The sequence below is a fragment of the Enterobacter cloacae complex sp. EB5 genome (assembly GCF_031432835.1).
GTDB classification, from domain to species: domain Bacteria; phylum Pseudomonadota; class Gammaproteobacteria; order Enterobacterales; family Enterobacteriaceae; genus Enterobacter; species Enterobacter hormaechei_C.
In genome coordinates, this window is sequence record NZ_CP133860.1 from 3,033,421 (window position 1) to 3,089,659 (window position 56,239).

At 58.3% G+C, this 56,239-nt stretch carries 56 protein-coding genes and 1 pseudogene (1 of these 57 cut by a window edge); 34 read left to right on the forward strand and 23 right to left on the reverse strand.

The genetic code is table 11. The features are described 5' to 3' along the window. Position 1 precedes the first annotated feature (1 nt). Positions 2–826, reverse strand: a complete 825-nt coding sequence (locus RHN82_RS14495) for a MurR/RpiR family transcriptional regulator (RefSeq protein WP_015571725.1) — start codon at positions 824–826, stop codon at positions 2–4. Between the two features lie 166 nt (positions 827–992). Between RHN82_RS14495 and RHN82_RS14500 the strand changes: the two genes are divergently transcribed. From RHN82_RS14500 to queE, 3 genes are read left to right on the forward strand one after another with little or no spacing between them, the layout of a single operon-like run. After that, complete coding sequence (locus RHN82_RS14500; RefSeq protein WP_047050223.1) at positions 993–2,552, forward strand: PTS transporter subunit EIIC; 1,560 nt, start codon at positions 993–995, stop codon at positions 2,550–2,552. Continuing rightward, entirely contained in the window at positions 2,552–3,259 is a 708-nt protein-coding gene (locus tag RHN82_RS14505; RefSeq protein WP_047050191.1) for an N-acetylmannosamine-6-phosphate 2-epimerase, read from the forward strand. The genes RHN82_RS14500 and RHN82_RS14505 overlap by 1 nt, the downstream gene beginning before the upstream one ends. Positions 3,260–3,313: 54 nt before the next feature. Then, on the forward strand, positions 3,314–3,985 hold the full coding sequence (gene queE / locus RHN82_RS14510; RefSeq protein ID WP_006811780.1) for a 7-carboxy-7-deazaguanine synthase QueE: 672 nt from the start codon (positions 3,314–3,316) through the stop codon (positions 3,983–3,985). 17 nt (positions 3,986–4,002) lie between these two features. Here queE and RHN82_RS14515 read toward each other — a convergent pair whose 3' ends face one another. Next, positions 4,003–5,400 carry an MFS transporter gene (locus tag RHN82_RS14515; protein ID WP_310398345.1) on the reverse strand — a complete coding sequence of 466 codons (1,398 nt, stop codon included), beginning with the start codon at positions 5,398–5,400 and terminating at the stop codon, positions 4,003–4,005. Between the two features lie 27 nt (positions 5,401–5,427). Then, positions 5,428–6,597 (reverse strand): M20 aminoacylase family protein, encoded by a 1,170-nt coding sequence (locus RHN82_RS14520; protein ID WP_047050188.1) that lies wholly within the window; start codon positions 6,595–6,597, stop codon positions 5,428–5,430. 171 nt (positions 6,598–6,768) lie between these two features. On the opposite strand from RHN82_RS14520, the gene RHN82_RS14525 reads away from it, so the two are divergent. Next, complete coding sequence (locus RHN82_RS14525; protein ID WP_047050187.1) at positions 6,769–9,123, forward strand: helix-turn-helix domain-containing protein; 2,355 nt, start codon at positions 6,769–6,771, stop codon at positions 9,121–9,123. Here the strand turns inward: RHN82_RS14525 and queD are convergent. Next, entirely contained in the window at positions 9,108–9,473 is a 366-nt protein-coding gene (queD, locus tag RHN82_RS14530; protein WP_006811776.1) for a 6-carboxytetrahydropterin synthase QueD, read from the reverse strand. The two genes, RHN82_RS14525 and queD, sit on opposite strands and share 16 nt — an antisense overlap. Positions 9,474–9,776: 303 nt before the next feature. Here queD and cysJ point away from each other — a divergent pair, with 303 nt between their 5' ends. From cysJ to cysH, 3 genes and pseudogenes are all read left to right on the forward strand, one after another. Next, positions 9,777–11,582, forward strand: a complete 1,806-nt coding sequence (gene cysJ / locus RHN82_RS14535; protein ID WP_047050185.1) for an NADPH-dependent assimilatory sulfite reductase flavoprotein subunit — start codon at positions 9,777–9,779, stop codon at positions 11,580–11,582. Then, a pseudogene (cysI, locus tag RHN82_RS14540) lies at positions 11,582–13,293 on the forward strand (assimilatory sulfite reductase (NADPH) hemoprotein subunit). The gene cysJ and the pseudogene cysI overlap by 1 nt, the downstream one beginning before the upstream one ends. A 99-nt stretch (positions 13,294–13,392) precedes the next feature. Further along, entirely contained in the window at positions 13,393–14,127 is a 735-nt protein-coding gene (gene cysH, locus RHN82_RS14545; protein ID WP_047050183.1) for a phosphoadenosine phosphosulfate reductase, read from the forward strand. A gap of 95 nt (positions 14,128–14,222) precedes the next feature. Here cysH and RHN82_RS14550 read toward each other — a convergent pair whose 3' ends face one another. Then, positions 14,223–15,266, reverse strand: coding sequence for an aminopeptidase (locus RHN82_RS14550; RefSeq protein ID WP_047050181.1), 1,044 nt, complete (start codon positions 15,264–15,266; stop codon positions 14,223–14,225). A gap of 237 nt (positions 15,267–15,503) precedes the next feature. Between RHN82_RS14550 and cysG the strand changes: the two genes are divergently transcribed. From cysG to RHN82_RS14605, 11 genes are all read left to right on the forward strand, one after another. Beyond that, on the forward strand, positions 15,504–16,862 hold the full coding sequence (cysG, locus tag RHN82_RS14555) for a siroheme synthase CysG (RefSeq protein WP_023304331.1): 1,359 nt from the start codon (positions 15,504–15,506) through the stop codon (positions 16,860–16,862). A 9-nt stretch (positions 16,863–16,871) separates the two neighbouring features. Continuing rightward, entirely contained in the window at positions 16,872–17,780 is a 909-nt protein-coding gene (gene cysD, locus RHN82_RS14560) for a sulfate adenylyltransferase subunit CysD (protein WP_006811770.1), read from the forward strand. Between the two features lie 9 nt (positions 17,781–17,789). Next, positions 17,790–19,214 carry a sulfate adenylyltransferase subunit CysN gene (gene cysN / locus RHN82_RS14565; RefSeq protein WP_045911277.1) on the forward strand — a complete coding sequence of 475 codons (1,425 nt, stop codon included), beginning with the start codon at positions 17,790–17,792 and terminating at the stop codon, positions 19,212–19,214. Next, positions 19,214–19,819, forward strand: a complete 606-nt coding sequence (gene cysC / locus RHN82_RS14570; protein ID WP_015571713.1) for an adenylyl-sulfate kinase — start codon at positions 19,214–19,216, stop codon at positions 19,817–19,819. Before cysN ends, cysC begins: the two co-directional genes overlap by 1 nt. 58 nt (positions 19,820–19,877) lie before the next feature. Then, positions 19,878–20,204 (forward strand): DUF3561 family protein, encoded by a 327-nt coding sequence (locus tag RHN82_RS14575; RefSeq protein WP_006811767.1) that lies wholly within the window; start codon positions 19,878–19,880, stop codon positions 20,202–20,204. 79 nt (positions 20,205–20,283) lie between these two features. Continuing rightward, positions 20,284–20,595 (forward strand): cell division protein FtsB, encoded by a 312-nt coding sequence (gene ftsB / locus RHN82_RS14580; RefSeq protein ID WP_003862095.1) that lies wholly within the window; start codon positions 20,284–20,286, stop codon positions 20,593–20,595. A 19-nt stretch (positions 20,596–20,614) separates the two neighbouring features. After that, positions 20,615–21,325, forward strand: coding sequence for a 2-C-methyl-D-erythritol 4-phosphate cytidylyltransferase (ispD, locus tag RHN82_RS14585; protein ID WP_017692759.1), 711 nt, complete (start codon positions 20,615–20,617; stop codon positions 21,323–21,325). Further along, positions 21,325–21,804, forward strand: a complete 480-nt coding sequence (gene ispF, locus RHN82_RS14590) for a 2-C-methyl-D-erythritol 2,4-cyclodiphosphate synthase (RefSeq protein WP_003862097.1) — start codon at positions 21,325–21,327, stop codon at positions 21,802–21,804. Before ispD ends, ispF begins: the two co-directional genes overlap by 1 nt. Beyond that, positions 21,801–22,850 (forward strand): tRNA pseudouridine(13) synthase TruD, encoded by a 1,050-nt coding sequence (truD, locus tag RHN82_RS14595; protein ID WP_047050175.1) that lies wholly within the window; start codon positions 21,801–21,803, stop codon positions 22,848–22,850. The genes ispF and truD overlap by 4 nt, the downstream gene beginning before the upstream one ends. Further along, positions 22,831–23,592: a 5'/3'-nucleotidase SurE gene (gene surE / locus RHN82_RS14600; protein WP_017382816.1), complete on the forward strand. Its 762-nt coding sequence runs from the start codon at positions 22,831–22,833 to the stop codon at positions 23,590–23,592. Before truD ends, surE begins: the two co-directional genes overlap by 20 nt. Next, complete coding sequence (locus tag RHN82_RS14605; protein ID WP_015571709.1) at positions 23,586–24,212, forward strand: protein-L-isoaspartate(D-aspartate) O-methyltransferase; 627 nt, start codon at positions 23,586–23,588, stop codon at positions 24,210–24,212. Before surE ends, RHN82_RS14605 begins: the two co-directional genes overlap by 7 nt. Before the next feature lie 94 nt (positions 24,213–24,306). On the opposite strand, the gene RHN82_RS14610 is transcribed toward RHN82_RS14605, so the two are convergent. Beyond that, a complete protein-coding gene (locus RHN82_RS14610) occupies positions 24,307–24,447 on the reverse strand; it encodes a peptidase (protein ID WP_223230135.1) in 141 nt (46 codons plus the stop codon). Here RHN82_RS14610 and nlpD point away from each other — a divergent pair. Then, the gene (gene nlpD, locus RHN82_RS14615) at positions 24,380–25,453 is read left to right on the forward strand and encodes a murein hydrolase activator NlpD (RefSeq protein WP_223259309.1); all 1,074 of its coding nucleotides are present in this window, start codon (positions 24,380–24,382) and stop codon (positions 25,451–25,453) included. The genes RHN82_RS14610 and nlpD overlap by 68 nt on opposite strands. Positions 25,454–25,512: 59 nt before the next feature. Then, positions 25,513–26,505 carry an RNA polymerase sigma factor RpoS gene (gene rpoS / locus RHN82_RS14620; RefSeq protein ID WP_310398346.1) on the forward strand — a complete coding sequence of 331 codons (993 nt, stop codon included), beginning with the start codon at positions 25,513–25,515 and terminating at the stop codon, positions 26,503–26,505. Positions 26,506–26,555: 50 nt separating this feature from the next. On the opposite strand, the gene RHN82_RS14625 is transcribed toward rpoS, so the two are convergent. Both RHN82_RS14625 and RHN82_RS14630 read right to left on the reverse strand, forming a co-directional pair. Continuing rightward, positions 26,556–26,933, reverse strand: a complete 378-nt coding sequence (locus RHN82_RS14625) for a DUF4440 domain-containing protein (protein WP_047050172.1) — start codon at positions 26,931–26,933, stop codon at positions 26,556–26,558. Further along, the gene (locus tag RHN82_RS14630; protein WP_047050171.1) at positions 26,930–28,132 is read right to left on the reverse strand and encodes an MFS transporter; all 1,203 of its coding nucleotides are present in this window, start codon (positions 28,130–28,132) and stop codon (positions 26,930–26,932) included. The genes RHN82_RS14625 and RHN82_RS14630 overlap by 4 nt, the downstream gene beginning before the upstream one ends. Before the next feature lie 109 nt (positions 28,133–28,241). Between RHN82_RS14630 and RHN82_RS14635 the strand changes: the two genes are divergently transcribed. Beyond that, positions 28,242–29,129 (forward strand): LysR family transcriptional regulator, encoded by an 888-nt coding sequence (locus RHN82_RS14635; protein ID WP_047050170.1) that lies wholly within the window; start codon positions 28,242–28,244, stop codon positions 29,127–29,129. Here the strand turns inward: RHN82_RS14635 and RHN82_RS14640 are convergent. Continuing rightward, positions 29,126–29,533: a MarR family winged helix-turn-helix transcriptional regulator gene (locus RHN82_RS14640; protein ID WP_022651767.1), complete on the reverse strand. Its 408-nt coding sequence runs from the start codon at positions 29,531–29,533 to the stop codon at positions 29,126–29,128. The genes RHN82_RS14635 and RHN82_RS14640 overlap by 4 nt on opposite strands. 173 nt (positions 29,534–29,706) lie before the next feature. On the opposite strand from RHN82_RS14640, the gene RHN82_RS14645 reads away from it, so the two are divergent. The 3 genes from RHN82_RS14645 to RHN82_RS14655 are packed head-to-tail and all read left to right on the forward strand — an operon-like array spanning position 29,707 to position 31,958. Beyond that, a complete protein-coding gene (locus RHN82_RS14645; protein ID WP_003862111.1) occupies positions 29,707–30,309 on the forward strand; it encodes a non-oxidative hydroxyarylic acid decarboxylases subunit B in 603 nt (200 codons plus the stop codon). Further along, positions 30,299–31,726 carry a non-oxidative hydroxyarylic acid decarboxylases subunit C gene (locus tag RHN82_RS14650; protein ID WP_047050169.1) on the forward strand — a complete coding sequence of 476 codons (1,428 nt, stop codon included), beginning with the start codon at positions 30,299–30,301 and terminating at the stop codon, positions 31,724–31,726. The genes RHN82_RS14645 and RHN82_RS14650 overlap by 11 nt, the downstream gene beginning before the upstream one ends. Positions 31,727–31,736: 10 nt before the next feature. Further along, entirely contained in the window at positions 31,737–31,958 is a 222-nt protein-coding gene (locus RHN82_RS14655; protein ID WP_047050167.1) for a non-oxidative hydroxyarylic acid decarboxylases subunit D, read from the forward strand. 140 nt (positions 31,959–32,098) lie between these two features. Here RHN82_RS14655 and mutS read toward each other — a convergent pair whose 3' ends face one another. Then, positions 32,099–34,660 carry a DNA mismatch repair protein MutS gene (gene mutS / locus RHN82_RS14660; protein ID WP_048982056.1) on the reverse strand — a complete coding sequence of 854 codons (2,562 nt, stop codon included), beginning with the start codon at positions 34,658–34,660 and terminating at the stop codon, positions 32,099–32,101. A gap of 113 nt (positions 34,661–34,773) precedes the next feature. Beyond that, positions 34,774–35,004 (reverse strand): SymE family type I addiction module toxin, encoded by a 231-nt coding sequence (locus RHN82_RS14665; protein ID WP_003862120.1) that lies wholly within the window; start codon positions 35,002–35,004, stop codon positions 34,774–34,776. 175 nt (positions 35,005–35,179) lie between these two features. Between RHN82_RS14665 and RHN82_RS14670 the strand changes: the two genes are divergently transcribed. Beyond that, a complete protein-coding gene (locus RHN82_RS14670) occupies positions 35,180–35,524 on the forward strand; it encodes a nitrous oxide-stimulated promoter family protein (RefSeq protein ID WP_072203535.1) in 345 nt (114 codons plus the stop codon). 5 nt (positions 35,525–35,529) lie between these two features. Here RHN82_RS14670 and RHN82_RS14675 read toward each other — a convergent pair whose 3' ends face one another. The 10 genes from RHN82_RS14675 to hypA form a co-directional block, all read right to left on the reverse strand. Continuing rightward, positions 35,530–36,750, reverse strand: a complete 1,221-nt coding sequence (locus RHN82_RS14675; RefSeq protein ID WP_047050137.1) for an MFS transporter — start codon at positions 36,748–36,750, stop codon at positions 35,530–35,532. Between the two features lie 15 nt (positions 36,751–36,765). Beyond that, entirely contained in the window at positions 36,766–37,527 is a 762-nt protein-coding gene (locus RHN82_RS14680) for an ABC transporter ATP-binding protein (RefSeq protein WP_047050135.1), read from the reverse strand. Next, on the reverse strand, positions 37,527–38,564 hold the full coding sequence (locus tag RHN82_RS14685) for an iron ABC transporter permease (RefSeq protein WP_047050134.1): 1,038 nt from the start codon (positions 38,562–38,564) through the stop codon (positions 37,527–37,529). The genes RHN82_RS14680 and RHN82_RS14685 overlap by 1 nt, the downstream gene beginning before the upstream one ends. Beyond that, a complete protein-coding gene (locus RHN82_RS14690; RefSeq protein WP_047050131.1) occupies positions 38,564–39,562 on the reverse strand; it encodes an ABC transporter substrate-binding protein in 999 nt (332 codons plus the stop codon). Before RHN82_RS14690 ends, RHN82_RS14685 begins: the two co-directional genes overlap by 1 nt. A 150-nt stretch (positions 39,563–39,712) precedes the next feature. Continuing rightward, entirely contained in the window at positions 39,713–41,785 is a 2,073-nt protein-coding gene (gene flhA, locus RHN82_RS14695; protein WP_047050129.1) for a formate hydrogenlyase transcriptional activator FlhA, read from the reverse strand. A gap of 62 nt (positions 41,786–41,847) precedes the next feature. Then, positions 41,848–42,858 carry a hydrogenase expression/formation protein HypE gene (gene hypE, locus RHN82_RS14700; protein WP_047050128.1) on the reverse strand — a complete coding sequence of 337 codons (1,011 nt, stop codon included), beginning with the start codon at positions 42,856–42,858 and terminating at the stop codon, positions 41,848–41,850. Beyond that, a complete protein-coding gene (hypD, locus tag RHN82_RS14705; protein ID WP_047050127.1) occupies positions 42,855–43,976 on the reverse strand; it encodes a hydrogenase formation protein HypD in 1,122 nt (373 codons plus the stop codon). The genes hypE and hypD overlap by 4 nt, the downstream gene beginning before the upstream one ends. Before the next feature lie 3 nt (positions 43,977–43,979). Then, positions 43,980–44,252: a HypC/HybG/HupF family hydrogenase formation chaperone gene (locus RHN82_RS14710; RefSeq protein WP_045141992.1), complete on the reverse strand. Its 273-nt coding sequence runs from the start codon at positions 44,250–44,252 to the stop codon at positions 43,980–43,982. Beyond that, positions 44,243–45,106, reverse strand: coding sequence for a hydrogenase nickel incorporation protein HypB (gene hypB / locus RHN82_RS14715; protein ID WP_047050124.1), 864 nt, complete (start codon positions 45,104–45,106; stop codon positions 44,243–44,245). Before hypB ends, RHN82_RS14710 begins: the two co-directional genes overlap by 10 nt. 3 nt (positions 45,107–45,109) lie before the next feature. Beyond that, positions 45,110–45,460, reverse strand: a complete 351-nt coding sequence (gene hypA, locus RHN82_RS14720; protein WP_022651745.1) for a hydrogenase maturation nickel metallochaperone HypA — start codon at positions 45,458–45,460, stop codon at positions 45,110–45,112. A gap of 210 nt (positions 45,461–45,670) precedes the next feature. Between hypA and hycA the strand changes: the two genes are divergently transcribed. The 9 genes from hycA to hycI all read left to right on the forward strand — a co-directional run bounded on the left by hycA (position 45,671) and on the right by hycI (position 53,451). Continuing rightward, entirely contained in the window at positions 45,671–46,135 is a 465-nt protein-coding gene (hycA, locus tag RHN82_RS14725; protein ID WP_047050123.1) for a formate hydrogenlyase regulator HycA, read from the forward strand. 72 nt (positions 46,136–46,207) lie between these two features. Then, positions 46,208–46,816: a 4Fe-4S dicluster domain-containing protein gene (locus RHN82_RS14730; RefSeq protein WP_017692772.1), complete on the forward strand. Its 609-nt coding sequence runs from the start codon at positions 46,208–46,210 to the stop codon at positions 46,814–46,816. After that, complete coding sequence (gene hycC / locus RHN82_RS14735) at positions 46,813–48,627, forward strand: formate hydrogenlyase subunit 3 (protein ID WP_047050122.1); 1,815 nt, start codon at positions 46,813–46,815, stop codon at positions 48,625–48,627. Before RHN82_RS14730 ends, hycC begins: the two co-directional genes overlap by 4 nt. A 1-nt stretch (position 48,628) precedes the next feature. Continuing rightward, on the forward strand, positions 48,629–49,552 hold the full coding sequence (locus RHN82_RS14740; protein ID WP_047050121.1) for a respiratory chain complex I subunit 1 family protein: 924 nt from the start codon (positions 48,629–48,631) through the stop codon (positions 49,550–49,552). 15 nt (positions 49,553–49,567) lie between these two features. After that, on the forward strand, positions 49,568–51,277 hold the full coding sequence (gene hycE, locus RHN82_RS14745) for a formate hydrogenlyase subunit HycE (RefSeq protein WP_047050120.1): 1,710 nt from the start codon (positions 49,568–49,570) through the stop codon (positions 51,275–51,277). Between the two features lie 9 nt (positions 51,278–51,286). Next, positions 51,287–51,829, forward strand: coding sequence for a formate hydrogenlyase complex iron-sulfur subunit (locus tag RHN82_RS14750; protein ID WP_003862138.1), 543 nt, complete (start codon positions 51,287–51,289; stop codon positions 51,827–51,829). Beyond that, complete coding sequence (locus RHN82_RS14755) at positions 51,829–52,596, forward strand: NADH-quinone oxidoreductase subunit B family protein (protein WP_045338383.1); 768 nt, start codon at positions 51,829–51,831, stop codon at positions 52,594–52,596. The genes RHN82_RS14750 and RHN82_RS14755 overlap by 1 nt, the downstream gene beginning before the upstream one ends. Further along, on the forward strand, positions 52,593–53,003 hold the full coding sequence (locus RHN82_RS14760) for a formate hydrogenlyase maturation HycH family protein (RefSeq protein WP_047050117.1): 411 nt from the start codon (positions 52,593–52,595) through the stop codon (positions 53,001–53,003). The genes RHN82_RS14755 and RHN82_RS14760 overlap by 4 nt, the downstream gene beginning before the upstream one ends. Further along, complete coding sequence (gene hycI, locus RHN82_RS14765) at positions 52,996–53,451, forward strand: hydrogenase maturation peptidase HycI (RefSeq protein ID WP_047050116.1); 456 nt, start codon at positions 52,996–52,998, stop codon at positions 53,449–53,451. Before RHN82_RS14760 ends, hycI begins: the two co-directional genes overlap by 8 nt. Before the next feature lie 88 nt (positions 53,452–53,539). Here hycI and RHN82_RS14770 read toward each other — a convergent pair whose 3' ends face one another. Both RHN82_RS14770 and ascF read right to left on the reverse strand, forming a co-directional pair. Then, positions 53,540–54,964, reverse strand: a complete 1,425-nt coding sequence (locus RHN82_RS14770) for a 6-phospho-beta-glucosidase (RefSeq protein ID WP_047052137.1) — start codon at positions 54,962–54,964, stop codon at positions 53,540–53,542. 18 nt (positions 54,965–54,982) lie between these two features. Beyond that, positions 54,983–56,239, reverse strand: the 3' portion of a protein-coding gene (gene ascF / locus RHN82_RS14775; RefSeq protein ID WP_023295324.1) for a PTS cellobiose/arbutin/salicin transporter subunit IIBC. It continues 195 nt past the right edge of the window; 1,257 of the gene's 1,452 nt are visible here — the last part of the coding sequence; its start codon lies beyond the right edge, outside the window — the gene reads right to left on this strand; the stop codon is at positions 54,983–54,985.

The window sequence follows — 56,239 nt, forward strand, 5'->3', positions numbered from 1 at the left end:
TCTATAGCAGAAGCGGCAACGTGGCGCTTGCCGTTTGCTGGCTGACGTCACCGTAATGGCTGTCTACTGCAATAAGGGAAGTGGTTAGCAGTTCAACCAGCAGCATCACGCCAACCTTGGCATTGAGCGCACCCGCGCTCAGCGGTCCCTCGGGTTTGGCTGCAACCAGCTGTAAATCGCTCAGGGAGGCTAGCGGGCTGCGGGGCGTATTGCTGAGCGCCAGTACCTTAACGCCCCGCTTGCGGGCGAGTTTCACTACGTGAAGCAGATCCCGTGTAGAGCCGGAACTTGAGATGGCCACCACCAGCGTCTCTTTCGAGAGCGTCGTCGCATTCATGGCGGCGCGATGCATATCGCTAAACAGCTGTGCAGGTTTGCCGAGTCGCAGCAGCTTGTAATGCAAATACTCTCCCAGGATCGCGCTGGCCGCTACCCCGTAAATTTGCACTGACTGCGCCTGATGCAGGGCCAGTGTCGCCTGTTCAAGCTGGGCCCGGTCGAGGAGTTTTGCGGTATCTTGCAGCGCCTGGACAGACTCATCCACCACGTTATCTATTGCATCTCCTGCCTGACGCTCCGGCAAACCCTGCTGAATATCCAGCGCAAGCGCCATTTTAAATTCGTTATATCCCTTACAGCCCAGCGTGCGGCAAAGGCGTGTGACGCTGGCCTCGCTGGTGCCGCTTTCACGCGCCAGCTCGGTGATCGTCAGGTAGAGCACCCTGGCAGGATCGTTGAGGACAAACTCCCCCAGTTTTTGTTGCGTTGGGCTGTACCCGGAAGCCTCCTGGCGTAGCTTCAGCAGCAGGTTTTCATGGTCCGACATGCTAGATCCTTAATGCGTTTCTCTGCCAACTAGTGTGGCGGAAAGCGGGGGAGAGATGCCAGTCATTTCGAAAAAGTATGATCGGCGTCTTGGTTTTTGGTGGTAATTTTCACAATTAAAAATATATGTGGTAAAAATTTTCATCAATAACCAGGGGGATAAAAAAATGATGCAAATGTTCAGCGGAGCGTCTTCCGGCGGATGGTTTGAAAAAGCGCAGCGCTTTGGCAAATCCTTTATGTTACCCATCGCCATACTGCCCGCAGCAGGTCTGTTGCTGGGGATTGGCGGGGCGCTATCGAATCCGAATACGCTTACCGCGTATCCATTTTTAGACGTTGGCTGGCTACAGGCCATCTTTACCATCATGAGCAGCGCAGGCTCGATTGTGTTTGCAAACCTGTCGGTACTGTTTGCTGTTGGGGTCGCCGTTGGGCTGGCGAGAAATGATAAAGGCACGGCAGGGCTGGCGGCGTTGCTCGCTTATCTGGTGATGAATGCCACTATCAATGCGCTGCTGATCCTGACCGGAAAACTGGCGCATGAAAACCCGGGCGCTGTAGGGCAGGGCATGACGCTGGGTATTCAGACGCTTGAAACGGGCGTGTTTGGTGGGGTAGTTATTGGGCTGGTGACCTGCGCACTGCATCATCGGTTTAATAAAATCGCGCTTCCGCAATTTCTGGGCTTTTTTGGCGGCTCACGCTTCGTTCCCATTATAAGCTCACTGGCGGCGATACTCGTCGGCGCGCTGATGACCGTGGTCTGGCCGCATTTTCAGAAGCTGATCTTTGGCCTCGGCGGGCTGGTGGATGCCACCGGCTATCTGGGGACGTTGCTGTACGGCTTCATCCTGCGCATGCTTGGCCCGTTTGGTTTGCACCACATCTTCTATCTTCCATTCTGGACCACCGCGCTTGGCGGCAGTGAAATTGTTAACGGTCACCTGGTTGAGGGCACGCAGCGGATCTTCTTCGCCCAGCTCGCCGATCCGAACATGCAGCATTTCTATGAGGGCACGTCGCGCTTCATGTCCGGGCGCTTTATTACCATGATGTTTGGTCTGCTCGGCGCGTGTCTGGCGATGTACCACACGGCCAGGCCGGAGAATAAGAAGCGCGTCGCCGGGCTGCTGCTCTCTGCGGCGTTAACCTCATTCCTGACGGGAATTACCGAGCCCATAGAGTTCTCATTCCTGTTTATTGCCCCGGTGCTGTACGTCATTCATGCGCTGTTTGACGGGCTGGCGTTCATGCTCGCGCACATGCTGCACATCACCATCGGACAAACTTTCTCCGGCGGGTTTATTGATTTCGTGCTGTTCGGCATTTTGCAGGGGGAAGCGAAAACTAACTGGATGTTCGTCCCGCTGGTGGGCGTACCGTGGTTCTTCCTTTACTACTGTACCTTCCGCTATCTGATCAAACGTTTTGATTTTGCCACGCCGGGCCGGGAAAAGGAGGCGTTGGCTGACGAGGCTACTCTGCCGCAAAGCGAGCGCGCCGCGGCGGTGATCGCCGGGCTGGGAGGAAAAGACAATCTGGATGACGTTGACTGCTGCGCCACGCGCCTTCGCGTCACGGTGAAAGACGGTAGCAAAGTCAATGAATCTGCACTGAAAGCGACCGGCGCGCGCGGCGTTATCGTCCGCGGCAACGGTGTCCAGGTCATCTATGGCCCGCACGTCACCATTATCAAAAACGAAGTGGAAGAGATTTTATCGTAATGAAAACTGTACTGGATAACCTGAAAGGAAAACTGGTCGTCTCCTGCCAGGCGCTGGAAAACGAACCGCTGCACAGCCCGTTTATTATGTCGCGAATGGCGCTGGCGGCGGCCCAGGGCGGTGCCGCGGCGATCCGCGCCAATAGCGTGGCGGATATCGAGGCTATCAAAGGGCTGGTCTCACTGCCGGTCATCGGCATCATCAAACGTGACTATCCGGATAGCGAGGTGTTCATTACCGCGACGCTCAAAGAAGTGGATGAGCTGATGGCGGTCGCCCCGGAGATCGTTGCGCTGGATGCGACCGCCCGGAAACGGCCCGGTGGCGGATCGCTGGACATGCTGATCGCGCAGATCCGCGCCCGTTACCCTTCGCTGCTGCTGATGGCGGATATTGCCACCGTGCAGGAGGCCGTGACCGCGCAGGCGCTGGGGTTTGATTGCGTCGGAACCACCCTTTACGGTTATACGACGGAGACCGCGGGCCATTCGCTACCGGAAAATGACTGCGCGTTTTTGAAAGAGGTGCTGTCTGCCGTCACGATCCCCGTGATTGCCGAAGGTAACGTGGATACGCCTGAACGCGCGGCCAGGTGTCTGGCGCTGGGGGCGCACACGGTTGTCGTCGGCGGGGCGATCACCCGACCACAGCAAATTACGGAACGGTTTATGGCGGCAATTGGCGCGCAAAGCACCGATGGAGCATGATCATCTGACGGGGATCTGCGATACTTATCGTTTATCCCCTTAACAGAGTTGACTATGCAGTACCCGATTAACGAGATGTTCCAGACCCTGCAAGGCGAGGGTTACTTTACCGGCGTTCCCGCTATCTTTATTCGTTTACAGGGATGCCCGGTTGGCTGCGCCTGGTGTGATACCAAACATACGTGGGATAAGCTCGCAGATCGGGAAGTATCGCTGTTCAGCATTCTGGCGAAAACCAAAGAGAGCGATAAATGGGGCGCGGGCAGCGCGGAAGATCTGCTTGCCATTATTGGTCGTCAGGGCTGGACGGCGCGGCACGTAGTGATCACCGGCGGGGAACCCTGCATTCACGATCTGATGCCGCTCACCGAACTGCTCGAGAAGAACGGCTACAGTTGCCAGATCGAAACCAGTGGCACCCATGAAGTGCGCTGCTCACATTCAACGTGGGTAACGGTTTCACCGAAAGTGAATATGCGCGGCGGGTATGACGTACTGTCGCAGGCGCTTGAGCGTGCTGATGAGATCAAACATCCAGTGGGGCGCGTGCGTGACATCGAAGCGCTGGACGAACTGCTGGCGACGCTGACGGACGAAAAGCAGCGCGTGATCGCGCTCCAGCCTATCAGCCAGAAAGACGATGCGACCCGTCTGTGCATTGAAACCTGTATCGCCCGCAACTGGCGCCTGTCGATGCAGACGCACAAATATCTGAACATTGCCTGATACTTTTGTGGCCCCGCTTAACGCGGGGCTTTTGTTGTTGGCAGTAAAGCCCAGGTCACGACTGCCGACCCAAGGCAAATCGCACTGTTGAAAAGCAAGGCATACTGCGCGGCACTGGCCGTTCCCATCGGCAGCCATAGCGCGTACAGCGATGCGGTGACCGCGATCCCCATGGCTCCGCCCAGGGAGCTGCCCATCTTATAGATCCCTGAAGCCACCCCCACTTTGTTTTCAGGGGCATTCATTACCGCCGTGTCCGTTGAGGGCGTGGCGTAACATCCGAGCCCCAGCCCGAATAAAATATTGCTCAGAAAAACGGTAACAATGTAGACCTCTTTGCTTAAGAAGGTGCATGAAATCAGCGAAATACCTGTTGCGGTCAGCAGCGGGCCAGTCATCATCGGCAGCCTGGCGCCATAGCGCTGAAGCAGTTTTTCACCCACCCGGATCATCGCCAGTACGGTAACCAGATACCCCAGCGTCATCATGCCGGTCTGTAGCGGTGACAGATGATGGCCTTGCTGCAACCAGATGCTGGCGATCATCATGGTGCCAATGCAGCCGTTGAGCAGGAAATTTGAGAATACCGAGGCGCTATAGGCCCGGTTTTTAAACAGGGCGAAATCGATCAGCGCCGCATCGCCTTTCCGCCGCCCGGTAACGATAAAGCACATCTGTGCAATCACGGCTCCACACAGTACAAGAAGCGATAAACTGCTGCTCCAGCCCCAGCTGTGTCCTTTGCTGATAAACAGATTGAACAGCACCAGCATAAGGACAAAACTCACCAGGCCGCTGATATCCAGTTTGTGTCGACACGCATCAGGGCTGCGGCTTTCCGGCGTGGCGCGGATAAGCAATAGCGCGACCAGCGCTACCACCATCGACAGAATAAAAATCCAGCGCCAGCCCAGCGTGGTGGCGATGGCGCCTCCCACAAACGAGCTCAGGCCACTTCCGCCCCATGAACCGATAACCCAGAAACTGATTGCGCGCTGGCGTGCTTTACCTTCATACCAGGTTTTAATCAGCGCCAGCGTGGCGGGCATGATGCAGGCCGCTGATAGCCCCTGTATCGCTCTTCCCAACAGAAACAGGACGGGCTCCCATGAAATGAACAGCAGACCACTCCCGATCATGCTCAGGATCAGGCCAATCATGGTCAGGCGCATGCGCCCAAACTTATCGGCAAACCCACCGCAGGCGACGACAAAACAGCCGCTGAACAACGCGCTCAGGCTGACGGCCAGCGTAAGGGTTTCGAGGGCAATATCGAGGCTATTCTGCATGGCCGGAACCACGTTGATAACCGACTGGGCAAACAGCCAGAATGTCAGAACGCTCATGACGATACCCGCCAGCAGCCGATCGTTACCGGCGTAGGCGGATGCGCCTGTCAGGGAAACGGTACTCATAGTGCAGCCCTCCCGGGAAGGTGCGAATCAGCGCAGATAGTGTTCGGTCAGTGCGGCCCACAGCGCCGCGCCGGTGAGGAGAATGTTGTCGTTAAAGTCGTAACCCGGGTTATGTACCATGCAGCGGTCAGGCTCATCCCCGGCGCCAAGGGTGAAATAGCATCCATTGGGATTTTTCTCGAGCATAAAAGCAAAGTCTTCGCTGCCCATAAACGCATTCACCTCCGCGACGGCATCCTGACCGAACAGATCGGTGGCGACGCTGCGCACCATCTCATTGGCTTGCGGATTATTTTTCAGCACCGGGCTGCCGTTAATGTGTCGAATGGTGGCCGTCGCATTGAAACTTTCCGCCTGTGCAACGGCGATATCATGGATACGCTGTAGCACGGTTTGCCGCACGCGTTCATCCAGCGTGCGCACGGTAAGTTTCATCAATACTTTGTCGTTGATAATGTTGGGGGCATGTCCGGCCTGAATGCTGCCTACGGTAACGACGGCGGGCTGGAAGGGGGTAATGTTGCGCGAAACAATGGACTGCAACGCGATAGTGATATGACAGGCAACCAGGGTGGCATCAACGGTATGTTCTGGCACCGCACCGTGACCCCCCACGCCGTTAACCTCAATATGAAGGGTGTCGGAAGAGGCCATCATGGCGCCATCGCGCAGACCAATTTTTCCGAGGGGCTGTGACGGCATATTGTGCAGACCAAAGATGTGGTCGCAGGGGAACAGGTCAAACAAACCGTCCTCTACCATAACGCGTCCGCCATACAGAAGTTCTTCCGCGGGCTGAAAAATAAGGTGCAGCGTGCCGTTAAAATTGCGGGTGCGTGCCAGGTACTCCGCTGCATACAGGAGCGTTGTGGTGTGGCCGTCATGACCGCAGCCGTGGAATTTACCCTCAACGGTACTGCTCCACGCCTTGCCGTTGTTTTCCTGCATTGGCAGCGCATCCATATCGGCGCGCAGGCCCAGGCGTTTATGCCCGTTACCCACCTTCAGTGTGCCGACCACACCGGTTTTAGCCACGCCGCGATGAACCTCATATCCCCATTCCTGAAGCAGCGCTGCAACGCGATCGCTCGTGTTGTGCTCCTCAAAACCAATTTCTGGATGCTGATGAAAATAGCGACGTAATTCAGTGAACCGAGCTTCGTTGCCACGCAGAGCTTCGATAATGGGATGTGTCATTTTTGTTATCCTTTTTCTGCCAAACGATGATAATTTCGAGTCTATGACGATCGTCCCGCCTGAAAATGCATTTTTTTGTTGTAAAGCGACGGCTTTGTTTTGATTGTTTTTCATACAATTCAGTTATGACAAAAAAGATCAGGTCATTATTTGTCTTTGGTGAGGGGTAAGATGGCGCAACGGGGAGATGAATTTTGGATAGAGATTCAGGACATTCGCCACTGCGTGGAGGATGAAGGCGATACGCTAACGTTGCTCTGGGTGCTGGAAGGGCGGGCAGAGCTGAACACCGATGTGGGACGTGAAATTCTGGAGGCCAATACCCTTGCCATCATCAACCGTCATCGGCGCTGGCAGTTCACGAGCGAAACGGCAAATGTCACCCTGCGCGTAACCCTTTCCGGGCGCTGGGTCGTCCAGCTCTGCAATGATTTTTTTGCCCATGATTATGCTGTACCGGCAGAAGCCGGAGGCGTCTGGCCCCAATGCGATGCGCTTCGCGATCTGCTGCGCCAGCTTCTTGTGGTCACCCTCATCAACGACCCGCACCGCTACCGGCTGGAGGCGTACCGCTGGCTGAGCGAGATATTGCTGTTGCTGACCAGCCGCTTTCAACAGCCCGCCCGTATGCTGTCACGGGAATTTTCCTCAGCGCACAGCAAACGCATCGCCCGGGTGATAGAGCGGATCAATGCCAGTTATTCCCGCCGTATTACGCTTGCGGAAATCGCCGCGAGTGAATATGTCTCTGAAGCCTGGCTCTCTCGTCTCTTTCGCAAGGAGGTGGGGATCAGTTTCATGCAGTACATCACTCACCTGCGGCTGGAAAAGGCGGCCGACGCTCTCCGGCTGACGAACCGACCGCTGCACCAGATTGCGCTTGAACAGGGTTTCGCCAGCACGCGCATGATGAGCGATCGGTTCAGGCGTGTTCACAATATGTCTCCGGGTGAGTTTCGTAAGACCCGGCGCCAGCACCCGGAGGCGGCACGTATTCGGACGGACAGGCGTGAGCAGCGCTATCCGGTCGCCGTGGACAAGCTGTTTAGCCTGCTCAATGAACCGGTGGCGCGCGGTTGGGGAGCCTCGCCGCTCATCGTTCACCCGCAGCAGGAGCAGAGACTGGATCTTGAGCAGCTCAATCCTCTTTCTGCCTCGCTGCGCCGTATGCGGGTGGTCATTACCCTGCGTGAGCTCGACGATTTGCTGCGGGAGGACGTTCGACAAAATCTGGAGGCGATAAATGAGGCCATTCCCATTGAGGGAATTGATATCGCCGAGCCTTTTCTCAGCAGTCGTCTGTTTGCCACCGGGTGGGATGACCCCCAGATGGCGGGCTACGCCTGCTGGTACAATCTGCATCAGCTTTTCACCTGGCTGGCAAAAAAGCAGTGGACGGTGCTACTGCACACCGGCGTAACGACCCGCCGCGATCTTCTCACCCGCTTTTTACAACAGTCGGTTAATCATTTTTCGCCAGAGATCACCGCAGGCTGGCATTTCGTCATGCACTGGTCAACACAGGCGAGTGAGGAGACCCGGGAGCAGGTCTGGCTGGCCCAACAAAAGGCAATACGAACTTATCTTCCGCAGGCAAAGTTTGGTTTATGGCACCGATTTGCCCCCGTCAGCGCGGGCGTAAGCGAGGATACCCTGTTCAGTTCAGCCATCCTGATGCAGGCCGATTTTCTTGCCTGTTCTGCCGATGCCAATGAGCTTCTCGATCCCGCCCAGCTGGAGCCAGCCCATCTCTCGTCAACGGAAAATTATCCGATACTGAAGGTCCGCCAGATCCTCACCGCCCTTCGCCTGCGTAAATGTTCGCTTCCCGTCTGGCTTCTCTCCTGGAATACCCTCACCGGCAACACGCGGGCGACAAACGGCTGGTTTTTTCGTGGGGCGCTGCTGATGCAGAACCTGCTCGGGCTTTCGGAGCAGGTCTGGCTGGCGGGATTCTGGCTTAATTCAGGCCTTCAGGGAGAAGCCCGTGCGAACAACACCATCGATACCTCAAGCCTGGCGCTACAGTATAACCATGGTCTGCCGCGTCCGGTTTATTGGGTACTCTGGCTCTGGCAACGTCTGCGGGGCGAGGTGCTGGTCAATGATAAGCGTGTCCTGCTTACGCGCCATCGCAATGGTTATCAGCTGTTGCTGCGTAATGTGGTGGTTTTTAATCCGCTCCTTTCCAGTGAAGAAGCCTTCATCCAGCGTTTTCGCCAGCAGTATCATTTACACCTGAAGGGAATGCGCGGTAAATGGCGAATTAAATGCCATCTGTTTGATCAGCACAACGGCGCGCTCTATCCGTTGCTTGAAGGGGTTGGCAGCGAAAGCGGCCCTGATGAAGAGATGTGGCGCTGGATAGCGCATAAAGCGCGTCCAACGCTTTCCGTACGCGATGAACGCCTTTATGACGGCTGGCAACTGACTGAATCACTGGAGAGTAATGCGCTGGTGCTCTACGAGTTTACGCCGCTCGTGCCTCGTGAGGCCGAAACGGAGGAGATTCACTCCCCGCGGTAGACGCAGCCTGCCGTGCAGGTCTCTTTGATCATCACCGCGCTCAGCAGCGGTACCAGCGGTTTCATCTGATCCCAAATCCATTTCGCCAGCACTTCGCTGGTCGGGTTCTCAAGGCCCGGAATATCATTCAGATAGTAGTGATCGAGACGATCGTAGGTCGGCTTAAACGCGGCCTTCAGTTCGGCAAAGTCCATGATCCAGCCCGTATGGGGATCGACTTCACCGGTGATTTCAAGACGCACCATAAACGAGTGTCCATGCAGGCGGCCACATTTGTGCCCGGCAGGAACGTGTGGAAGGTGGTGTGCGGCTTCGAAGGTGAAATCTTTAAACAGTGTGGTGGACATCATAGCTCTCAGGAATGCGGAAAAAACCGCCGCATAGTACCGGAAAGCACAATTTTTATCATTAACTAAAACGGCTCTGAACGGTCACCGCCTCGTATTCATGATGTTTATCGGCTTTTATTCTTTTATTTCAGATAGTTATTTAATCGCTTTTATCGTTAAGAACGATAACTAAAACAGGTTAGTCCATTTGGTTATTTATTATTTCCATCCCTTCTTTAATTGTTATTATCCCCGCCGTTAACCTTATCTTCAGTTTGGATTTATTCGCTTAAAGTCCGCTTTGCTACTGGAACATAACGACGCATGACAACACAGGCCCCACCTTCAAATTTGCTTCCCCTTAACCCGGAGCAACTGGCGCGCCTCCAGGCCGCGACTTCCGATTTTTCACCCACCCAGCTCGCCTGGGTCTCCGGCTATTTCTGGGGAATGCTCAATCAGCAGCCGGGTGCTGTGGCTGGCGTCCCGCCAACTGCCGTTGAAATTCCTGCCATCACGCTTATCTCCGCTTCGCAAACGGGTAATGCCCGTCGTGTGGCCGAAGCGCTGCGTGATGACCTGCTCGCCGCGAAGCTGAACGTTAACCTGGTCAACGCCGGGGATTATAAATTCAAACAGATCGCGTCAGAAAAACTGCTGGTGGTGGTGGCGTCAACGCAGGGGGAAGGTGAGCCTGCGGAAGAAGCCGTCGCGCTGCATAAGTTCCTGTTCTCGAAAAAAGCGCCAAGGCTGGAGGGCACCGCCTTTGCCGTCTTCGGCCTCGGTGATACGTCCTATGAATTTTTCTGCCAGTCCGGTAAAGACTTCGACAGCAAGCTGGCGGAGCTGGGCGCAGAGCGCCTGCTGGATCGCGTAGACGCTGATGTCGAATACCAGGCCGCCGCCGCCGAATGGCGGGCGCGCATCGTTGAGGTGCTGAAGGCCCGCGTCCCGAAAGAGACGCCAGCGCAGGCCGCCGTTACCGCAGCGGGCACCGTTAACGAAATCCACACCAGCCCTTACACGAAAGAGGCGCCGCTGACGGCGAGCCTGTCGGTAAACCAGAAAATCACGGGCCGTGATTCGGAAAAAGACGTGCGCCATATCGAAATCGATCTCGGTGACTCCGGCCTGCGTTATCAGCCTGGCGATGCGCTGGGCGTCTGGTATCAGAACGATCCGGCGCTGGTGAAAGAGCTGGTCGAGCTGCTGTGGCTGAAAGGCACGGAGCCGGTCCAGGTGGAAGGTAAAACCTTACCGCTCTCTGAGGCGCTTCAGTGGCATTTCGAGCTGACGGTGAACACCGCCAACATCGTTGAAAACTACGCCACCTTAACGCGCAGCGAGTCCCTTCTGCCGCTGGTGGGGGACAAGGCGAAGTTACAGCATTACGCCGCGACGACGCCGATTGTCGATATGGTGCGTTTCTCCCCGGCACAGCTGGATGCCGACGCGCTGATCGGCCTGCTGCGTCCGCTGACGCCGCGTCTTTACTCCATCGCCTCCTCACAGGCGGAAGTGGAAAACGAAGTCCACATCACCGTTGGCGTGGTGCGTTACGACATCGAAGGCCGCGCGCGGGCGGGTGGGGCGTCCGGCTTCCTGGCCGACCGCGTGGAAGAAGAGGGCGAGGTGCGCGTCTTTATCGAACACAACGACAACTTCCGCCTGCCGGCGAACCCGGAAACACCGGTGATCATGATTGGCCCGGGCACCGGCATCGCACCGTTCCGCGCCTTTATGCAGCAGCGTGCAGCGGACGAGGCACCGGGTAAAAACTGGCTGTTCTTCGGCAACCCGCATTTTACTGAAGATTTCCTCTACCAGGTTGAATGGCAGCGCTACGTCAAAGAGGGTGTGCTGACCCGCATCGATCTGGCCTGGTCCCGCGATCAGAAAGAAAAAGTATACGTACAAGACAAACTGCGCGAACAGGGCGCAGAGCTGTGGCGCTGGATCAATGACGGTGCCCACATTTATGTCTGCGGCGACGCCAATCGCATGGCGAAAGACGTTGAGCAGGCACTGCTGGAAGTGATTGCCGAATTCGGCGGTATGGATGCCGAAACGGCGGATGAATTTTTAAGTGAGCTGCGCGTAGAGCGCCGTTATCAGCGAGATGTCTACTAATGAGCGAAAAACATCCTGGCCCACTGGTGGTCGAAGGCAAACTGTCTGATGCCGAGCGCATGAAGGTAGAGAGCAACTACCTGCGCGGTACCATTGCCGAAGATTTAAATGACGGCCTGACCGGCGGTTTCAAAGGCGACAACTTCCTGCTGATCCGTTTCCACGGTATGTACCAGCAGGACGACCGCGATATCCGCGCCGAACGTGCCGAACAGAAGCTGGAGCCGCGTCATGCGATGCTGCTGCGCTGCCGTCTGCCGGGTGGCATCATCACCACCAAACAGTGGCAGGCGATCGACAAGTTTGCCGGTGAAAACACGATTTACGGCAGCATCCGTCTGACTAACCGTCAGACCTTTCAGTTCCACGGCATTCTGAAGAAGAACGTCAAGCCGGTGCACCAGATGCTGCACTCCGTGGGTCTGGACGCGCTGGCGACCGCCAACGACATGAACCGTAACGTGCTCTGCACCTCGAACCCGTATGAGTCCGAGCTGCACGCCGAAGCGTACGAGTGGGCGAAGAAGATCTCCGAGCACCTGCTGCCACGCACCCGTGCCTATGCGGAGATCTGGCTCGATCAGGAGAAAGTCGCGACCACGGACGAAGAGCCGATCCTCGGTCAGACCTACCTGCCGCGTAAGTTTAAAACTACGGTGGTGATCCCGCCGCAAAACGATATCGACCTGCACGCCAACGACATGAACTTCGTGGCGATTGCCGAAAACGGCAAGCTGGTCGGCTTTAACCTGCTGGTGGGCGGCGGTTTGTCCATCGAGCACGGGAACAAGAAAACCTACGCCCGCACCGCGAGCGAGTTCGGCTTCCTGCCGCTGGAGCACACGCTGGCCGTGGCGGAAGCGGTGGTCACGACCCAGCGCGACTGGGGAACCGTACCGATCGTAAAAACGCGAAAACCAAATACACCCTGGAGCGCGTGGGCGTCGAGACGTTCAAAGAAGAAGTGGAGCGTCGCGCGGGCATCAAATTTGAGCCGATCCGACCTTACGAATTCACCGGTCGCGGCGATCGCATCGGCTGGGTTAAAGGCATCGACAATAAATGGCACCTGACGCTGTTTATCGAAAACGGCCGTATTCTGGATTATCCGGGCCGTCCGCTTAAAACCGGTCTGCTGGAAATCGCGAAGATCCACAAAGGCGAGTTCCGTATTACCGCCAACCAGAACCTGATCGTCGCCAGCGTGCCGGAAAGCGATAAGGCGAGAATTGAAGAGCTGGCGCGCGAGCACGGGTTGATGAATGCGGTTAAACCGCAGCGTGAAAACTCAATGGCCTGCGTGTCGTTCCCGACCTGTCCGCTGGCGATGGCCGAAGCCGAGCGTTTCCTGCCGTCCTTCACTGATAAAGTGGAAGCGATTCTGGAAAAACACGGGATTCCGGACGAGCATATTGTTATGCGCGTGACGGGCTGTCCGAACGGCTGCGGTCGCGCGATGCTGGCCGAACTCGGTCTGGTAGGGAAAGCGCCGGGTCGCTATAACCTGCACCTGGGCGGTAACCGTATCGGGACGCGTATTCCGCGTATGTTCCGCGAGAACATCACCGAGCCGGAAATTCTCGATTCCCTCGACGTGCTTATCGGACGCTGGGCGAAAGAGCGCGAAGCAGATGAAGGCTTCGGCGACTTTACGGTACGTGCGGGCATCATTCGCCCGGTGCTCGATCCCGCAAGGGATTTCTGGGAGTAACGCATCCTTTGCCCGGTGGCGCTTCGCTTACCGGGCCTACGGGTTTTGTAGGCCGGGCAAACGCAGTGCCGCCCGGCAAAACAGGCAAACGAGGTTCTTATGTCCGTACTCGATCTAAACGCCCTTAATGACCTGCCAAAAGTCGAACGCATTCTGGCCCTGGCAGAAATCAACGCCCAACTGGAAAAACTCGACGCCGAAGGGCGCGTGGCCTGGGCGCTGGAAAACCTGCCGGGTGACTATGTGCTCTCGTCGAGCTTTGGTATTCAGGCGGCGGTCAGCCTGCATCTGGTGAATCAGATCCGTCCGGATATTCCGGTGATCCTCACCGATACCGGCTATCTGTTCCCGGAGACCTACCAGTTTATTGACGAGCTGACGGACAAGCTCAAGCTGAACCTCAAAGTTTACCGCGCGACGGAAAGCGCGGCCTGGCAGGAGGCGCGTTACGGCAAGCTGTGGGAACAGGGCGTTGAGGGCATTGAGAAATACAATGAGATCAACAAGGTCGAGCCGATGAACCGGGCGCTGAAAGAGCTGAACGCTCAGACCTGGTTCGCGGGTCTGCGCCGCGAGCAGTCCGGTAGCCGGGCAACCTTACCGGTGCTGGCGGTGCAGCGCGGCGTGTTCAAAGTGCTGCCGATCATCGACTGGGATAACCGCACGGTGTATCAGTATCTGCAAAAGCACGGGCTGAAGTACCATCCGCTGTGGGATCAAGGCTACCTGTCGGTAGGCGACACCCACACCACGCGTAAATGGGAACCGGGAATGGCGGAAGAAGAGACGCGATTCTTTGGGCTGAAGCGCGAGTGCGGGCTGCACGAAGGGTAATGTTTTTTCGCCCGGTGGCGGCTACGCCTTACCGGGTCTACAACGGCACGAAACGTAGGCCCGGTAAGGCGTAGCCGCCACCGGGCTTAACGACATCAGGCTTTCCCCGCTTTCGCCAGCTCCTTCACCAGCGGCAGCATCACCTTCACGACATCCCGGCTGCGGTGCTCAATCCGCTGCGGCAGCGCTTTATCAATGTGCTGCTGATTATCCAGCCGCACATCATGCCAGCTGGTCCCGTCCGGGAACGCTTTCGATTTGCTGCGCTGCTGATAGCCATCTTTTTTGCCCAGCGCCCAGTTCGTCGCCTCGACGTACAGCACCGGAATGCCCGCCTTATCAAACACTTCACCGTCATTACAGCAGCCTGTGCCTTTAGGATACTGCGGGTTATCGCCCGGATTTGTCGCGGCATAGACGCCATGCGTGCGGGCAAGCGCCAGCGCCCGGTCGCGGGTGAGTTTGCGTACGCTGCTCGGCGTGCTCTGTCCGCTATTAAAATAGAGCTTATCCCCCACGATCAGATTATCGAGGTTAATCACCAGCAACGTATTTTTCTTCTCCTCAGCGCTCATGCGTTTAAGGAGATTCTCAGCGCCGAGTTTTCCTTCTTCTTCGCCGCTGGTCGCAATAAAGCGAATGCTGTATTTCGTCGGAATATTCTTCAGGCGTTCGGCCAGTTCAAGCATCACGCCCAGCCCCGCCGCATTATCATCCAGTCCCTGAAGCGTCAGCCCGCCGAGGTTATTATCGACATCGGCGTCGCTCAACGGCGTGTAGGTATCAAGGTGCGCCATAATAATAATCTGCTCAGCCGCCTTTCCTTCGTGCGCGGCAATGACCGTGCTGCCGGTTACGTTATGCCAGTTTTGCGTTTTATTGCGTGTGGTATAGATGTAGCGGCTATGGAAAGCGCGAATGTCGCTCTCATAGCCCATATCCGCAAACTGCTGACGAATATAGTCTGCCGAGAGCATCTCGGCTGGGGTTCCGGTCATACGGCCCGGAAAGACCGTCGCAATATGCCGCGCCTGCATACTGGCTATTTCACCGTAAGATGGATTTTTTGCCTGAGCCGGAAGGATAAAGCAAACGCCGAGCGCCAGGGCAACGAATCGGTGGCGCATTGCGGAAAACATAGTGAGTCCTTAAAAACAGAGCAAAATTTTAACCCGCATAGTATGAAACTGTGATCGGGTAGACACAATTTGAATTGCTCTTAAATGCCCGAAATTTCGCGTGTTAAGCACTTTTTGATATTTGCTTTTCCACGGCGTTATTCCATTGAGTAACTACTCATTCCAATTCGTAATTTCATTCGATCTAAGCCGCCCCCTATAGTCCCTTTATTCGTGGTTGTTAGTGAGTTGTTGCCTGTGGACTATCTCCCCCTTTTTGCCGCCTTAAAAGACCGACCGGTACTGGTTGTCGGGACGGGTGAAATTGCCGATCGCAAAATCGCCTTCCTGCAACGCGCCGGGGCGCAGGTGCAGATTGTTGCAGAGGCGGATTTTGAAGAGTCTCAGATCGACAGCGTGGTGCTGGTGATTGCGGCAACCGAAGATCGGGCGCTCAACCGCCGCATCTCCGACGCAGCCCAGGCCCGTCACCGTCTGGTGAACGTGGTAGACGACCAGCCGTTATGCTCATTTATCTTCCCGTCGATTGTCGACCGCTCGCCACTGCTGGTGGCGATCTCCTCCGGCGGCACCGCCCCGGTGCTGGCGCGCGTGCTGCGGGAAAAAATCGAAGCGCTGCTGCCGACCAGCCTCGGACGTATGGCGGAGAAGGCCAGCTACTGGCGCAACCATTTGAAAACGCGTCTGACCAGCGTGACGGAACGCCGTCGCTTCTGGGAGCGTGTGTTTCGCGGACGCTTTGCCAGCCTGATGCAGGCCGGTAACGAGACGGCGGCGCAACAAATCCTCGAAGACGAACTGGATAACCCCGGCAGTACGGGCGGGGAGATCATTCTGGTGGGCGCCGGGCCGGGCGATGCCGGGCTGCTCACGCTGCGTGGCCTCCAGGTTCTTCAGGATGCGGATGTCGTGTTCTATGACCACCTGGTCACCGACGGTATTCGCGAGCTGATCCGCCGTGACGCGGAGCAAATTTGCGTCGGCAAACGTGCCGGCGAGCACTCCGTGCCCCAGCACGACACCAACCAGATGCTGATTGCCGCTGCGAAAGCGGGCAAGACCGTGGTGCGCCTGAAAGGGGGCGACCCGTTTATCTTCGGTCGTGGTGGCGAGGAGTTGCAGGCGGCAGCCGAAGCGGGCGTCCCGTTCCAGGTGGTTCCCGGCATTACGGCGGCGTCTGCCGTCACGGCCTACGCCGGTATTCCGCTGACCCATCGCGATTACGCCCAGAGCGTGACCTTTGTGACCGGGCACTATAAAGCCGACAGCACGCCGTTTGACTGGTCGCATCTCGCCCAGAGCCGACAAACGCTGGCGATTTATATGGGCACGATGAAAGCGGCAGACATCAGCGAACAGCTTATTCAGCACGGTCGCGATGCGACGACGCCGGTAGCGGTGATCTCCCGCGGGACACGCGTCGATCAGCATGTCGCCATCGGCACCTTACAAGACCTTGCAACCCTGGCGAAAGACGCCCCAATGCCCGCCCTGATTGTGGTGGGAGAAGTGGTGCAGCTGCACAGCACGCTCGCCTGGTTCCAACACACAACCGACACAGAAGGCTTTGGCGCTTCTGTTATAAATTTGGCTTAAGGAACGGTTATGGACCAAAAACGACTTACTCACCTGCGGCAGCTCGAAGCGGAAAGTATCCACATTATCCGCGAAGTGGCCGCCGAGTTTTCTAACCCGGTGATGATGTACTCCATCGGTAAAGATTCCAGCGTCATGCTGCACCTGGCGCGTAAAGCGTTTTATCCGGGTACGCTGCCGTTCCCGCTGCTGCACGTGGATACCGGCTGGAAATTCCGCGAGATGTACGAGTTTCGTGACCGTACCGCCAAAGCCTACGGCTGCGAGCTGCTGGTGCACAAAAACCCGGAAGGGGTGGCGATGGGCATCAACCCGTTCGTGCACGGCAGCGCCAAGCATACCGACATCATGAAAACCGAAGGGCTGAAGCAGGCGCTGAACAAATACGGTTTTGATGCGGCCTTCGGCGGCGCGCGCCGTGACGAAGAGAAATCCCGCGCCAAAGAGCGTATCTACTCTTTCCGCGACCGCTTCCACCGCTGGGACCCGAAAAACCAGCGCCCGGAGCTGTGGCACAACTACAACGGCCAGATCAACAAGGGCGAAAGCATTCGCGTCTTCCCGCTCTCCAACTGGACCGAGCTGGATATCTGGCAGTACATCTATCTGGAAAATATTGAGATCGTTCCGCTGTATCTGGCGGCCGAGCGCCCGGTGCTGGAGCGCGACGGCATGCTGATGATGATCGACGACGATCGCATTGATTTACAGCCGGGCGAAGTGATCAAAAAACAGATGGTTCGTTTCCGCACCCTCGGCTGCTGGCCGTTGACCGGCGCGGTGGAATCCAGTGCGCAGACGCTGCCGGAGATCATTGAGGAGATGCTGGTGTCGACCACCAGTGAGCGACAGGGCCGCGTGATTGACCGCGACCAGGCAGGCTCCATGGAGCTGAAGAAACGTCAGGGTTATTTCTAAGGAGCCGCCATGAATACGACTATTGCTCAACAAATTGCCGATGAAGGCGGCGTAGAAGCTTATCTGCACGCCCAACAGTACAAAAGTCTGCTGCGTTTCCTGACCTGCGGCAGCGTCGATGACGGGAAAAGTACCCTGATTGGTCGTCTGCTGCACGACACGCGCCAGATCTACGAAGACCAGCTCTCTTCCCTGCACAATGACAGTAAACGCCACGGCACCCAGGGCGAAAAACTCGACCTGGCGCTGCTGGTGGACGGCTTGCAGGCGGAGCGCGAGCAGGGCATTACCATTGATGTTGCCTATCGCTATTTCTCTACCGAAAAGCGCAAATTTATTATCGCCGACACCCCGGGGCACGAGCAGTACACCCGTAATATGGCGACCGGCGCGTCCACCTGTGACCTGGCGATCCTGCTGATCGACGCCCGTAAAGGCGTGCTGGATCAGACTCGTCGTCACAGCTTTATCTCTACGCTGCTGGGGATCAAACACCTGGTGGTGGCGGTGAACAAAATGGATCTGGTGGACTACAGCGAAGCGCGTTTCGACGAGATCCGCCAGAGCTACCTGACCTTTGCCGAACAGCTGCCGGGCAACCTCGATATTCGCTTTGTGCCGCTTTCGGCGCTGGAAGGGGATAACGTCGCCTCTCAGAGCGCGAACATGCCGTGGTACAGCGGCCCGACGCTGCTGGAAGTGCTGGAAACCGTTGAAATTCAGCGCGTGGTCGATACCCAGCCGATGCGCTTCCCGGTGCAGTACGTGAACCGTCCGAACCTCGATTTCCGCGGCTTCTCCGGTACTCTCGCTTCAGGCTCCGTGAAGGTGGGGCAGCGCGTGAAGGTGCTGCCATCCGGCGTGGAATCGACCATCGCCCGTATCGTCACCTTTGATGGCGATCTGGACGAAGCCGGGGCAGGTGAAGCGGTAACCCTGGTACTGAAAGACGAAATTGATATCAGCCGCGGCGATCTGCTGGTCGATGCGCAGGAAACGCTGGCGGCGGTGCAGGGCGCATCCGTAGACGTGGTGTGGATGGCCGAACAGCCGCTGACCGCAGGCCAGAGCTATGACATTAAAATCGCCGGCAAGAAAACCCGCGCCCGCGTGGACGGCATTCAGTTCCAGGTGGACATCAACAACCTGACCCACCGTGACGTGAGCGAGCTGCCGCTGAACGGCATCGGTCTGGTGGATATGACCTTCGACGAGCCGCTGGTGCTGGATCCGTATCAGCAGAATCCGGTGACGGGCGGGCTGATCTTCATCGACCGCCTGACCAACGTCACCGTCGGTGCCGGGATGGTGCGCGAGCCAAACGCGCAGGCTGCCGTGGCCTCTGAGTTCAGCGCGTTTGAGCTGGAGCTTAACGCGCTGGTGCGTAAGCACTTCCCGCACTGGGGCGCACGCGATCTGCTGGGAGGCAAGTAATGGCTGCCCATGATGAGAACGTCGTCTGGCATCCTCATCCGGTCACCGTCGCCCAGCGCGAACAGCTCCACGGTCACCGTGGGGTTGTGCTGTGGTTTACCGGGCTGTCTGGCTCCGGTAAATCCACGGTGGCAGGCGCACTGGAAGAGGCGCTGCATCAGCAGGGGGTGAGCACCTACCTGCTGGACGGCGACAACGTGCGTCACGGCCTGTGCAGCGATTTAGGGTTCAGCGATGAAGATCGTAAAGAGAACATTCGTCGGGTGGGCGAAGTCGCCAGCCTGATGGCGGATGCCGGGCTCGTGGTGCTGACGGCGTTTATCTCACCGCACCGCGCCGAACGTCAGATGGTGCGCGAGCGCGTGGGGCAGAATCGCTTTATTGAAGTGTTTGTGGATACGCCGCTGGCAATCTGCGAAGCGCGCGATCCGAAAGGGCTGTATAAAAAAGCCCGCGCGGGAGAGCTGCGAAACTTCACCGGCATTGACTCGGTTTACGAAGCGCCTGAATCCCCTGAGATTCATCTGGAAGGTCAACAATTGGTAACAAATTTAGTAAGCCAATTATTAGACCTGCTCAGACGGGACGATATTATCAGATCCTGAGACGGTATCGTTCGGGAGCTGTCTTCCCGAGCGATGAGTCACGGTCACAGGATTAGCTATGCGCAACAGTGAAAACTACATGATTACCACCGGGTCGGAACCGTTAACGACCGACGACGAAACGACCTGGTCCTTCCCTGGGGCGATAGTCGGCTTCGTATCGTGGCTACTGGCGCTGGGTATCCCGTTTTTGATCTACGGTGGTAACACCCTCTTTTTCTTCCTCTATACCTGGCCTTTCTTTCTGGCGCTGATGCCCGTTGCGGTGGTTGTGGGCGTGGCGCTGCACTCCCTTTTCAACGGCAAGCTCCTGTATAGTACGCTCATCACTATCGCCACCGTTGTGGTCATCTTTGGCCTGCTGTTTTTATGGCTGATGGGCTAACTTACGGCATAATTAAAACCCCGCAGTAGAGTCCAGCGGAAAGTTATGGGATGATGATGCCGTTTTTTCAGGGGGCAGGATGGGTAAACTAACGCTGCTGTTGCTGGCTTTGCTGGTCTGGCTGCAATATTCGCTGTGGTTCGGCAAAAACGGACTGCACGACTACAGCCGGGTAAGCGATGACGTCGCGGCACAGCAGGCTACAAACGCCAAACTTAAAGCGCGTAACGATCAACTTTTTGCTGAAATTGATGACCTCAATGGCGGCCAGGAGGCGATTGAGGAACGCGCACGCAATGAACTCAGTATGACTAAGCCGGGCGAAACGTTTTATCGCCTGGTTCCGGATGCGTCTAAACGCAATCAGGGCTCCGCACAAAACAATCGATAATCAGGCCCAGGATTACGACATGGCAGCAACTTTTTCAGACGTCTGTGCCGTGGTGCCGGCCGCAGGTTTTGGCCGGCGCATGCAGACAGAATGTCCTAAGCAGTACCTCTCAATTGGCGATAAAACGATCCTCGAGCACGCCGTGGCAGCGCTGCTGGCGCATGCCCGGGTGAAACGCGTGGTTATTGCCATCAGCCCCGGCGATGCGCGTTTTGCACAGCTCCCGCTGGCAAATCATCCTCAGATTACCGTTGTTGACGGCGGCGCCGAGCGGGCCGACTCTGTTCTGGCGGGTATTCAGGCTGCCGGGAACGCGCAGTGGGTGCTGGTGCACGATGCCGCGCGTCCCTGTCTGCATCACGACGATCTGTCACGTCTGCTGGCCCTGAGTGAAACCAGTAACGTGGGCGGCATTCTGGCCGCCCCGGTGCGTGACACCATGAAGCGTGCCGAACCGGGTAAACCGGCGATTGCCCACACCGTCGAGCGCGTCGATCTCTGGCACGCGCTGACGCCACAATTTTTTCCCCGCGAATTACTCCACGACTGCTTAACGCGTGCGCTTAAAGAAGGTGCGACCATTACGGACGAAGCCTCGGCGCTGGAGTATTGCGGTTTTCACCCAACGCTTGTTGAAGGGCGCGCTGATAATATAAAAGTGACGCGCCCGGAAGACTTACAGCTCGCGGAATTTTATCTTACCCGTACGACCCCTCAGGAGAAGGCATAATGCGTATTGGACACGGTTTTGATGTACACGCCTTTGGCGGCGTTGGCCCAATTATCATTGGCGGCGTGCGCATTCCTTACGAAAAAGGTCTGCTGGCGCATTCTGATGGCGACGTGGCGCTGCATGCGCTGACCGACGCGCTGCTGGGTGCCGCCGCGCTGGGCGACATTGGCAAACTGTTCCCGGACACCGATCCTGCTTTTAAAGGCGCAGACAGCCGCGAACTGCTGCGCGAAGCCTGGCGTCGTATTCAGGCCAAAGGCTACACCCTCGGCAACGTGGATGTGACGATCATTGCTCAGGCACCGAAGATGCTGCCGCACATCCCTCAGATGCGCGTGTTTATCGCTGAAGATCTGGGCTGCCATATGGACGACGTCAATGTCAAAGCGACTACCACGGAGAAGCTGGGCTTTACCGGTCGTGGCGAAGGCATTGCCTGTGAAGCCGTGGCGCTGCTGGTGAAGGCGGCCAAATGACGGATTTCGACAACCTGACGTATCTGCACGGTAAACCGCAGGGCAAGGGGCTGCTGAAAGCCAACCCTGAAGATTTCGTGGTAGTGGAAGATCTGGGGTTTGAGCCGGACGGCGAAGGCGAGCACATCCTGGTGCGCATTCTGAAAAACGGCTGCAACACCCGCTTCGTGGCGGACGCGCTGGCAAAATTCCTCAAAATCCACGCCCGCGAAGTGAGCTTTGCCGGTCAAAAAGATAAACATGCCGTGACCGAACAGTGGCTTTGCGCCCGCGTGCCCGGCAATGCCATGCCCGATTTAAGCAAATTTGAGCTTGAGGGCTGTAAGGTACTGGAGTATGCCCGCCACAAACGCAAATTGCGTCCGGGAGCGTTGAAAGGCAACGATTTCACGCTGGTGCTGCGTGAAGTGACCGACCGCGATGACGTCGAAAAACGCCTGAAGGCCATTAACGAACGCGGCGTGCCAAACTATTTTGGCGCACAGCGCTTTGGCATTGGTGGCAGCAACCTTATGGGCGCGCTGCGCTGGGCGCAAAGCAGTGCGCCGGTACGCGACAGGAATAAACGCAGTTTTTGGTTGTCGGCGGCCCGCAGTGCGTTGTTTAATCAGATTGTGAGCGAACGGCTGAAAAAACCGGACGCGAATCAAGTTGTTGTCGGCGATGCGCTACAATTAGCGGGACGCGGAAGCTGGTTTGTGGCAACGGCCGATGAGATGGCCGATGCCCAGTCGCGCGTGGACGCTAAAGCGCTGATGATTACCGCCGCCTTGCCGGGCTCAGGCGACTGGGGAACCCAGGGCGAGGCGCTGGCCGCTGAGCAGTCAGCGGTGGCGGATGCGCCAGAATTACAATCATTGCTGGTGCGGGAAAAAGTCGAGGCGGCGCGCCGTGCGATGCTCCTCTACCCGCAACAGCTGAGCTGGAACTGGTGGGATGACGTGACCGTCGAGTTACGCTTCTGGCTGCCGGCAGGTAGCTTTGCCACCAGTGTTGTCAGGGAACTTATCAACACGTCGGGTGATTATGCGAATATTGCTGAGTAACGATGACGGGATCCATGCGCCAGGTATTCAGACGCTGGCGAAACACCTCCGTGAGTTTGCGGATGTGCAGGTCGTGGCTCCCGATCGTAACCGCAGTGGCGCGTCTAACTCATTGACGCTGGAGTCTTCACTTCGCACCTTTACCTTTGAGAATGGCGATATTGCCGTCCAGATGGGGACGCCGACCGACTGCGTGTTTCTGGGCGTAAATGCGCTGATGCGCCCGCGGCCGGATGTTGTGGTCTCCGGCATCAATGCCGGGCCAAATCTTGGCGATGATGTGATTTACTCCGGCACCGTGGCCGCGGCGATGGAAGGGCGTCACCTGGGTTTCCCGGCGCTGGCGGTCTCGTTAAACGGCCACACCCACTATGACACTGCCGCTGCGGTGACCTGCTCCATTCTCCGTGCGCTTGGCCGCGAGCCGCTGCGTACCGGACGTATCCTCAATATTAACGTGCCGGATCTCCCGCTGGACGAGATCAAAGGGATCCGCGTGACGCGCTGCGGCAGTCGCCATCCTGCCGATCAGGTTATTCCCCAGCAGGATCCGCGCGGCAATACCCTGTACTGGATCGGTCCGCCGGGAGATAAATGCGATGCCGGGCCAGACACCGACTTCGCTGCGGTGGATGAGGGTTACGTTTCCGTTACGCCGTTGCACGTAGATTTAACCGCTTATAGCGCGCATGATGTGGTGTCGGACTGGTTAGATCGGGTCGGAGTGAACGCGCAATGGTAAGTAAACGTGTACAAACTCTTCTGGAACAATTACGCGCACAGGGGATCGCCAACGAGCAGGTGCTGGATGCGCTTGCCCAGGTTCCCCGTGAGAAGTTTGTAGATGAGGCGTTTGAACACAAAGCGTGGGAAAACGTGGCGCTGCCCATCGGGCAAGGCCAGACGATTTCGCAGCCTTACATGGTGGCGCGTATGACGGAGCTTCTGGAGTTAACGCCAGACTCCCGGGTGCTGGAAATTGGCACCGGTTCAGGGTATCAGACCGCGATCCTGGCCCACCTCGTGCACCATGTCTGTTCCGTGGAACGGATTAAAGGCTTGCAGTGGCAGGCGCGCCGTCGCCTGAAACAGCTTGATTTACATAATGTATCGACACGCCACGGCGATGGATGGCAGGGTTGGCAGGCTCGCGCCCCGTTTGACGCCATCATAGTCACGGCAGCGCCACCTGAAATCCCCGCTGCACTTCTCTCGCAGCTGGACGAGGGCGGCATTCTGGTTTTGCCCGTTGGCGATGAGCAGCAGCTTTTAAAGCGCGTTCGTCGACGCGGCGGCGAGTTTATTATCGATACCGTGGAAGCCGTGCGCTTTGTGCCCCTGGTTAAGGGCGAGCTGGCCTGAGACTCGGATTTTTCCAGGGTTATTAAGGCAAATTCAGCGTATGGTGTGGCGCGATAGGTTCGTGCCATCACGGTTATTTTTAAGTCACTGGTAGTTAACACATTCCTGGGGGATAAATGAGCGCGGGAAGCCCAAAATTCACCATCAGCCGTGTTGCGGCATTATCACTGGTTTCGCTCTGGCTGGCAGGCTGTACAAGTTCTGACAATGCACCTGCGCCCGTCAGTTCCGTCAATGGAACCAGCGGCTCGGGTAACACGTCCAGCGGAATGTTGATTACCCCTCCGCCTAAAATGGGCACGTCCACGGCGCAGCAAACTCCGCAGATCCAGCCGGTTCAGCGTCCAGTTACGCAGCCTTCGCAGATTCAGCCAGTGGATCAGCCTGTTCAGACCGAAAATGGCCGCATAGTGTATAACCGTAAGTATGGGAACATTCCGAAAGGTAGCTATACCGGCGGCAGCACCTATACCGTGAAGCGCGGCGATACGTTGTTCTATATTGCCTGGATCACCGGGAACGATTTCCGCGATCTGGCACAGCGAAACAACGTCCAGGCCCCGTACGCTCTGGAAGTTGGGCAAACGCTTCAGGTTGGCAACGCGACGGGGACACCGCTTACGCCAGGCAATACCGTTTCAGCGGCCGACGTAACTGCGCAAAATAACAGCGTCACCCCTGCACAAAAAACCACCACGGTGGTTGCTTCACAACCTGTAATTACGTATTCTGAGGATTCAGGTGATCAGAGTGCTAACAAAATGTTGCCGAATAATAAAGGTACTGCGACTGTTGTCACAGCACCGACTACGGCACCTGTGGTTAGCTCTACTGTACCGACTGCAAGCAGTCAGAATGCCAGCTCGTCAATCACCACCTGGCGCTGGCCAACTGACGGCAAGATTATCGAGAACTTCGCTACCTCTGAGGGGGGCAACAAAGGGATCGATATCGCAGGCAGTAAAGGACAGGCAATCATCGCGACCGCAGACGGGCGCGTTGTCTATGCCGGTAACGCACTGCGCGGTTACGGTAATCTTATTATCATCAAACATAATGATGATTACCTGAGTGCCTACGCCCATAACGACACTATGCTGGTCCGGGAACAACAAGAAGTTAAGGCGGGGCAAAAAATCGCTACCATGGGTAGCACCGGAACCAGTTCTACACGCTTGCATTTTGAAATTCGTTACAAGGGGAAATCCGTAAACCCGCTGCAATATTTACCGCAGCGATAAATTGACGGGGCATGCCAGCCAAGGTGTCTCGTCCAGGGATCACGGGTAGGAGCCACCTTATGAGTCAGAATACGCTGAAAGTTCATGATTTAAATGAAGACGCGGAATTTGATGAGAACGGAGCAGAGGCTTTTGACGAAAAAGCCTTAGTAGAAGAGGAACCCAGTGATAACGATTTGGCTGAAGAAGAGCTGTTATCGCAGGGTGCCACACAGCGTGTGCTGGACGCGACTCAGCTTTACCTTGGGGTGATTGGTTACTCCCCACTGCTAACGGCCGAAGAAGAAGTCTATTTCGCACGTCGTGCTTTGCGTGGTGATGTTGCCTCGCGTCGTCGCATGATCGAAAGTAACCTGCGACTGGTCGTGAAAATTGCCCGCCGTTACGGCAATCGTGGTCTGGCTCTGCTGGATCTGATTGAAGAGGGCAACTTAGGTCTCATCCGCGCAGTTGAGAAGTTTGACCCGGAACGCGGGTTCCGTTTCTCAACCTACGCGACCTGGTGGATTCGTCAGACCATCGAACGGGCTATTATGAACCAGACCCGTACGATTCGACTGCCGATCCACATCGTCAAAGAGTTGAATGTTTATCTGCGTACCGCGCGCGAGTTGTCCCATAAACTGGACCACGAGCCAAGTGCGGAAGAGATTGCAGAGCAACTCGACAAACCGGTTGATGACGTAAGCCGTATGCTGCGTCTCAACGAGCGCATTACCTCGGTTGACACCCCGCTGGGTGGCGACTCCGAAAAAGCGCTGCTGGACATCCTGGCCGATGAAAAAGACAACGGCCCGGAAGACACCACGCAGGACGATGACATGAAACAGAGCATCGTCAAATGGCTGTTCGAACTGAACGCTAAACAGCGTGAAGTGCTGGCACGTCGTTTCGGTTTACTGGGGTATGAAGCTGCGACACTGGAAGACGTCGGCCGTGAGATTGGCCTGACCCGTGAACGTGTTCGTCAGATTCAGGTTGAAGGCCTACGCCGCCTGCGTGAAATCCTGCAAGGGCAAGGTCTGAATATCGAAGCGCTGTTCCGCGAGTAAGCAACCATTCGTCAGAAAAGGCCCGTCGTGAGACGGGCCTTTTTTATGCCTTACGGCTGCGCCGTTTCGTGCAGCAAACGCCAGGTGATGTTATCCCCTTCCTGATTAAGCACCGCGGTTGACCAGCGCACGTTGACGAGCTGGCCTGGTCGGGTTTGCGTCTCCCGGTAATGGAGCACCGCGCCGTTGTCCCATGCCTGAAGCGTTGTTAACGCATCAATGTCGATCCTGAGCCCGGGGCGGGTTCCCCGCTGCGCATATAAAAATTGGGCAAGCGCGTGATGATCTAAAGGGTTGCCACTCGGGGGAACCATCAGAAAATCCGGACGGAAACGGGCGAGCAGGGCGTCCCGATCGCCTTCGCCTGCCCCTAACCAGTTTTCAAGGGCGACGTGAATGTCGAGGATCTCTTGTTCGAAATGGGTCATGGTTGCTCCTGTTGCAGTTGCGCAAGTAACTGCGTGTTGTTAAGACGGTAGACGTACAGTACGGGCAGCAGGGTGATGACTGCGGCAAAAACAAACATCCCGTGCCAGGCGGCCAGCGGCGCGAGATAATCCTGCATGAAGCTCAGCGCCTGCGCCAGCAGCAGGGCGCCTGCAAAAAAGCTCAACTGACGATTCAGATTCCATAGCGCGCTGGCATCGGGCATATCTTCCGGTCGCATCGTCAAAAACGCGCTGCTCTGAGCCGTACTGCTGCAAAGACTTCCCCCCGCGCCCATCAACGTAAATGCAACGGCAGGTAACAGCATAGCCGGGCCGACGTTAACTAAAAGCAGAATGCCCGTCGCCTGCAAAAGGCAACCGATGATCACCAGCGGCCGGGGGCCGATACGGTTGAAATAGCGTCCTGTCGCGGTGATAGCCAAAAACGAAGCCACAGACCACGGCAGCATAAGCATGCCCGTTGCGGCGGGTGTCATATTGGCCTCGCTCTGGAGGTAATACATGCCCGTTACGTTCACGCCAATAAAGATGCCGGGTACGCATACATAGATAAGCATGGATAAGCGCAACAGCGGATCCGTCAGCAAAGACAGGTTTACTGCCCTGGTGGTATTTATTGGCGACGATTCTGTTTTAAGCCACGCGCAGGCCAAAGCAAAAGTGATAATGGCGACGGGCAGGGTCGCAAAAAATATCCAGCGCCAGCTGAATGTCTGAACCAGCATGCCGCCCACAGCCGGTGAGCACGCGGGGGCAAGCAGTGCGACCAGCATCACCGCCGAGGAGAGTCTGGCCCTCTCATGAGGCTTAAACTGTTGCCAGGTCAGCGCCTGACCAACCGGGATCAGTAACCCCCCTCCGGCGCCCTGTACGACTCGCCAGGCAATCAGACTTTCCAGCGAAGAGGAGAGACCCGCCGCAACGGAGGCCGCGCTAAAGAGAAGCAGTGAGAGCAGGATAACGCGTTTCGGCCCGACGCGGCGCGTCAGGATACTGCTGAAAGGGATGACTAGCGTCAGCCCGGCAATGTATCCGTTACTTACCCAGGCAAGCGCGGAAGGTGTGGTATTGAAAGCGCGAGCCATCGCCGGAAAGGCGACGCTGGCAATAAACATGTTTATCAAATCAAGGAAAAAGCCGAGCAGAAAGACGACGGCGATTTTGCTGCGATACGTCATGGAAGTTCCTCCGGTGAGGTGGCGTATCGTATCGGCCCGCGCGTTACGGATAAACGCGACAAACCACGATATACTGTCAACATTATTTTGACAGTTAACCAGGCAAGCGATGCTTAATTTACAGCGTACGGCAATGTTTATCGCCGTTGCGGACACCGGCAGTTTCACCGCTGCGGCGGAGGCGATGGGGCTGACAAAAGCGGTGGTCAGCTTTCATATTCGTCAGCTTGAAGAGGAGCTGGGCGTCACCCTGTTGCTGCGAACCACCCGACGCCTGACGCTGACCGAGGCGGGGAAGCTTTTTCATCAACGAAGCGTGATGCTGTTACGGGATGCAGAGCGATTGCAGGATGACGTTCGCGCCAACCACGCCGGGCTGACGGGAGAACTGCGGATCACCACCACGCCCGAATATGGTTCGCAGGTGGTGGTGCCTTTGCTGGCAGAATTTAGCCAGCTGCACCCGGACCTCCGCATACGGCATGTCTCGTCCTCTTTGCATGCCGATCTTATCGCCGAGCGCTTCGATGTCGCTATCCGGCTCGGCACGCTTGCAGATTCTCGCTACCACGCCGCGTTGATGACCTCCTTCACCATCCTGCCCGTGGCAACGCCAGGCTGGCTGGCAAACCATCCGGTTGACTCGCTGGAGCAGCTGGCGGAAGCGGACTGGATCATTCACGAGCGTTTAACCTCGCCGCTGCGCTGGCAGGTGAGAGGCGTTGATCGGCATCCGGTTTCCTTTGAGATCAAGAAAGCGCCGCGCCTGTATGCAGACAGCGCCCAGGCGCTGAAGGCTTTTGCCCTCGCGGGATGTGGAGTGGCGCTGCTGCCGGAGTGGCTGGTGCGAAACGCACTGGATGCGGGGGAACTGGTCTCGCTGTTACCGGCGTACACGTTCGCTCAGCAGGGCATCTATGCCGTTTATCCTGATGCCCGGCATGTGCCCGCGAAAGTGCGAACATTTATTGATTTTATGCGCGTCAGGGTTACTTAACCCTGCATCATCTTTTTAATGAGCGCTGAAAATTGCTCTCGTTCCGCGCCGTTAAGGCGCCCTAAAAACGCCTCATCCACCTCATTTCCAATCGGTTTACTGCTCTCAAGCAGGGCCTCACCTTCGGCCGTCAGAAAGACAAACCGACGGCGTTTGTCTGCCGGATCGTGCTCGCGCCTGACCAGGCCGCGTGCTTCCATGCGGCTCAGCATTTCTGCCAGCGTCGCTTTGGTGCTCACCGCGACTTCTGTCAGGGCAACCTGCTCAATGCCAGGATTTTCAGCAATTGACCGCATCACCGCATATTGTGGCTTGGTCAGCTCCGGCAATGCGTGCTGCCACTGGGCGGTATGCTGTTGAAAAAGCTGACGTAGCAGGTGAAAAGCTTCTTGTCTTAACTCCATGGACACTCCGACGGAAAAATACTCCCTCTATGATAGCCGCTCTCGGGCTGAATTTTAACGCGAGAGTTTTTTAGCGATTAGTGTGATCGTATGCGAACGATCTTGTCAGCAGCAGGATCAAGGCGTAGTTTAATTAATATGTTCGTATACGAACAAACTAATTGAGGTGCTGAATGAGATTAATTGTGGGAATGACGGGCGCGACGGGTGCGCCATTAGGCGTGGCGTTGTTGCAGGCGCTGCGGGAAATGCCGGAGGTGGAAACGCATCTGGTGATGTCGAAGTGGGCAAAAACCACGATTGAGCTGGAAACGCCCTTCACTGCGCATGACGTTGCTGCACTGGCGGATGTCGTCCATAGCCCGGCCGATCAGGCTGCCACCATCTCCTCCGGCTCGTTTCGCACCGACGGCATGATCGTCATCCCGTGCAGTATGAAAACGCTGGCGGGTATCCGCGCGGGCTACGCCGAAGGGCTGGTAGGGCGTGCGGCAGACGTGGTGCTGAAAGAGGGACGCAAGCTGGTGCTGGTTCCCCGTGAGACGCCGCTCAGCACCATCCATCTCGAGAACATGCTTGCCCTTTCCCGCATGGGCGTGGCGATGGTGCCGCCTATGCCTGCGTACTACAACCACCCGCAAACCGCCGATGACATTACCCAGCATATTGTGACCCGCGTTCTCGACCAGTTCGGTCTGGAGCATAAAAAAGCCCGGCGCTGGGAAGGTTTGCAGGCAGCGAAACATTTTTCACAGGAGAATAAAGATGGCATTTGATGATTTGAGAAGCTTCTTGCAGGCGCTCGATGAGCAAGGGCAGCTGCTGAAAATTGAGGAAGAGGTAAACGCTGAGCCGGATTTAGCGGCGGCCGCCAACGCTACCGGGCGCATTGGCGATGGCGCGCCTGCGCTGTGGTTCGATAATATTCGCGGCTTCACCGATGCCCGTGTGGTGATGAACACTATCGGCTCGTGGCAAAACCACGCCATCTCGATGGGGCTGCCAGCGAATACCCCGGTGAAAAAACAGATCGACGAGTTTATTCGTCGCTGGGACAAATTTCCCGTCGCGCCAGAGCGTCGTGCAAACCCGGCCTGGGCGCAGAACACGGTGGACGGGGAAGACATCAATCTGTTCGACATTCTGCCGCTGTTCCGCCTGAACGACGGTGACGGAGGCTTTTATCTCGATAAAGCGTGCGTTGTCTCCCGCGATCCGCTCGACCCCGATCACTTCGGCAAGCAGAACGTCGGGATCTACCGTATGGAAGTGAAGGGCAAGCGTAAGCTCGGCCTGCAACCGGTGCCGATGCACGATATTGCGCTGCATCTGCATAAGGCAGAAGAGCGCGGCGAAGACCTGCCTGTTGCCATTACGCTGGGTAACGATCCGATCATCACCCTGATGGGCGCCACGCCGCTGAAATATGATCAATCCGAGTATGAGATGGCCGGTGCATTACGTGAAAGCCCGTATCCGATTGCGACGGCTCCGCTGACCGGTTTCGATGTGCCGTGGGGGTCGGAAGTGATCCTGGAAGGGGTGATTGAAGGCCGGAAACGTGAAATTGAAGGGCCGTTCGGCGAGTTTACCGGGCACTACTCCGGCGGGCGCAACATGACGGTTGTGCGTATCGACAAAGTTTCTTACCGCACCAAACCGATTTTCGAATCCCTTTACCTCGGTATGCCGTGGACCGAAATTGATTATCTGATGGGGCCCGCCACCTGCGTACCGCTTTATCAGCAGCTGAAGGCAGAATTCCCGGAAGTGCAGGCGGTGAATGCCATGTACACCCACGGTCTGCTGGCCATTATCTCCACTAAAAAGCGTTACGGCGGCTTTGCCCGTGCGGTCGGGCTCCGCGCCATGACCACGCCACACGGTCTGGGTTACGTGAAGATGGTGATTATGGTGGATGAAGATGTCGATCCGTTTAACCTGCCGCAGGTGATGTGGGCGCTGTCATCGAAGGTCAATCCGGCAGGCGATCTGGTGCAGCTACCGAATATGTCTGTGCTCGAGCTTGACCCCGGCTCCAGCCCGGCGGGGATCACTGACAAGCTGATCATTGATGCCACCACCCCTGTTGCCCCGGACAACCGTGGTCACTACAGCCAGCCGGTACAGGATCTTCCTGAAACCAAAGCCTGGGCCGAAAAACTGACCGCGATGCTGGCGGCACGTCAATAAGGAGGAAAAAATGATTTGTCCACGTTGCGCCGATGAACATATTGAAGTGATGGCAACATCACCGGTGAAAGGTGTCTGGACGGTATATCAGTGTCAGCACTGTCTGTATACCTGGCGCGATACCGAACCGCTGCGCCGTACCAGCCGCGAGCATTACCCGGAAGCGTTCCGCATGATGCAGAAGGATATTGATGAGGCGCCGCAGGTGCCGACGATCCCGCCGCTGCTGTAAAAAAAGCCCGGTGGCGGCTGCGCTTGCCGGGCGATAGCATCGTGCGGTCCTTTGCCCGGTGGCGCTGCGCTTACCGGGCCTACGGGTTTTGTAGGCCGGGTAAGGCGAAGCCGCCACCCGGCAAAAAAGACCGCAGAGAACTAAACCAGACTCTTCAACCGATAAATCCACTCCAGCGCCTGACGCGGCGTCAGCGAGTCTGGATCGAGATTTTCCAGCGCTTCCACGGCCGGAGAGGTCTCTTCCGGGACCGCCAGCAGTGACATCTGCGTACCATCTATCTGCGTCGCCGCCGCATTCGGTGACAAACTTTCCAGTTCACGCAGTTTCTGACGCGCGCGCTTGATCACCTCTTTTGGCACGCCCGCCAGCGCCGCGACGGCCAGGCCATAACTCTTGCTTGCCGCGCCGTCCTGCACCGTGTGCATAAAGGCGATGGTGTCGCCGTGCTCAAGCGCATCAAGGTGGACGTTAGCCACGCCTTCCATCTTCTCTGGCAGCTGTGTCAGTTCGAAATAGTGCGTTGCGAACAGCGTCAGCGCCTTGATTTTATTTGCCAGACTTTCCGCGCACGCCCAGGCCAGGGACAGGCCGTCATAGGTGGAGGTACCGCGTCCTACTTCGTCCATCAACACCAGACTGTTCTCTGTCGCGTTATGCAGAATGTTAGCGGTTTCGGTCATCTCGACCATAAAGGTAGAGCGACCGCTCGCCAGATCGTCCGCCGCACCCACACGGGTGAAGATACGGTCGATAGGGCCAATCTCAACCTTCTGCGCCGGAACGTAGCTGCCGATGTAGGCGAGCAGCGCGATAAGGGCTGTCTGGCGCATATAGGTACTTTTACCGCCCATGTTGGGGCCGGTAATGATCAGCATTCTTCGCTGCGGTGACAGGTTCAACGGGTTGGCAATAAATGGCTCGTTCAGCACCTGCTCAACCACCGGGTGGCGGCCTTCGGTAATGCGAATGCCGGGTTTGTCAGTGAAGGTCGGACAGGTGTAATTCAGCGTGTCGGCGCGCTCGGCCAGGTTTACCAGGACATCCAGCTCGGCCAGGGCAGCGGCGCTCAGTTGCAGGTCAGCCAGGTGCGGCAACAGGATGTCGAACAGCTCGTCATACAGCTGTTTCTCCAGCGCCAGCGCTTTACCTTTCGACGTGAGCACTTTGTCTTCGTACTCTTTCAGCTCGGGAATAATGTAGCGCTCGGCATTTTTCAGCGTCTGGCGGCGAACGTAGTGAATCGGGGCCAGGTGGCTCTGCCCACGGCTGATCTGGATATAGTAACCGTGTACCGCATTGTAGCCGACTTTCAGGGTGTCGAGCCCCAGACGTTCACGCTCGCGGATTTCCAGCTTATCCAGATAATCCGTCGCGCCATCGGCCAGCGCACGCCATTCGTCCAGCTCTTCGTTGTAACCCGGAGCAATAACCCCGCCATCCCGCACCAGAACAGGCGGCGCATCAATGATGGCGCGTTCCAGCAGTTCGCGAAGCTCGGTAAATTCGCCCATGGTTTCGCGCAGCTTTTGCACTGGCGCGCTGTCGATCTCTCCCAGCTGAGCGCGCAGTTCCGGCAACTGCTGGAACGCGTGACGCATACGGGCGAGATCGCGTGGACGCGCGGTGCGCAAGGCCAGGCGCGCCAGGATACGTTCAAGATCACCCACCTGACGCAGCACCGGCTGCAATTCGGTGTAACGATCCTGCAATGCGGCAATGGTTTGCTGGCGGCCGATCAGCGTGTCGGTATTGCGGATCGGCATATGCAGCCAGCGTTTGAGCATACGGCTGCCCATGGGGGTAACCGTGCTGTCGAGAACCGACGCCAGCGTATTTTCCATGCCGCCAGCGAGATTCTGAGTGATCTCCAGGTTGCGGCGGGTGGCGGCATCCATGATGATGCTGTCCTGCTGACGCTCCATGGTAATGGAACGGATATGGGGCAGGGCGGTACGCTGCGTATCCTTAACGTACTGCAACAGGCAGCCTGCGGCACACAGCCCGCGCGGGGCGTTTTCTACGCCAAAGCCAATCAAATCGCGCGTGCCAAATTGCAGGTTCAGCTGCTGGCGCGCGGTATCAATTTCGAATTCCCACAATGGACGACGACGCAGGCCGCGGCGCCCTTCAATCAGCGCCATCTCGGCGAAATCCTCTGCATAAAGCAGTTCTGCCGGATTGGTGCGCTGTAGTTCAGCCGCCATGGTTTCACGGTCTGCCGGTTCACTCAGGCGAAAACGACCGGAGCTGATATCAAGCGTGGCGTAGCCAAACCCTTTACCATCCTGCCAGATCGCTGCCAGCAGGTTATCCTGGCGCTCCTGAAGCAGGGCCTCATCGCTGATGGTTCCCGGCGTGACGATGCGCACGACCTTGCGCTCAACGGGGCCTTTCGACGTGGCCGGGTCGCCAATTTGTTCGCAGATAGCGACAGACTCGCCCTGGTTCACCAGCTTCGCCAGATAGTTTTCAACCGCGTGATGCGGGATACCCGCCATCGGGATGGGCTCGCCTGCCGACGCGCCACGTTTCGTCAGGGAAATGTCGAGCAGCTGAGACGCACGTTTCGCATCGTCATAAAAAAGCTCGTAAAAATCGCCCATACGGTAAAACAGCAGAATTTCCGGATGCTGGGCCTTCAGCTTCAGGTACTGCTGCATCATTGGCGTATGCGCGTCGAAATTGTCGATTGTGCTCATGGAGTTATGATATCCATTTCTTTGAAAATATTACGCTTTGAGCGGCTCAATGGCCGATTGTTCCTTCTATTGTCGCATGAAAAAAAGGTGCGGCGCAGAAAAAAGTCACGACTTTACGAGGCATCTTCCGCCATTAATTCAATGATGATTTTCCCGTGCTCGACGCCCACCCGAACCTGCGAGTTGGTGGTAAATCCCGCTTGCTCAAGCCAGTCGCCTTTCAGGCTCAGCGCTGCGTGTACGCTGTAGCGTTTTGGAATTTTCGTTTTACGGTCTTCATGACGTTTTCTGAAGTAACCCACTTTCAAGTGACGATAGGGTTTGGCGATCGCGATCTCTTGCATAAGCTCTCCGGTGAATGCGGTCAAAGGTGGTTATTTATGCCTGTATAAAATACCAGTAAAACGCAGCGGGGGGCGGGGTAATTCTGGAAGGACGCTTCAGAAAACGGAATGCAATGACTGAAAATGTGCAGATAAAAGGGTATTATAAATGCACTTTATTGTTGAGGACGGCGTTATGTCCGGTAAACGTATTTCACGAGAAAAAAAGACGATCGCCAGAATGATCGCCCTGTATGAAAACAGGTGTCCGCACGCCATAAAAGAAGAGGGGCACTATTCGGCGCTCAAGGCTTATGCCGATAAGCGGCTGGATAAATGCGTGTTTGGTGAGGAAAAACCCGCCTGCAAACAGTGCCCGGTGCACTGTTATCAGCCCGCCCGACGGGAAGAGATGAAGCAGGTCATGCGCTGGGCAGGGCCACGTATGTTATGGCGTCATCCAATTCTGACCATCCGTCATATGATCGACGATCGCCGTCCGGTTCCGGAATTACCCGAAAAATATCGGCCCAAAAAATAATCAACTCAGCGCCGCAGTGGACGACAAATCACGCTCAGGGCGACGGCGCTGCACAGCGGAAATACCGCCAGCAGCAGCCAGGGGTAAATGGCTTGCGTTGAGGGCACCAGCGCCTTGTCCAGCAGGCCGCCTGACGCTAAATTCCCCACCAGCACCGCGACGCCGCCGGCGGTTGAGAGCGCGCCATAGTGCGCCCCAAGCGTTGACTCCTCGGCAAAATGTGGGATCAAATCTTTTGCCGACGGCACCAGCAGCATCTGTCCAAGCGTTAAAAGGGTGACAAAGCTTGCAGAGGGCAGCAGGCGCAGCCAGCCTTCCGGCGGCTCTGTCGCGGCAAAAAGCGCCACGCTGGCAAACGCTGCGGAGAGCAGCAAAAAGCCCACCGGTAAAATCCTCACCGCGCCAACCTTTCGGGCGAAGCGGGCGAGGGGCAATTGCAGAACAATGATCAGCACCGAGGCGAGCATAAACAGCGGACCCAGGTCTTTTTCGTTACCCCCGGCGCGCTGGATCTCCACCGGCAGCGCCAGATAGAGCTGGTTATAGCTTAACAGCCATGAACTGTAGGCAATGATAAAGGCGACAAAACGCGGCTGACGAAACGTCGTCCACCAGGGCAGAATTTTCAGCGGCTTCGTGCTGTGATGCGCCGTGGGCAGGCAGAAAAAGAGCACCACCAGCGCAACGATAAATATCCCTGCGCCAGCGAGCGCAACCTGGCGAAAACCCAGCCCCGTCAGCAGGGCGCCCATCACCGGGCCAAGAACGGCGCCAAGTTCACCGCACACCGCAAACAGCGCAAACCACTCCGCGCGGCTGCGTTTACCCTTCGCCTCGCTTTGCGTTCCCGCTTTGGCCAGCAGGGCTTCTATCGACGGTGAGAACAGCGCGCCGCCGACGCCCGTCAGACAGGCCCCCAGAATGACGGGCCACAGGGATTGCCCAAAGGCCAGCAGCAGATAACCCGCCACACGAACTATGCAGCCGCTGAGGATCACGATCTTCGCGCCAAACCGGTCTGAAAGCGCGCCGCCGACAATAAACATCCCCTGCTGGGAAAAGGTGCGCAGCCCCAGCACCAGCCCAATCAACCCACCGGAGAGCAGCATATCGTCACGTAAGAAGATCGCCAGGAAGGGGACGACCGCGTAAAAGCCGATATTAAACACAAACTGGCTGCCCAGCAGAACGGGCGGCCAGAGGGTATTGGCAGTGCGAAGAGGCATCGTTTTAGCTCACCCCTACACGATAAAATGGATGTGCTTTTTGCCGTGGTACGGCGAGATCTCGATTCTGGTTTTCACTCTGAAGACGTCCCAGAGTAGTTCCTCGGATAAGATTTCCTGCGGCGTTCCGGTTGCCACAATCTGCCCTTGCTGCATCACAATCAGCGAATCGCAGAACATGGACGCGTGGTTAAGATCGTGAATGGCGACGATGCTGGTTACCGGCAGCTCACTGATAAGCTGCATGAGCTGCATCTGGTGATGAATGTCCAGGTGGTTGGTCGGTTCATCCAGCAGGATCTCGGTGGGCGTTTGCGCCAGGGCGCGGGCGATATGTACCCGCTGACGCTCGCCGCCGGACAAGCTAAGCCAGCCCTGTTCGCTGTGATCCAGCATATCCACGCGTTGCAGGGCGGCGGTGACGATTTCGTCATCCTGCGCGCTCCAGTTCGAGAAGGGAGAATGGTGCGGAATACGCCCCAGTTTGACGACGTCGCGCACGCGCATATTGGCGTCGGTCATTCCGTGCTGTTCAACAAACGCCACGCGCCGCGCCAGCTGCTTTTTGGCAATGCGGGCAATGTCCTGTCCGTCCAGCGTCACGCACCCGGCATCCGGGCGGCGCAGACCCGCCAGTATGCGCAACAGCGAGGATTTACCGCAGCCGTTAGGGCCAAGCAGGCCCACCGTTTCGCCCCGGGAAACCTTCAGCGAAACATGATTCACGATAACCTTTTTACCTACCTTCCAGGTGATATTGTCGGCGCAGATGCTCATCATTTGTTCCTTGAGCGGTAGATAATCACGGCGAAGAACGGTACGCCCACCAGTGCGGTAACGACGCCAACCGGCAGGCTTTGCGGGGCAATCAGCATCCGCGAGGCGATGTCGGCCAGCACCATCAGGATCGCCCCCGCCAGCGCGCTGGCTATCAGCAGCGTGCGGTGCAGCGGCCCGAACAGGAAACGCATAACGTGCGGCACGACCAGCCCGACAAAACCAATAGAGCCCGCCATGCTGACAATGGTCGCGGTGATCAGGGCGGTGGTGGTGAACAAGGCCAGGCGCACCCAGGGCACGGCAATGCCCAACGAGGCGGCGGCATCATCACCGAACGTAAAGGCGTCCAGCGCACGGGAATAATAAAGACAGACGGCCAGCCCCGCCAGCACCACCACCAGCACCAGCTGGAATTCCGGCCAGCGTACGCCGCTAAAGCTGCCCAGCAGCCAGAACATCACGTCGCGCGCCTGTTGCGCGCTGGCAGAGGTGCTGATGGTATAGGCGGTAATGGCGTTAAACAGCTGAGAGGCCGCTACGCCCGCCAGGATCGTGCGTTCATTGCCGCCGCGCGCGCCGTTGGTCAGGAAGGCGACGAAGGCAAAGGCGGCGAAGGCTCCGGCAAACGCGCCCGCAGAAAGCGACACCGCGCCGGTGCCAATCCCCAATACGACGACCGACACCGCCCCGGTTGACGCTCCCGCCGACACGCCGAGCACGTAAGGTTCCGCCAGCGCATTCTTCAAAAGGCTTTGCAGCACGGCCCCGCAGATGGCCAACCCGGCTCCGCAGCAGGCCGCCACCAGCGCGCGGCTCAGGCGAAAGTCCCAGATGACGCTCTCATAGATGCGGTTAAGCGGAACATTGGTTAGCCCCAGCTTATTGCTGATGGCGTAGAACACGTTATTAAGCGGGATAGACAACTCACCGATGCTGACGCCAAGGGCGATCACCAGAAACAACAGCACGAAGGCGAGCAGGCATGATGTGGTCAGGAGCACCCCCTGCCGCATCTGAAGCACGGCGGTGGTCATCAGTTCAGTCCCAGTTTTCTGAGCTGTTCGCCGACCTGCTCAGCACCGTAAAGCGTGCGAATCGTCGGGTTCATCGCCTGGCCGTCCATCACCACAATATGACCCTTCTTCACCGCGTCCATCTGGCTGACGGCGGGATCGCTTTTCAGGAATTTGATTTTTTCTTCGGCGTTGTCCAGCGCCCAGCGGTTACGATCCAGGCTGGAGACCACAATCACGTCCGGATTAGCGGCAATAATGCTTTCCCAGCCCACGGTCGGCCATTCGGTCTCAGAGGTAATGGCGTTATGGCCGCCCAGCACGTTAGCAATAAAGCCAGAGGCGCTGTTTTTGCCGCCAACATAGGCATCAGCCGAAGGTGAGGAGCTTGAGAACCAGAAAACAAAGGAGAGGTCTTTCTTGTTTTTGCCAAATTCCTGACGCAGGTCGGCTTCACGTTTTTTGAAGTCGGCGATAACGGCCTGACCGCGCGCTTCCACGTTGAAAATCTTCGCGAAATCTTCAATCTCTTGATAAAGGTAGGTCATATCCCACAGCGTCTGGCGGCTGCCGTACATGTCCCCTGCGGCTTTTTTGGTCGCACACATGCCCGGAGATAAATAGCTGTTTACCCCAACGGTAGCCAGGTCTTCGCGTTTCGCGACCTTACTTTCCGGCCCGAGCAGCAGCGGCAGCTGAGCAGGAACAAAATCAGGGTTTTGCGCAAGAATGGATTCAAGCGTCGGAATTTCGACGGTCAGGGTTTTGATTTTGGCGTTTTGCTCAGCCAGCTGCGGCAATACTTTGGTCGGCCAGAACGCGCTGGCTTTCACCTTATCTTCCAGACCCAACAGAAGGAGGATCTCGACGGTATTCTGACCCAGGGCCACAACGCGTTCCGGCGCTTTGGTGAAGGTTTCTTTATACCCGCAGTTTTCTATCGTGAGCGGGTACGTGGTAGCCAGAGCTGTACTCATGGATGCAACCGCCAGGCCTAACGCGCAGAGAACCTTTTTCATTAAACGCTACCCTTCATTAAAATTATTTTGATGCAAATGAAACGCATTATTAAGGCGGAATTTTATACAGAGGAAAATATATTGTGTCAATGTGGGACAATTACGCAGCGTGATGAAAGGCGGCGCCGTATACGCCGCCGGAATGACGGGTTAATTCAGGCTCTCTTTATCGATTCCCAGACGCTTCATGCGCGAGAGCAGGGTGGTACGCTTCAGCCCCAGCCGTTGCGCTGCACCTTTCGGTCCGGCTACCACGCCGTTGGTCTCCTTCAGCACTCGCATAATGCGCTGATATTCATCTTCTCCCTCTTTCGCAGGCTCGGTTGCGGTCACGGTCGTTTCAGAGAGAGTAACCTCTGGCAGAGAGAGCTGGAGCACGTTCCCGCGCGTCAGCAGGACCGCGCGCTCAATGACGTTTTCCAGCTCGCGCACGTTCCCTGGCCACTCCATCGCCGAGAGGGTGCGTAGCGTTTCGGCAGGAATACTGTCGATATTTCGCCCCATCCGGCGGGCAATCTTCGCGGTAAAGGCTTTCACCAGCAGCGGAATATCTTCCGGGCGCTCGCGCAGCGGCGGCAGGCAGATCGGGAAGACGTTCAGGCGATAGTAAAGATCGCTGCGAAACTCGCGGTCGGCGACCATTTTTTTCAGATCGCGGTTGGTGGCGGCAATCAGACGGACGTCGGTCTGGATCAGCTTGTTGCTGCCGAGGCGCTCGAACTCCTGCTCCTGCAAAACGCGCAGCAGCTTGGGCTGAAGCTCCAGCGGCATATCGCCCACTTCGTCGAGGAACAACGAGCTTTTATCCGCCAGTTCAAAACGGCCCAGCCGCTGGCTGCTGGCGCCGGTAAACGCGCCGCGCTCGTGGCCGAACAGGTCGCTTTCCAGTAAGCCCGCAGGCATCGCCGCGCAGTTCATCTTCACCATCCGGCGGCTGTTGCGGTTGCTCAGGTTGTGGATCGCCCGGGCAATCAGCTCTTTCCCGGTGCCGGTTTCACCGAGGATCAGCACCGTGCTGTCGCTCTGCGCCACCATTTCCACCTGCTTAAGGACGCTGTACATGGCATCGCTGCGCCCGATGATTTCGCCAAACTCGCTGTCCACGTTGTTGAGCTGCTCGGTCAGGGCGAGGTTTTCGTCCACCAGCCGCTCCTTCAGGCGGTGGATCTCCTGATAGGCGAGGGCGTTATCCAGCGCAATGGAGATACGCTCGGCGATCTGGCGCAGCAGCTTCAGGTTGGCGGTGGTAAATACGGCTTCATCGCACTGCGCCAGTTTAAGCACGCCGAGCATGGTGTTGCCGGACATCAGCGGCAGCAGGCACAGAGTTTGGATCTTGTTGCCCCAGGTGTTGAACAGCATCCGCTCGTAGGGGGCTACCGGATCCTGTTCATTGAGATTGAGCAGCAGGATCTCTTTGCTTTTAAATACCCGCTCGGACAGCGTTCCCGCTTCGTCCACTTCGCTCTGCTCGTGCGCCGGGTTAGCTTCATCAAGATAGTGGGTGGAGTAGATGTTCAGCTTGCCTTTCCGGTTGCCGCGTAGCGCAATGCTGATGGCATCGATTTTAAAATAGTGATGGATCTCTTTTGACACTTCGCTGACCAGCTCATCCATGTCCAGGCGGGAGAGCACGGCGTTGGTGATGGCAACCAGAATGCGGAAGTTATCGCGCTCGCGGCTCAGCAGGTCGTAATCCACGTTATTGGTGACGCGGCTTTGGATCTGCTCCGCGACAACGGCCACAATCTGGGTAAAGGTGTGCAGGCGTTCGTACTCCGCCTCGCTCCAGGGTTGGTCGGTATCGCGGATAAACTCGCAGCCACCAAAAATTTGCCCTTCCACCGCCAGCGGCAGCATGCTGTAGTGGCCGAACGGGTGGTAAAGATTGCTCTCTGCCAGCTTCGGCCAGGCCTGGCGAAACTGGTCAAAATTGCAGTGCAGCGCTTCCGGGCGGGAGAGAATACGCCGCACCGGGCCGTGGGCCAGAAACGTTTCATCTTCATATTCGAAGATTTTGCCGTTATCACGCGTTGAGAAATAGCTCGCGCGGTGGTTTGCGCTATGCCAGAGCACAATGGCGGCGCTGTCCGCCAGCGCTGATTGCCTGACCAGCCGCGTCAGGGCATCGCTCAGCGCGCCGAGATCGGGCTGTTGTAAAAGTGTGCGCGTGATGTCAAACAGGCCCTGCTGTCCAAGATCGCTCATCGGTGTATACGGCATTGTTGCTTTCCAATAGAAACTGGCAAAAAGAGAAATTCAGCGCTGACCGCTTTTGGCGCGGTCTAGCAAATTCGGGGTAACGGTTCAGCGTGCGGCAGATCCAGCGTGCGCTTCACGCCGTAAAGCCCGGTCAGGCGCACCCCTTTGCGCTCAACCACGTCGCCGATGATGGCCGCGTCTTTCCCTAAAGGATGCGCGCGCAGCTGTGCAAGTACGGCTTCCGCCGCCGCGCGTTCCACGCCGATCACCAGCTTGCCCTCGTTGGCAAAGTTAAGCGGGTCTAGCCCTAATAGCTCGCACAGCCCACGTACGGCGGGCTTAACGGGCAGGCCGCGCTCGGTCAGCTCCATTCCGCAGCCGCAGCTTGCCGCGAACTCGTGCACGACGGCATTCACGCCGCCCCGTGTGGCGTCGCGCAGGGCTTTTACGCCCGGCATGTCGCGCAGCGTCTGGATCAGCGGCGTGAGTACCGCACAGTCACTGCGAAGTTCCCCGTCCAGCCCCAGGCCTTCACGCAGGTTCAGGATGGTTGCCCCGTGGCAGCCCAGCGTGCCGCTGACAATCAGCACGTCGCCTGCGCAAAGCTGCTGCGCGCCCCAGTGAATGTCGGCAGGGATCGCCCCCATCCCGGCGGTGTTGATGAAGAGCTTATCCGCCGCGCCGCGCTGCACCACCTTGGTATCCCCGGTGACGATGGCGATCCCCGCCTCGCGGGCGGTGTGCGCCATGCTGTTGACCACCGCCGTGAGCGTCTCCATCGGTAACCCTTCTTCGAGGATAAACCCGCAGGAGAGGTAACGGGGGATCGCGCCGCTGACGGCCACGTCGTTTGCCGTGCCGCAGACGGCGAGCTTGCCGATATCGCCGCCGGGGAAGAACAGCGGGTCAATAACGTAGCTGTCGGTAGAGAACGCCAGCCTGTCGCCGTGTGCGGTGAGGGTTGAGAGCGCAATGCGCGCCTGATCTTCCTGCTCGGCGAGCCAGGAGTTATTAAAGGCTTCCATGAACAGCTGGTTAATCAGCTGCTGCATCGCCTGTCCACCGCTTCCGTGCGCCATTTCCACCGTGTTCATGCTTCACACTCCTGGTTGCGATAGTGATACCACGCGGCGCATGCCCCTTCGGAAGAGACCATCAGCGCGCCAAACGCGGTTTGCGGGTTACAGGCGTTGCCAAATAACGGGCAGTGATGAGGTTTGCATTTGCCGGTGAGTACGTCGCCACAGCGGGCGCGGGGATCGTCGCACACCTGCTGCGGTTGCGGGCGGAAATGCGCTTCGGCGTCGAAGGCGCGATACGCGGGCGTCAGGTGCACGCCGGATTCGGCAATCAGCCCCAGTCCGCGCCACTCGCTGTCGCCTTCGACGCTAAACACGTCGGCTATGGCCTGCTGTGCCCGTCTGTTACCTGCATCGGGCACCACGCGGCGATACTGATTTTCCACCGCACTCAGGGCCGCTATTTTCTGCTCAACCAGCATGGTCACGCCTTGCAGTAGATCAAGTGGCTCGAAACCAGCCACCACTAACGGACGATTGTACTGTTCAGCGATAAAACCGTAGGCTTCTGTGCCGATCACCATGCTGACGTGGCCCGGCGCCAGAAACGCGTCGATACCGTTATCCGGCGCTTCAAGCAGGCTGCGCAGCGTGGGAATAAGCGTGATGTGCTGGCAGAAAAAGTAAAAGTTGGTGACGTTGCGGGCTTTCGCCTGCTGGAGGGTAATGGCGGTGGCGGGCATGGTGGTTTCAAAACCCAACCCGAAAAAGACAACCTTACGCTCAGGATTAGCCATCGCCAGCGTCAGGGCATCCATCGGTGAGTAGACGATCCGCACGTCCGCGCCGCGCGCCTTCGCCTGGAGCAGCGAGCCATTTTTTCCCGGTACGCGCATGGCGTCGCCAAAGGTGCAAAAAATCACACCGGGACGGCTGGCGATGTCGAGACAGCTGTCGATGCGCCCCATCGGCAGCACGCACACCGGGCAGCCGGGGCCGTGGATAAACTCGATGTTCTCCGGCAGCAGCTGGTCGAGGCCAAATTTAAAGATGGCGTGGGTGTGTCCGCCGCACACCTCCATGATCCGCAGCGGTTTTTCTTTCGTGTAGTCCAGCAGCGACGCGCGGGTTTTCAGGCGATCGATAAGCTGCAACACCTGCTCAGGCGCGCGATATTCATCAACGTAACGCATGTGTTATCGCTCCTCGCCATACAGCAGGGCGCCTACGTCCGGCTCGACGTCAAACATATTCTGTAGCGCATCCAGCGTGTCGCGGGCTTCTTCCTCATTAATCACGCTCATAGCAAAACCCACGTGGACCAGCACCCACTGGCCGAGACGCGTTGCGCCGGTCTCATCGTGGCTGCCTACCAGCGTCAGGTCGACATCGCGCAGGATGCCGCAGACCTCCACTTTGGCCTGATTGCCGTCGATGGAATGAATTTGTCCGGGGACGCCTATGCACATCGTTCGTTCTCCAGCCAGTTCAGCCAGGCGTCCATCCCGTCGCCGCGCGTGGCGGAAACCAGCAGGATCTCAATGTCCGGGTTCACTTCCCGGGCGTAAGCCAGGCACTTATCCACGGCGAAATTCAGGTACGGCAGCAGGTCGACCTTGTTCAGCAGCATGAGGGAGGCGGCGGCAAACATATGCGGATATTTCAGCGGCTTGTCTTCCCCTTCGGTCACGGAGAGCACCGCCACTTTATGCCGCTCGCCGAGGTCGAAGCTTGCCGGGCAAACCAGGTTGCCGACGTTTTCAATAAACAGGATACCGTTATCCGCCAGCGGCAGGCGCGGGGCGGCGTCGGCAATCATCTGCGCGTCCAGATGGCACCCTTTCCCGGTGTTGACCTGAATCGCAGGCGTACCGGTTTCGCGGATGCGCGCCGCGTCGTTTACCGTTTGCTGGTCGCCTTCGATCACGGCGCAGGAGACGCGTTTATTCAGCCGTTTGAGGGTTTCGGTCAGCAGCGTGGTTTTGCCGGAGCCGGGGCTGGAGACCAGGTTCAGCACCAGCTGTTCGCGCGCGGCAAAGCGGGCGCGATTGCGGGCGGCGAGCTGGTTATTCTTGTCCAGCACGTTGATCTCCACCTCCAGCATCTGGCGCTGGCTGATGCCCGGCGCGTGCGTACCCGCTTCGCCGTGGCCGTAATGCAGGTCGCCCGCGTCGGAACGCTGCGGGGCAAAGGTGATGCCGGTCAGTACCGCCGCGGGACGCGGGGCAGGGGAAAAGGGCGCGGAGCGAAACGCGGAGTGGGGACGGTGTTCATCCCCTTCTATATACAGGTTGCCTTCAGCGCAACCGCAGGTACTACACATACATTACTCCTTCTCGATTTCGAGGCGTTGGATCTGCATACCGTCATCCGCCACGATGCGCAGCCCGCTGCTCTGGCACTGCGGACAGCGCTGCACCTTCGATGACAGCAGAGTGACGTACTCCTGACACTGCTCGCACCAGCACTCTGCCTGCTGCTCTTCAATATGCAGCGCGCAGCCTTCCGCCAGCGTGCCGCGGCACACCAGCTCAAAACAGAAGGTGAGGGCGCTGGTCTCGACGCAGGAAAACGCCCCGACCTTCAGCCAGACGCCGGTCACGCGCTTCGCATGATTTTGCACTGCCTGCTGTTCGATAAGTTCCAGTGCCCGCTGGCAGAGGGTGATTTCGTGCATGACGCCTCCTTAATGAATTGCCCCTTCAATGCAATAACGGTGCCAGCTTGATTTGCGTTACGGCGTGACGATGTCAACGCTGTCGAAATGACACGTCGACACCGCGGCGGTGACAGTGCGCTTCTCTTTAAAATCCATTTAAATCAATAAATTAAAAACTGGCACGAAATCTGCTTAACAGCCGCTAACTCCATTAAGCGGATACCTTTTATGACTATTTGGGAAATTAGCGAAAAAGCGGATTACATCGCGCAACGTCATCAGCAGCTCCAGGAGCAATGGCACCTGTACTGCAATTCACTGATCCAGGGGATCACGCTGTCGAAGGCCCATCTGCATCACGCCATGAGCTGTGCGGCGCAGGGGGATATGCGTTTTGTTCTGTTCGGTCACTTTAAGATTTACGTCACCCTGGCGGAGACCTTCAACAGCCACACGATTGAATACTACGTCGAGACGAAAGAGGGCGACAGACACTGCATCGCCCGGGCGCAGCTGATGGCGGACGGCATGGTGGACGGTCATGTCAGCAACCGCGATCGCCAGCAGGTGCTGGAGCACTATCTGGAGAAAATCGCGCCGGTTTATAACGGCCTCTACGCCGCCGTTGAGCACGATCGGCCAGTCAACCTGAAACAGCTGATCGACGGAAAATCCTCCGCGAACGTGGCCTGAAAAACGAGTGTCGAGAAGTGTCGATAAGACAGTTTTTTTCGTCAAAAATGACCATCACCAGAGGATGACCCGGTGAACCGTTTTGTAATTGCTGACTCGACGGTCTGTATTGGCTGTCGGACCTGTGAGGCGGCGTGCTCGGAAACGCACCGCCTGCACGGGCTACAGTCCATGCCGCGCCTGCGCGTCATGCGTAATGAGAAAGAGTCTGCCCCGCAGCTCTGTCACCACTGTGAAGACGCCCCGTGCGCGGGCGTCTGTCCTGTCAATGCCATCACCCGCGTTGACGGCGCGGTACAGCTGAACGAAAGCCTGTGCGTGAGCTGCAAGCTGTGCGGCATCGCCTGTCCGTTCGGCGCCATTGAGTTTTCCGGCAGCCGTCCGCTGCATATTCCGGCGAATGCCAATACCCCGAAAGCGCCGCCTGCGCCACCGGCTCCGGCACGCGTGAGCACGCTGCTGGACTGGGTGCCGGGCATTCGCGCCGTTGCGGTGAAGTGCGATCTGTGCAGCTTCGATGAACAGGGTCCGGCCTGCGTGCGGACCTGCCCGACCCGGGCGCTGGTCCTGGTCAACATCCGCGACATCGCTCGCACCAGCAAACGCAAGCGCGAGCTGACCATCAATACCGACGTCGGCGATCTTTCTCTGCTGCGGGCGCTTAACGAGGGGGCGAAATGAACGCGATAGTTATGATGACCAGCGGCGTGGCCTGGTTTGCCGCCGCCGCTGTCCTGGCGCTGCTCCTCTCCTTCCATAAAACGCTGAGCGGGGCGATCGCCGGTATCGGCGGGGCGGTCGGCAGCCTGATGACGCTGGCGGCGGGCGGGGTTGTCCTGATCGACGGCCAGTCCGTCGACACCCTCATCCCGCTGATTCACCACGCCGTTGAGCTTACGCCGCTGAACGCCATCTGGCTGATAACCTTTGGCCTGTGCGGGCTGTTTATCAGCCTGTTTAATATCGACTGGCACCGACATCAGCACACCAAAGCCAACGGCCTGCTGGTTAACCTGTTGATGGCCGCCGCGGTCTGTACCGTTATCGCCAGCAACCTCGGCGCGCTGGTGGTGATGGCAGAAATCATGGCCCTGTGCGGCGTGTTCCTGACCGGATGCAGCGCCTCCGGCAAGCTGTGGTTTGCGCTCGGACGTCTCGGCACGCTGCTGCTGGCGCTGGCCTGCTGGCTGGTGTGGCAGCGTTTCGGCACGCTGGATTTTGCCGCGCTTAACGGTCAGCCGCTGGGCAACGTCGTCTGGCTGTTGGGCGTAGTCGGTTTTGGCCTGCTGGCCGGGATTATCCCGCTGCACGGCTGGGTGCCGCAGGCGCATGCCAATGCCTCAGCCCCGGCCGCTGCGCTGTTCTCCACCGTGGTGATGAAGGTCGGTCTGTTCGGCATCCTGATGATAACCCTGTCGGGCGGTCAGCCGCCGCTGTGGTGGGGCGTGGCGCTGCTGATTGCGGGGATGATCACCGCGTTCGTCGGTGGCCTCTATGCGCTGATGGAGCACAACATCCAGCGTCTGCTGGCGTACCACACCCTGGAGAACATCGGGATTATCCTGCTCGGCATGGGCGCGGGCGTCACCGGGCTGGCGCTCAACCAGCCGACGCTGATTGCCGCCGGGTTTATTGGCGGTCTGTATCACCTCATCAACCACAGCCTGTTTAAAAGCACCCTGTTCCTCGGCGCGGGCAGCGTCTGGTTCCGCACCGGGCACCGCGATATTGAAAAGCTCGGCGGGATTGGCAAAAAAATGCCCGTCATTTCGCTGGCGATGCTGGTCGGGCTGATGGCGATGGCTGCGCTGCCGCCGCTGAACGGCTTTGCCGGCGAGTGGGTGATTTATCAGTCCTTCTTCGCCCTCGGCCAGAGCGAGACGTTTATCGGGCGTTTACTCGGCCCGCTGCTGGCGGTGGGCCTGGCGATCACCGGCGCGCTGGCGGTGATGTGTATGGCGAAGGTTTACGGCGTCACCTTCCTGGGCGCGCCGCGCACCCGCGAAGCGGAAAACGCCTGCTGCGCCCCGGTACTGATGGCCACCAGCGTGGTCGCGCTGGCGTTGTGCTGCATCGCGGGCGGGGTTGCCGCGCCGTGGCTGCTGCCGCTGCTGGGCCACGCCATTCCGCTGCCGCTGGTCACGGCGCATACCGTCGTTTCCCAGCCGATGATGGCGCTGCTGCTGATTGCCGCGCCGCTCCTGCCGTTCGTGCTGATGCTGTTCTTCAGACGCGACCGTCTCGCCTCCCGCTCGCGCGGCGCGGCGTGGGCCTGCGGCTACGAACATGAGCAGTCGATGGTCATCACCGCCCACGGTTTCGCTATGCCGGTGAAGGAGAACTTTGCCGCCGTGCTGAAGCTGCGCCACTGGCTGAACCCGGTGGGCTGGGTGCCGGGCTGGCAGGGTGCCGCCGTGCCCGTACTGTTCCGCCGCCTGGCGCTGATCGAGCTGGCGGTGCTGGTGGTGATTGTCATTTCACGAGGAGCCTGATATGAGTCTGTTACTGGCAATTCTTCAGGCGCTGGTGCTGTTTGCCGCCGCGCCGCTGCTGTCGGGCATCACGCGCGTGGCGCGCGCCCGGCTGCACAACCGTCGCGGACCTGGCGTGCTCCAGGAGTACCGCGATCTCTTCAAACTGCTCTCCCGTCAGAGCGTCGCGCCGGACGCCGCGGGCTGGGTGTTCCGCCTGACGCCGTTTGTGATGGTCGGCGTGATGCTGACCATCGCCACCGCGCTGCCGGTGGTGACGGTGGCTTCGCCGCTGCCGGTGCTGGGCGATCTGATTACGCTGATCTACCTCTTCGCCATCGCGCGTTTCTTCTTTGCGATTGCGGGTCTGGATACCGGCAGCCCGTTTACGGGGATCGGCGCCAGCCGCGAAGCGATGCTCGGCGTGCTGGTTGAGCCAATTCTGCTGCTGGGGCTGTGGGTCGCCGCGCAGGTTGCAGGCTCGACCCACATCAGTTTCATCACCGACACCGTTTACCACTGGCCGGTTTCACGTTCGCTCCCGCTGGTGCTGGCGCTCTGCGCCTGCGCGTTCGCCACCTTTATCGAGATGGGCAAGCTGCCGTTCGATCTCGCGGAAGCGGAGCAGGAATTACAGGAGGGGCCGCTTACCGAATACAGCGGCTACGGCTTTGCGGTGCTGAAGTGGGGCATCAGCCTCAAGCAGCTGGTGGTGTTGCAGATGTTCGTCGGCGTTTTCTTCCCGTGGGGGCAGATGACGCACTTCTCTGCGGGCTGCCTGCTGCTGGCCGTGGTGGTGGCTGCGCTCAAGCTGCTTATCGGCGTGCTGGTGATTGCCCTGTTTGAAAACAGCATGGCGCGCCTGCGTTTTGTCGAAACGTCACGCATCACCTGGGCCGGTTTTGGTTTTGCATTTTTAGCGTTCGTCTCCTTGCTGGTGGCGTGATTAAAGAGAGTGTTTATGTCTGAAGAAAAGAAAGGTCAGCAGTATCTCGCCGCATTGCATCAGGCTTTCCCGGGCGTGGTGCTGGAGGAGTCCTGGCAAACCAAAGACCAGATCACCGTCACCATTAAGGTGAACTATCTGCCGGAAGTGGTGGAGTTTCTCTACTACCAGCAGGGCGGCTGGCTGTCGGTACTATTCGGCAACGACGAGCGTCAGCTGTGCGGCAACTATGCGGTGTACTACGTGATGTCGATGGAGCAGGGTGAGAAGTGCTGGATCACCGTGCGCGTAGAGGTCGATCCGGCTAAACCGGAATACCCGTCCGTCACGCCGCGCGTGCCTGCCGCCGTCTGGGGCGAGCGCGAAGTGCGCGACATGTACGGCCTGGTGCCGGTTGGCCTGCCTGACGAGCGCCGCCTGGTGCTGCCGGACGACTGGCCGGATGAACTCTATCCGCTGCGCAAGGACAGCATGGACTACCGCCAGCGCCCGGCCCCGACCACCGACAGCGAAACCTACGAGTTCATCAACGAGCTGGGCAGCAAGAAGAATAACGTGGTGCCGATTGGCCCGCTGCACGTCACCTCCGACGAACCGGGCCACTTCCGCCTGTTCGTCGACGGCGAGAACATTATCGACGCCGACTACCGCCTGTTCTACGTCCACCGCGGCATGGAGAAGCTGGCGGAGACCCGCATGGGCTACAACGAAGTCACGTTCCTCTCTGACCGCGTGTGCGGCATCTGCGGCTTTGCCCACAGCACCGCCTACACCACCTCGGTGGAAAACGGCATGGGGATCGTGGTGCCGGAACGCGCGCAGATGATCCGCGCCATTCTGCTGGAAGTGGAGCGCCTGCACTCGCACCTGCTCAACCTCGGCCTGGCCTGCCACTTCGTCGGCTTTGACTCCGGGTTTATGCAGTTCTTCCGCGTACGCGAAGCGTCGATGAAGATGGCGGAGATCCTTACCGGGGCGCGTAAAACCTACGGCCTGAACCTGATCGGCGGGATCCGCCGCGACCTGCTGAAGGACGACATGATCCAGACCCGCCAGCTGGCGCAGCAGATGCGTCGGGACGTGCAGGAGCTGGTGGATATGCTGCTCAGCACGCCCAACATCGAGCAGCGCACCGTCGGCATCGGTCGTCTTGATCCGGAAATCGCCCGCGACTTCAGCAACGTCGGTCCGATGGTGCGCGCCAGCGGCCACGCCCGCGATACCCGCGCCGATCACCCGTTCGTCGGCTACGGCCTGCTGCCGATGACCGTGCACAGCGAGCAGGGCTGCGACGTTATCTCCCGCCTGAAGGTGCGCATCAACGAGGTATTCACCGCGCTGAACATGATCGACTTTGGCCTCGATAACCTGCCGGGCGGCCCGCTGATGGTGGAAGGCTTCACCTACATTCCAAACCGCTTTGCCCTCGGCTTTGCCGAAGCGCCGCGCGGGGACGACATCCACTGGAGCATGACCGGCGACAACCAGAAGCTCTACCGCTGGCGCTGCCGCGCGGCGACCTACGCCAACTGGCCAACCCTGCGCTACATGCTGCGCGGCAATACGGTCTCTGACGCGCCGCTGATCATCGGCAGCCTCGACCCGTGCTACTCCTGCACCGACCGCATGACCGTCGTGGACGTGCGCAAGAAGAAAAGCCAGGTGGTGCCGTACAAAGAGCTTGAGCGCTACAGCATCGAGCGTAAGAACTCGCCGCTGAAATAAGGATTCGCCATGTTTACCTTTATCAAAAAAGTGATCAAAACCGGCGCACAGACCAGCAGTTATCCGCTGGAGCCGATCCCGGTGGATAAAAACTTTCGCGGCAAGCCGGAGCATAACCCGCAGCAGTGCATCGGCTGCGCGGCCTGCGTCAACGCCTGCCCGTCGAATGCCTTAACGGTGGAAACGGACCTGAAAACCGGCGAGCTGGCCTGGCAGTTTAACCTCGGGCGATGCATCTTCTGCGGCCGCTGCGAGGAGGTCTGCCCGACGGTCGCCATTCGCCTGTCTCAGGAGTACGAGCTGGCGGTGTGGAAAAAAGAGGATTTCCTCCAGCAGTCGCGCTTTGCGCTGTGCAACTGCCGCGTCTGCAAGCGTCCGTTCGCCGTGCAAAAAGAGATCGACTACGCCATCGCGCTGCTGAAGCACAACGGCGACGTCCGCGCGGAGCATCACCGTGAAAGCTTCGAAACCTGCCCGGAGTGCAAGCGTCAGAAATGCCTGCTGCCGTCTGATCGCATCGATTTAACCCGCCATATGAGAGAGGCCAGCTGATGGAAAACTTACTCGGCCCGCGCGACGCTAACGGCATTCCGGTGCCGCTGACGGTGGAGGAGTCCATCGCCAGCATGAAGGCGTCGCTGCTGAAAAAAATCAAACGCTCGGCCTACGTCTATCGCGTGGACTGCGGCGGCTGCAACGGCTGCGAGATTGAGATCTTCGCTACGCTGTCGCCGCTGTTTGACGCCGAACGCTTCGGCATCAAAGTGGTGCCATCCCCGCGCCACGCGGATATCCTGCTGTTCACCGGCGCGGTCACCCGCGCGATGCGCTCGCCTGCGCTGCGCGCCTGGCAGTCTGCGCCGGATCCGAAAATCTGTATCTCCTACGGCGCCTGCGGCAACAGCGGCGGCATCTTCCACGATCTTTACTGCGTCTGGGGCGGCACCGACAAAATCGTGCCGGTGGACGTCTACATTCCGGGCTGCCCGCCGACGCCCGCCGCCACGCTGTACGGTTTTGCCATGGCGCTCGGCCTGCTGGAGCAGAAGATCCACGCTCGCGAGCCGGGCGAGCTGGACAACCAGCCAGCCACTCTCCTGCACCCGGATATGGTGCAGCCGCTGCGGGTGAAGATCGACCGCACGGCGCGCAGGCTGGCGGGCTACCGCTACGGACGCCAGATTGCCGACGATTACCTGCGTCTGCTGGGCCAGGGCGACCATCAGGTAGCGCGCTGGCTGGAGGCCGAGAACGATCCGCGTCTCAATGAGATCGTGGCGAACCTGAACAGCATTGTGGATGAGGCGCGTATCCGATGAGTGAAACGGTGGTGTTCAGCCAGCTGAGCCGTAAGTTTATTGATGAGAACGACGCCACGCCGGAGGCGGCGCAGCAGGTGGTCTATTACAGCCTGGCGATTGGGCACCACCTCGGGGTGATCGACTGCCTTGAAACGGCGCTGAGCTGCCCGTGGCCCGAGTACCTGGCGTGGATCGCCACGCTGGAGGAGGGCAGCGCGGCGCGGCGCAAAATGGAAGGCGTGCCGAAGTACGGCGAGATTGTGATCGACGCCAACCACATCACGATGCTCGCTAACGCCTTTGACGCGGCGCTGAGCGTACAAACCCCGGCGCAGCAGGCGTGGAGCAAAACGCTGCTCGGCATGCTGCACGATATTCATCAGGAGAGCGCCATCTACCTGATGGTAAGGAGATTACGTGACTGACGTTTTACTGTGTGTCGGCAACAGCATGATGGGCGACGACGGCGCGGGTCCGCTGCTGGCGGAACTGTGCGCCGCAAACCCGCCGGGCAACTGGGTGGTGATTGACGGCGGCAGCGCGCCGGAAAACGACGTGGTCGCCATTCGCGAGCTGCGCCCGGACAGGCTGTTAATCGTCGATGCCACCGATATGGGGCTCAACCCCGGCGAGATCCGCCTGATTGACCCGGACGACATCGCCGAGATGTTTATGATGACGACGCACAATATGCCGCTCAATTATCTGGTGGATCAGATTAAAGACGACGTGGGCGAGGTGCTGTTTCTGGGGATTCAGCCGGACATCGTCGGGTTTTATTATCCGATGACGCCGCCGGTGAAAGAGGCGGTGGACGTGGTGTATTCACGGCTTGCCGGGTGGGTTGGGGATGGAGGATTTCCTCAGCTCTGAGCAGCGCCGGGTGGCGGCTTCGCCTTACCCGGCCTACCAAACCCATCCCCCTCTCCCTGTGGGAGAGGGCTGGGGTGAGGGCAACAGGCTACTCCAGATCCCCCCCGTTACTCGCAATCACCTTCTTATACCACCAGAACGATTTCTTGCGCTTGCGGTCCAGCGTGCCGTTTCCGGCGTCGTCCCGGTCGACGTACACAAACCCGTAGCGCTTGCTCATTTCCCCCGTTGAGGCCGATACCAGATCAATGCAGCCCCAGGTGGTGTAGCCCAGCAGCGGTACGCCGTCCTCAATCGCGTCGCCCATCGCGCGGATATGCTCGCGCAGGTAGCTGATGCGGTAGTCGTCGTTGATCTCGCCGTTTTCATCAATGACGTCCTTCGCCCCGAGGCCGTTTTCCACCAGGAACAGCGGCTTCTGGTAGCGGTCGTACATCATGTTCATGGTGATGCGCAGGCCGAGCGGGTCGATGCCCCAGCCCCACTCGCTCACCTGAATGTGCGGGTTGCGAAGGGACTTCACGATGTTCGCCGCGCTGGTGTTGCCCGCGTTCATGTCCGCCGACGCGCAGCGCGAGGCGTAATAGCTGAACGAGACAAAGTCGACGGTGTTTTTCAGCAGTTCATCGTCGCCGGGATCTTTCACAATCACCACGCCTTTCTCGCGGAACACGCGGGCGGAGTAGGCCGGATAGCTGCCGCGCGCCTGCACGTCGATAAAGAACAGGTTCTCGCGGTCTTTCTCCAGCGCCATCCACACGTCTTCCGGCTTGCAGGAGTACGGGTAGAAATTGCCGCCCGCCAGCATGCAGCCGACCTGGTTTTCCGGGTTTACCTCGTGGGCGATTTTGGTCGCCAGCGCGCTCGCCACCAGCTCGTGGTGCGCGGCCTGGTATTTCACCTGATCTTCGTTTTCACCTTCCTCAAACACCAGCCCCGCGCCGGAGAACGGGCTGTGGAGCATGATGTTGATTTCATTGAAGGTCAGCCAGTATTTCACCAGCCCGTTAAATTCTTCAAAGCAGGTGCGGGCGTAGCGGGCGAAGAAATCCACCATCCTGCGGTTGCGCCAGGAGCCGTACTCCGTCACCAGATGCATCGGCACGTCGAAGTGGCAGAGCGTCACCAGCGGCTCGATGTTGTACTTTTTGCACTCCTCGAACACCGCGCGGTAGAAGGCAATGCCCTCCTGATTCGGCAGCGGTTCGTCGCCGTTCGGGTAGAGGCGGCTCCAGGCAATCGAGGTGCGGAACACCGTAAAGCCCATCTCCGCCATCAGGGCAATGTCTTCTTTGTAGCGATGGTAAAAATCAATCGCCTCGTGGCTCGGGTAGAATTCGTCGTCCCGCAACGAAAACCGTTTTTCCTTGCCGACTTTTACCGCCAGACGGTTTGCGCCGTGGGGGATCATATCGACCGTCGTCAGTCCTTTGCCGCCTTCACGGTAAGCCCCTTCACTCTGGTTGGCGGCAAGCGCGCCGCCCCATAAAAATCCTTGTGGAAAAACAGACATTCTTACCTCGCTTTCAGTTTATGCTTCTGCTGCTTTGTTCTGTACCGGTGCGGTTTGCAGGGCGCGTGCTTTTTCGGCTTCGTCTTCTACCGGGATATCCTCAAACCCTAACAGCAGGGTCAGCACGAACGACAGCACTACCGCCAGACCCATCACGCCAAACACCCAGACGATGGTCATCGGGTTGGCCGGGTCGAAGAACTGCACGCTGGTAAACAGCCCCGGCGCCGCCATGGAATGGCTGGCAAGACCGGCCATGCCCGCCACCGCGCCGCAGATAAAGCCGCTGATCAGGCTCGCAATCAGCGGACGCTTCAGGCGTACCGCCACGCCGTACAGGGCCGGTTCAGAGATCCCCGCCATGATGGCGGAGGCCGCCGCGGCCAGCGCCGTCTGGCGCAGCTCCGGATTTTTGGTTTTCCACGCCACCGCCAGCGACGAACCGCCGAGCGACAGGTTGGCGCCGATCTCCGACGGCATCACCATCCCTTCTTTGCCCGTTTCGGCAATGGTCTGGATGATGGTCGGCGTAAACACGCGGTGCATCCCGGTCATCACCAGCAGCGGCCACAGCGCGCCCATAATGGCAACGGAGAGCCAGCCCAGATAGCCGTGAATGGTGTAGACCAGCGCGGAGATGGCGCTACCGATCCAGATCCCCAGCGGGCCAATCAGTACGATGGCGAGCGGGGCGGCAATCAGCACGATCAGCATCGGCTTGAGGAAGTTTTTCGTCACCGCCGGGGTAATGCGATCCACCCAGCGTTCGATATAGGACAGGCACCAGGTCATCACCAGCGCCGGGATAACGGTGTAGGTGTATTTCACCGCCGTCACCGGAATGAAGGCGAACTCAACGTGCTCACCCTGCGCGGCCTTGGCCATCAGCTCGATAAAGCTCGGGTGAACCAGTACGCCCGCGATGGCAATCGCCAGGGACATGTTGGTTTTGAACTTCACCGCTGCGGACGCCGCCACCATCAGCGGCAGGAAGAAGAACGCGCCGTCGCCTATAACGGTCAGGATCGTCAGCGTCGGGTCGCCTTTGCCCAGCACGCCGGTCATCTCAAGGATCATCGCCAGCAGCTTGACCATCGACCCGCCGATGATCGCCGGGATCAGCGGAGACATGGTGCCGATCAGCGCGTCGAGGATCCCGGCGCCAACCCGGCGCAGCGTGAGCTTCTGTGGACCTTCCGCTACGGCAGGTTGCAGGTTGGCGGGCAGCAGGCTCACCACTTCACGGTATGCCTGGGACACGGTGTTGCCGATGAT

Bases quoted from the DNA above. Each gene is read 5' to 3' on its own strand.
- RHN82_RS14760 (WP_047050117.1), top strand. From the start codon at position 52,593: ATGAGTGAAACGGTGGTGTTCAGCCAGCTGAGCCGTAAGTTTATTGAT.
- hypE (WP_047050128.1), bottom strand. From the start codon at position 42,858: ATGAACACGGTGGAAATGGCGCACGGAAGCGGTGGACAGGCGATGCAG.
- RHN82_RS14680 (WP_047050135.1), bottom strand. From the start codon at position 37,527: ATGAGCATCTGCGCCGACAATATCACCTGGAAGGTAGGTAAAAAGGTT.
- RHN82_RS14605 (WP_015571709.1), top strand. From the start codon at position 23,586: ATGGTAAGTAAACGTGTACAAACTCTTCTGGAACAATTACGCGCACAG.
- RHN82_RS14650 (WP_047050169.1), top strand. From the start codon at position 30,299: ATGGCATTTGATGATTTGAGAAGCTTCTTGCAGGCGCTCGATGAGCAA.
- RHN82_RS14495 (WP_015571725.1), bottom strand. From the start codon at position 826: ATGTCGGACCATGAAAACCTGCTGCTGAAGCTACGCCAGGAGGCTTCC.
- hycA (WP_047050123.1), top strand. From the start codon at position 45,671: ATGACTATTTGGGAAATTAGCGAAAAAGCGGATTACATCGCGCAACGT.
- RHN82_RS14710 (WP_045141992.1), bottom strand. From the start codon at position 44,252: ATGTGCATAGGCGTCCCCGGACAAATTCATTCCATCGACGGCAATCAG.
- cysN (WP_045911277.1), top strand. From the start codon at position 17,790: ATGAATACGACTATTGCTCAACAAATTGCCGATGAAGGCGGCGTAGAA.
- RHN82_RS14645 (WP_003862111.1), top strand. From the start codon at position 29,707: ATGAGATTAATTGTGGGAATGACGGGCGCGACGGGTGCGCCATTAGGC.
- RHN82_RS14500 (WP_047050223.1), top strand. From the start codon at position 993: ATGATGCAAATGTTCAGCGGAGCGTCTTCCGGCGGATGGTTTGAAAAA.
- RHN82_RS14665 (WP_003862120.1), bottom strand. From the start codon at position 35,004: ATGCAAGAGATCGCGATCGCCAAACCCTATCGTCACTTGAAAGTGGGT.
- cysC (WP_015571713.1), top strand. From the start codon at position 19,214: ATGGCTGCCCATGATGAGAACGTCGTCTGGCATCCTCATCCGGTCACC.
- RHN82_RS14635 (WP_047050170.1), top strand. From the start codon at position 28,242: ATGCTTAATTTACAGCGTACGGCAATGTTTATCGCCGTTGCGGACACC.
- RHN82_RS14550 (WP_047050181.1), bottom strand. From the start codon at position 15,266: ATGTTTTCCGCAATGCGCCACCGATTCGTTGCCCTGGCGCTCGGCGTT.
- truD (WP_047050175.1), top strand. From the start codon at position 21,801: ATGACGGATTTCGACAACCTGACGTATCTGCACGGTAAACCGCAGGGC.
- hypA (WP_022651745.1), bottom strand. From the start codon at position 45,460: ATGCACGAAATCACCCTCTGCCAGCGGGCACTGGAACTTATCGAACAG.
- RHN82_RS14670 (WP_072203535.1), top strand. From the start codon at position 35,180: ATGTCCGGTAAACGTATTTCACGAGAAAAAAAGACGATCGCCAGAATG.
- flhA (WP_047050129.1), bottom strand. From the start codon at position 41,785: ATGCCGTATACACCGATGAGCGATCTTGGACAGCAGGGCCTGTTTGAC.
- queE (WP_006811780.1), top strand. From the start codon at position 3,314: ATGCAGTACCCGATTAACGAGATGTTCCAGACCCTGCAAGGCGAGGGT.
- hypD (WP_047050127.1), bottom strand. From the start codon at position 43,976: ATGCGTTACGTTGATGAATATCGCGCGCCTGAGCAGGTGTTGCAGCTT.
- rpoS (WP_310398346.1), top strand. From the start codon at position 25,513: ATGAGTCAGAATACGCTGAAAGTTCATGATTTAAATGAAGACGCGGAA.
- RHN82_RS14655 (WP_047050167.1), top strand. From the start codon at position 31,737: ATGATTTGTCCACGTTGCGCCGATGAACATATTGAAGTGATGGCAACA.
- hycC (WP_047050122.1), top strand. From the start codon at position 46,813: ATGAACGCGATAGTTATGATGACCAGCGGCGTGGCCTGGTTTGCCGCC.
- RHN82_RS14750 (WP_003862138.1), top strand. From the start codon at position 51,287: ATGTTTACCTTTATCAAAAAAGTGATCAAAACCGGCGCACAGACCAGC.
- RHN82_RS14525 (WP_047050187.1), top strand. From the start codon at position 6,769: ATGGCGCAACGGGGAGATGAATTTTGGATAGAGATTCAGGACATTCGC.
- cysH (WP_047050183.1), top strand. From the start codon at position 13,393: ATGTCCGTACTCGATCTAAACGCCCTTAATGACCTGCCAAAAGTCGAA.
- RHN82_RS14755 (WP_045338383.1), top strand. From the start codon at position 51,829: ATGGAAAACTTACTCGGCCCGCGCGACGCTAACGGCATTCCGGTGCCG.
- RHN82_RS14520 (WP_047050188.1), bottom strand. From the start codon at position 6,597: ATGACACATCCCATTATCGAAGCTCTGCGTGGCAACGAAGCTCGGTTC.
- mutS (WP_048982056.1), bottom strand. From the start codon at position 34,660: ATGAGCACAATCGACAATTTCGACGCGCATACGCCAATGATGCAGCAG.
- ispD (WP_017692759.1), top strand. From the start codon at position 20,615: ATGGCAGCAACTTTTTCAGACGTCTGTGCCGTGGTGCCGGCCGCAGGT.
- RHN82_RS14575 (WP_006811767.1), top strand. From the start codon at position 19,878: ATGCGCAACAGTGAAAACTACATGATTACCACCGGGTCGGAACCGTTA.
- surE (WP_017382816.1), top strand. From the start codon at position 22,831: ATGCGAATATTGCTGAGTAACGATGACGGGATCCATGCGCCAGGTATT.
- RHN82_RS14625 (WP_047050172.1), bottom strand. From the start codon at position 26,933: ATGACCCATTTCGAACAAGAGATCCTCGACATTCACGTCGCCCTTGAA.
- RHN82_RS14685 (WP_047050134.1), bottom strand. From the start codon at position 38,564: ATGACCACCGCCGTGCTTCAGATGCGGCAGGGGGTGCTCCTGACCACA.
- RHN82_RS14740 (WP_047050121.1), top strand. From the start codon at position 48,629: ATGAGTCTGTTACTGGCAATTCTTCAGGCGCTGGTGCTGTTTGCCGCC.
- RHN82_RS14770 (WP_047052137.1), bottom strand. From the start codon at position 54,964: ATGTCTGTTTTTCCACAAGGATTTTTATGGGGCGGCGCGCTTGCCGCC.
- ispF (WP_003862097.1), top strand. From the start codon at position 21,325: ATGCGTATTGGACACGGTTTTGATGTACACGCCTTTGGCGGCGTTGGC.
- RHN82_RS14515 (WP_310398345.1), bottom strand. From the start codon at position 5,400: ATGAGTACCGTTTCCCTGACAGGCGCATCCGCCTACGCCGGTAACGAT.
- cysJ (WP_047050185.1), top strand. From the start codon at position 9,777: ATGACAACACAGGCCCCACCTTCAAATTTGCTTCCCCTTAACCCGGAG.
- RHN82_RS14675 (WP_047050137.1), bottom strand. From the start codon at position 36,750: ATGCCTCTTCGCACTGCCAATACCCTCTGGCCGCCCGTTCTGCTGGGC.
- RHN82_RS14640 (WP_022651767.1), bottom strand. From the start codon at position 29,533: ATGGAGTTAAGACAAGAAGCTTTTCACCTGCTACGTCAGCTTTTTCAA.
- RHN82_RS14505 (WP_047050191.1), top strand. From the start codon at position 2,552: ATGAAAACTGTACTGGATAACCTGAAAGGAAAACTGGTCGTCTCCTGC.
- RHN82_RS14690 (WP_047050131.1), bottom strand. From the start codon at position 39,562: ATGAAAAAGGTTCTCTGCGCGTTAGGCCTGGCGGTTGCATCCATGAGT.
- ftsB (WP_003862095.1), top strand. From the start codon at position 20,284: ATGGGTAAACTAACGCTGCTGTTGCTGGCTTTGCTGGTCTGGCTGCAA.
- cysD (WP_006811770.1), top strand. From the start codon at position 16,872: ATGGACCAAAAACGACTTACTCACCTGCGGCAGCTCGAAGCGGAAAGT.
- queD (WP_006811776.1), bottom strand. From the start codon at position 9,473: ATGATGTCCACCACACTGTTTAAAGATTTCACCTTCGAAGCCGCACAC.
- RHN82_RS14630 (WP_047050171.1), bottom strand. From the start codon at position 28,132: ATGACGTATCGCAGCAAAATCGCCGTCGTCTTTCTGCTCGGCTTTTTC.
- hycE (WP_047050120.1), top strand. From the start codon at position 49,568: ATGTCTGAAGAAAAGAAAGGTCAGCAGTATCTCGCCGCATTGCATCAG.
- hypB (WP_047050124.1), bottom strand. From the start codon at position 45,106: ATGTGTAGTACCTGCGGTTGCGCTGAAGGCAACCTGTATATAGAAGGG.